Annotated in this window: 46 protein-coding genes (1 of these 46 running past the window's edge); 32 read left to right on the top strand and 14 right to left on the bottom strand. The window is 64.3% G+C overall.

Annotated elements, in window-relative coordinates:
* Positions 1-1451, top strand: the final stretch of a protein-coding gene (locus CK226_RS32130) for an NAD-glutamate dehydrogenase (RefSeq protein ID WP_095793998.1). Its footprint begins 3355 nt before the window's first position; only the last 1451 of its 4806 coding nucleotides appear in the window; its start codon lies off the left edge, out of view; it ends in the stop codon at positions 1449-1451.
* A 203-nt stretch (positions 1452-1654) separates the two neighbouring features.
* On the top strand, positions 1655-3031 hold the full coding sequence (locus tag CK226_RS32125; protein WP_095790293.1) for an MFS transporter: 1377 nt from the start codon (positions 1655-1657) through the stop codon (positions 3029-3031).
* Between the two features lie 134 nt (positions 3032-3165).
* On the opposite strand, the gene purH is transcribed toward CK226_RS32125, so the two are convergent.
* Positions 3166-4782, bottom strand: coding sequence for a bifunctional phosphoribosylaminoimidazolecarboxamide formyltransferase/IMP cyclohydrolase (gene purH, locus CK226_RS32120; RefSeq protein WP_095793997.1), 1617 nt, complete (start codon positions 4780-4782; stop codon positions 3166-3168).
* 147 nt (positions 4783-4929) lie between these two features.
* Between purH and CK226_RS32115 the strand changes: the two genes are divergently transcribed.
* Positions 4930-5238 (top strand): antibiotic biosynthesis monooxygenase, encoded by a 309-nt coding sequence (locus tag CK226_RS32115; RefSeq protein ID WP_095793996.1) that lies wholly within the window; start codon positions 4930-4932, stop codon positions 5236-5238.
* A gap of 27 nt (positions 5239-5265) precedes the next feature.
* Here the strand turns inward: CK226_RS32115 and CK226_RS32110 are convergent, their stop codons facing one another.
* The 3 genes from CK226_RS32110 to htpX form a co-directional block, all read right to left on the bottom strand.
* The gene (locus CK226_RS32110) at positions 5266-6990 is read right to left on the bottom strand and encodes a heparinase II/III family protein (protein WP_095775850.1); all 1725 of its coding nucleotides are present in this window, start codon (positions 6988-6990) and stop codon (positions 5266-5268) included.
* Positions 6991-7226: 236 nt separating this feature from the next.
* Positions 7227-8615 (bottom strand): RsmB/NOP family class I SAM-dependent RNA methyltransferase, encoded by a 1389-nt coding sequence (locus CK226_RS32105; protein ID WP_179301174.1) that lies wholly within the window; start codon positions 8613-8615, stop codon positions 7227-7229.
* Positions 8606-9625, bottom strand: coding sequence for a zinc metalloprotease HtpX (gene htpX / locus CK226_RS32100; RefSeq protein WP_095793994.1), 1020 nt, complete (start codon positions 9623-9625; stop codon positions 8606-8608). The genes CK226_RS32105 and htpX overlap by 10 nt, the downstream gene beginning before the upstream one ends.
* Positions 9626-9730: 105 nt before the next feature.
* On the opposite strand from htpX, the gene CK226_RS32095 reads away from it, so the two are divergent.
* On the top strand, positions 9731-9952 hold the full coding sequence (locus tag CK226_RS32095) for a DUF1674 domain-containing protein (RefSeq protein ID WP_095775847.1): 222 nt from the start codon (positions 9731-9733) through the stop codon (positions 9950-9952).
* 9 nt (positions 9953-9961) lie between these two features.
* On the opposite strand, the gene CK226_RS32090 is transcribed toward CK226_RS32095, so the two are convergent.
* On the bottom strand, positions 9962-10627 hold the full coding sequence (locus CK226_RS32090; RefSeq protein WP_095790278.1) for an HAD-IA family hydrolase: 666 nt from the start codon (positions 10625-10627) through the stop codon (positions 9962-9964).
* A 170-nt stretch (positions 10628-10797) separates the two neighbouring features.
* Between CK226_RS32090 and CK226_RS32085 the strand changes: the two genes are divergently transcribed.
* From CK226_RS32085 to CK226_RS32075, 3 genes are all read left to right on the top strand, one after another.
* Positions 10798-11667 (top strand): transglutaminase family protein, encoded by an 870-nt coding sequence (locus CK226_RS32085; protein WP_095790277.1) that lies wholly within the window; start codon positions 10798-10800, stop codon positions 11665-11667.
* Positions 11668-12047: 380 nt separating this feature from the next.
* Positions 12048-13481, top strand: a complete 1434-nt coding sequence (locus CK226_RS32080) for a pilus assembly protein (RefSeq protein WP_095790276.1) — start codon at positions 12048-12050, stop codon at positions 13479-13481.
* Positions 13482-13874: 393 nt separating this feature from the next.
* Positions 13875-15143: a cyclopropane-fatty-acyl-phospholipid synthase family protein gene (locus CK226_RS32075; RefSeq protein ID WP_095775843.1), complete on the top strand. Its 1269-nt coding sequence runs from the start codon at positions 13875-13877 to the stop codon at positions 15141-15143.
* On the opposite strand, the gene CK226_RS32070 is transcribed toward CK226_RS32075, so the two are convergent.
* The gene (locus CK226_RS32070) at positions 15144-15884 is read right to left on the bottom strand and encodes an MOSC domain-containing protein (protein WP_095790275.1); all 741 of its coding nucleotides are present in this window, start codon (positions 15882-15884) and stop codon (positions 15144-15146) included.
* A gap of 51 nt (positions 15885-15935) precedes the next feature.
* Positions 15936-17891, bottom strand: coding sequence for an acetate--CoA ligase (gene acs / locus CK226_RS32065; RefSeq protein WP_095793993.1), 1956 nt, complete (start codon positions 17889-17891; stop codon positions 15936-15938).
* A 315-nt stretch (positions 17892-18206) separates the two neighbouring features.
* Here acs and CK226_RS32060 point away from each other — a divergent pair, with 315 nt between their 5' ends.
* Entirely contained in the window at positions 18207-18479 is a 273-nt protein-coding gene (locus tag CK226_RS32060) for an usg protein (protein WP_095793992.1), read from the top strand.
* Between the two features lie 214 nt (positions 18480-18693).
* Here CK226_RS32060 and CK226_RS32055 read toward each other — a convergent pair whose 3' ends face one another.
* Both CK226_RS32055 and CK226_RS32050 read right to left on the bottom strand, forming a co-directional pair.
* Entirely contained in the window at positions 18694-19728 is a 1035-nt protein-coding gene (locus CK226_RS32055) for an aldo/keto reductase (RefSeq protein WP_095793991.1), read from the bottom strand.
* A gap of 59 nt (positions 19729-19787) precedes the next feature.
* Positions 19788-20969 (bottom strand): MFS transporter, encoded by a 1182-nt coding sequence (locus CK226_RS32050; RefSeq protein WP_095794005.1) that lies wholly within the window; start codon positions 20967-20969, stop codon positions 19788-19790.
* A 122-nt stretch (positions 20970-21091) separates the two neighbouring features.
* Here CK226_RS32050 and CK226_RS32045 point away from each other — a divergent pair, with 122 nt between their 5' ends.
* Positions 21092-22000, top strand: coding sequence for a LysR substrate-binding domain-containing protein (locus CK226_RS32045; protein ID WP_095793990.1), 909 nt, complete (start codon positions 21092-21094; stop codon positions 21998-22000).
* Between the two features lie 50 nt (positions 22001-22050).
* Here CK226_RS32045 and CK226_RS32040 read toward each other — a convergent pair whose 3' ends face one another.
* Together CK226_RS32040 and CK226_RS32035 are read right to left on the bottom strand one after the other, a co-directional pair.
* A complete protein-coding gene (locus CK226_RS32040; RefSeq protein ID WP_095790271.1) occupies positions 22051-23100 on the bottom strand; it encodes an aldo/keto reductase in 1050 nt (349 codons plus the stop codon).
* Between the two features lie 109 nt (positions 23101-23209).
* Positions 23210-23872: a YggS family pyridoxal phosphate-dependent enzyme gene (locus CK226_RS32035; protein ID WP_095790270.1), complete on the bottom strand. Its 663-nt coding sequence runs from the start codon at positions 23870-23872 to the stop codon at positions 23210-23212.
* A 156-nt stretch (positions 23873-24028) separates the two neighbouring features.
* Between CK226_RS32035 and leuS the strand changes: the two genes are divergently transcribed.
* The 3 genes from leuS (at position 24029) to CK226_RS32020 (ending at position 30066) form a co-directional block, all read left to right on the top strand.
* Entirely contained in the window at positions 24029-26653 is a 2625-nt protein-coding gene (gene leuS, locus CK226_RS32030) for a leucine--tRNA ligase (protein WP_095775834.1), read from the top strand.
* Positions 26640-27218, top strand: a complete 579-nt coding sequence (gene lptE, locus CK226_RS32025) for an LPS assembly lipoprotein LptE (RefSeq protein ID WP_095793989.1) — start codon at positions 26640-26642, stop codon at positions 27216-27218. The genes leuS and lptE overlap by 14 nt, the downstream gene beginning before the upstream one ends.
* A 265-nt stretch (positions 27219-27483) precedes the next feature.
* Positions 27484-30066 carry a DNA translocase FtsK gene (locus CK226_RS32020; RefSeq protein ID WP_095793988.1) on the top strand — a complete coding sequence of 861 codons (2583 nt, stop codon included), beginning with the start codon at positions 27484-27486 and terminating at the stop codon, positions 30064-30066.
* A gap of 88 nt (positions 30067-30154) precedes the next feature.
* Here the strand turns inward: CK226_RS32020 and fsa are convergent, their stop codons facing one another.
* Complete coding sequence (gene fsa, locus CK226_RS32015) at positions 30155-30811, bottom strand: fructose-6-phosphate aldolase (RefSeq protein WP_095775831.1); 657 nt, start codon at positions 30809-30811, stop codon at positions 30155-30157.
* 90 nt (positions 30812-30901) lie between these two features.
* On the opposite strand from fsa, the gene CK226_RS32010 reads away from it, so the two are divergent.
* From CK226_RS32010 to lepB, 9 genes are all read left to right on the top strand, one after another.
* On the top strand, positions 30902-33085 hold the full coding sequence (locus CK226_RS32010; protein WP_095793987.1) for a primosomal protein N': 2184 nt from the start codon (positions 30902-30904) through the stop codon (positions 33083-33085).
* A gap of 50 nt (positions 33086-33135) precedes the next feature.
* Positions 33136-33831 carry an aspartate/glutamate racemase family protein gene (locus CK226_RS32005; protein WP_095794004.1) on the top strand — a complete coding sequence of 232 codons (696 nt, stop codon included), beginning with the start codon at positions 33136-33138 and terminating at the stop codon, positions 33829-33831.
* 176 nt (positions 33832-34007) lie between these two features.
* Entirely contained in the window at positions 34008-34403 is a 396-nt protein-coding gene (locus tag CK226_RS32000; protein ID WP_095793986.1) for a DUF4345 family protein, read from the top strand.
* Positions 34404-34649: 246 nt separating this feature from the next.
* Positions 34650-35210, top strand: coding sequence for a F0F1 ATP synthase subunit delta (locus tag CK226_RS31995; protein ID WP_095793985.1), 561 nt, complete (start codon positions 34650-34652; stop codon positions 35208-35210).
* Positions 35210-36739 (top strand): F0F1 ATP synthase subunit alpha, encoded by a 1530-nt coding sequence (gene atpA, locus CK226_RS31990; protein ID WP_095793984.1) that lies wholly within the window; start codon positions 35210-35212, stop codon positions 36737-36739. The genes CK226_RS31995 and atpA overlap by 1 nt, the downstream gene beginning before the upstream one ends.
* A gap of 32 nt (positions 36740-36771) precedes the next feature.
* The gene (locus tag CK226_RS31985) at positions 36772-37656 is read left to right on the top strand and encodes a F0F1 ATP synthase subunit gamma (RefSeq protein WP_095793983.1); all 885 of its coding nucleotides are present in this window, start codon (positions 36772-36774) and stop codon (positions 37654-37656) included.
* A gap of 70 nt (positions 37657-37726) precedes the next feature.
* On the top strand, positions 37727-39337 hold the full coding sequence (atpD, locus tag CK226_RS31980; RefSeq protein WP_179301173.1) for a F0F1 ATP synthase subunit beta: 1611 nt from the start codon (positions 37727-37729) through the stop codon (positions 39335-39337).
* A 110-nt stretch (positions 39338-39447) separates the two neighbouring features.
* Positions 39448-39855, top strand: coding sequence for a F0F1 ATP synthase subunit epsilon (locus tag CK226_RS31975; RefSeq protein ID WP_095793982.1), 408 nt, complete (start codon positions 39448-39450; stop codon positions 39853-39855).
* An 88-nt stretch (positions 39856-39943) separates the two neighbouring features.
* Positions 39944-40921, top strand: coding sequence for a signal peptidase I (gene lepB / locus CK226_RS31970; RefSeq protein ID WP_245318371.1), 978 nt, complete (start codon positions 39944-39946; stop codon positions 40919-40921).
* A gap of 22 nt (positions 40922-40943) precedes the next feature.
* Here lepB and CK226_RS31965 read toward each other — a convergent pair whose 3' ends face one another.
* Entirely contained in the window at positions 40944-42446 is a 1503-nt protein-coding gene (locus CK226_RS31965; protein ID WP_095793981.1) for a mannitol dehydrogenase family protein, read from the bottom strand.
* A 179-nt stretch (positions 42447-42625) separates the two neighbouring features.
* Between CK226_RS31965 and uxaC the strand changes: the two genes are divergently transcribed.
* From uxaC to CK226_RS31925, 8 genes are read left to right on the top strand one after another with little or no spacing between them, the layout of a single operon-like run.
* On the top strand, positions 42626-44032 hold the full coding sequence (uxaC, locus tag CK226_RS31960; RefSeq protein WP_095793980.1) for a glucuronate isomerase: 1407 nt from the start codon (positions 42626-42628) through the stop codon (positions 44030-44032).
* A 34-nt stretch (positions 44033-44066) separates the two neighbouring features.
* The gene (locus CK226_RS31955; RefSeq protein ID WP_095790261.1) at positions 44067-45044 is read left to right on the top strand and encodes a TRAP transporter substrate-binding protein; all 978 of its coding nucleotides are present in this window, start codon (positions 44067-44069) and stop codon (positions 45042-45044) included.
* Positions 45041-45628 carry a TRAP transporter small permease gene (locus CK226_RS31950; protein ID WP_179296570.1) on the top strand — a complete coding sequence of 196 codons (588 nt, stop codon included), beginning with the start codon at positions 45041-45043 and terminating at the stop codon, positions 45626-45628. Before CK226_RS31955 ends, CK226_RS31950 begins: the two co-directional genes overlap by 4 nt.
* 3 nt (positions 45629-45631) lie before the next feature.
* Entirely contained in the window at positions 45632-46912 is a 1281-nt protein-coding gene (locus CK226_RS31945) for a TRAP transporter large permease (RefSeq protein ID WP_095790260.1), read from the top strand.
* Between the two features lie 11 nt (positions 46913-46923).
* Positions 46924-47697 carry a FadR/GntR family transcriptional regulator gene (locus CK226_RS31940; protein WP_095793979.1) on the top strand — a complete coding sequence of 258 codons (774 nt, stop codon included), beginning with the start codon at positions 46924-46926 and terminating at the stop codon, positions 47695-47697.
* A 22-nt stretch (positions 47698-47719) separates the two neighbouring features.
* Positions 47720-48571 carry a 5-dehydro-4-deoxy-D-glucuronate isomerase gene (gene kduI / locus CK226_RS31935; protein ID WP_095790258.1) on the top strand — a complete coding sequence of 284 codons (852 nt, stop codon included), beginning with the start codon at positions 47720-47722 and terminating at the stop codon, positions 48569-48571.
* Positions 48568-49332 (top strand): 2-dehydro-3-deoxy-D-gluconate 5-dehydrogenase KduD, encoded by a 765-nt coding sequence (gene kduD, locus CK226_RS31930; RefSeq protein WP_095790257.1) that lies wholly within the window; start codon positions 48568-48570, stop codon positions 49330-49332. The genes kduI and kduD overlap by 4 nt, the downstream gene beginning before the upstream one ends.
* Before the next feature lie 9 nt (positions 49333-49341).
* A complete protein-coding gene (locus CK226_RS31925) occupies positions 49342-49701 on the top strand; it encodes a cupin domain-containing protein (protein WP_095775816.1) in 360 nt (119 codons plus the stop codon).
* 233 nt (positions 49702-49934) lie between these two features.
* Here CK226_RS31925 and CK226_RS31920 read toward each other — a convergent pair whose 3' ends face one another.
* Positions 49935-51356 carry a coniferyl aldehyde dehydrogenase gene (locus tag CK226_RS31920; RefSeq protein WP_095793978.1) on the bottom strand — a complete coding sequence of 474 codons (1422 nt, stop codon included), beginning with the start codon at positions 51354-51356 and terminating at the stop codon, positions 49935-49937.
* Between the two features lie 253 nt (positions 51357-51609).
* Between CK226_RS31920 and recQ the strand changes: the two genes are divergently transcribed.
* The 3 genes from recQ (at position 51610) to CK226_RS31900 (ending at position 56637) form a co-directional block, all read left to right on the top strand.
* Complete coding sequence (gene recQ, locus CK226_RS31915; RefSeq protein ID WP_095793977.1) at positions 51610-53448, top strand: DNA helicase RecQ; 1839 nt, start codon at positions 51610-51612, stop codon at positions 53446-53448.
* 1567 nt (positions 53449-55015) lie between these two features.
* The gene (locus CK226_RS31905; RefSeq protein ID WP_063169437.1) at positions 55016-55972 is read left to right on the top strand and encodes a DUF1403 family protein; all 957 of its coding nucleotides are present in this window, start codon (positions 55016-55018) and stop codon (positions 55970-55972) included.
* 2 nt (positions 55973-55974) lie between these two features.
* Positions 55975-56637: an SMC-Scp complex subunit ScpB gene (locus tag CK226_RS31900; RefSeq protein ID WP_063169436.1), complete on the top strand. Its 663-nt coding sequence runs from the start codon at positions 55975-55977 to the stop codon at positions 56635-56637.
* Positions 56638-57671 lie beyond the last annotated feature (1034 nt).

Here is a 57671-nt window from a genome sequence, read left to right as displayed (position 1 = left end):
CCGCGCTCGACGTGCGCGCCAAGGTGATCGGCGAGGGCGCCAATCTCGGCGTCACGCAGCGCGCCCGCATCGAGTTCGGCATGAATGGCGGCCGCTGCAATTCCGACGCCATCGACAATTCGGGCGGCGTCAACTGCTCCGACGTCGAGGTCAACATCAAGATCGCGCTGGCGTCGGCCATGCGCAAGGGATCGCTGACGCGACCGGCGCGCAACAAGCTGCTGGCCGAGATGACCGGCGAGGTCGGCGGCCTTGTACTCTCCAACAACTACCAGCAGACGCTGGCGCTTTCGATCGCCCGCAAGCGCGGCCTTGCCGACATCGCGCACCAGGCCCGCTTCATGTCGGCGCTCGAAGCGCGCGGGCTGCTAGACCGCGCCGTGGAGACGCTACCGTCGCCGGCTGCCCTTGCCGAGCGCGAGGCGCGCGGCGAGCCGCTGACCAGGGCCGAGCTCGGCGTGCTGCTCGCCTATGCCAAGATCGTGCTGTTTTCCGACATCGTCGCCAGCGACGTGCCTGACGATGCGCATTTCGACCGTGACCTGATGGGCTATTTCCCGGACCGGATGGCGAAGAAATACGCCGCCGAAATCCACGGTCACCGGCTGCGCCGCGAGATCATCGCCCGCGTCGTCGCCAACGATTTGGTCAATCGCGGCGGCCCGTCCTTCGTCAACCGGCTGCAGGAAGCCACCGGGCGCACCGCCGCCGACGTGGTGCGCACCTTTGCCGTGGTGCGAGACGGCTTTGCGCTGCCGGCGCTCTATAGCGAGATCGATGCGCTCGATAACCAGATCGACGGCCAGGTGCAGCTCGATCTCTACCAGATGGTCAGCAGGCTGATCTATGTGACCAGCGGCTGGTATCTGAAGAACGATGCCGGCACGGCGCCGCTCGGCCAACGCATCGCCGAGCTGCAGGACGCGCGCAAGGCGCTGGAGCCGAAGCTCGTTTCGCTGCTGCCGGCGTTTTCGCGCGAGCGGATCGAGGAGAAGCGGCACGGGCTGTTCAAGGCCGGCGCGCCGGAAAGGCTGGCCGAGCAGCTGGCGCTGAGCGAGGTGGCGGAACTCGTCCCCGACATCGCGCTGACGGCGCGCACGGCCGGCGCCGACATTGTCGCCGCCGCCAAGGCTTTCTTTGCGGTCAGCGATGCCTTCCGCATCCCGCGTGTCGAGGACGCGGCGCGCTCGATCACGCCGTCGGACTACTACGACCAGTTGGCGCTGTCGCGCGCCACCGACACGATCGGCGCGGCGCGGCGCGGCATCGCGGTCGCGGCGCTCACCGGCCATGCCAAGGCAGCGGATCCGGTGGCGGCCTGGCTGGAAGCCGGCGGCGAGCGCGTGGCGCGCATCCGCGAGCGGCTGCAGGCGCTGACCGAAGGCGGCGACATCACCGTGTCGCGGCTGTCGGTGGCGTCTGGGCTGATGAGCGATCTGACCGGGATGTGAGGCTTCGGAGGCCTACCCTCCTCCTTGTGGGGAGGGTCGCTGCGAAGCAGCGGGGTGGGGGCGGCGCCGACCCCACGCGGACCTTCGTTCCGACCTCCCCACAAGGGGGAGGTAGGGGTGGGCGCTCGCGAGGCTTGTCATTTGCATGGGCATCAGAAACATGCAGACATGGCGCCGATGCGGGTGGGGCCGAGGGGATCATCATGGCGGTAGAGACAGTGCAGCGGGCGTCCGGGCGCGGCATCTGGGGATGGATGTTCTTCGACTGGGCGGCGCAGCCGTTCTTCACGGTCGTCACCACTTTCATCTTCGGTCCGTATTTCGTCTCGCGCATGGCTGGCGATCCCAACACCGGCCAAGCGGTCTGGGGCTACGGTATCGCCGCGGCAGGACTGGTCATCGCCGTGCTCTCACCGATCCTCGGTTCGATCGCCGACCAGACCGGGCCGCGCAAGCCGTGGATCGCTTTCTTCGCCGCGATCAAGATCACCAGTCTCGCTTTGCTCTGGTTTGCCGCACCCGGCTCGAACCTGTTCCTGGTCGTGGCTTTGTTCTCGCTGGCGTCGGTAGCAGCGGAATTTTCTACCGTGTTCAACGATTCGATGATGCCGCGGCTGGTGCCGAAGAGCGAGATCGGCCGCATCTCCAACACGGCCTGGGGTCTCGGCTATCTCGGCGGCATGATCGCGCTGATCTTTGTCGTCACCTGCCTCGCCGGCTCGCCGGAGACCGGCAAGACGATCATCGGCATCGACCCGCTGTTCGGGCTCGATCCGAAGCTCGGCGAGGATGCGCGCGCCACCGGACCGCTGTCGGCCGGTTGGTATTTCCTGTTCATCCTGCCGATGTTCTTCTTTACGCCCGACGCCATCAAGGGCATCCCGATCGGGCCGGCGGTGCGGGAAGGCCTGTCGGAGCTGAAATCGACGCTGGCCGAGGTGCGCAGGCGCGGCGGCATCTTCCGCTTCCTCGTCGCCCGCATGATCTACCAGGACGGCGTCAACGCGCTGCTGGCGCTTGGCGGCACCTTCGCGGCGGGCATGTTCCAGTGGTCGATCACCGAGATCGGCATGTTCGGCATCATCCTCAATGTCGTCGCCATCTTCGGCTGCTGGATCGCGGCACGCCTCGACACCGCGCTCGGCTCCAAGGCCGTGGTGATGATCGCACTGGTCATGCTGTCGATAGCAACCATAGGCGTCATCTCGACGGGGCCGGGCTTCACGCTGCTGGGCCTGATCCAGCTCCCGACCACCGATTCAGGCGGGCTGTTCGGCACGGCGGCCGAAAAGGCCTATATCCTCTACGGGCTGTTGATCGGCCTGGCTTTCGGCCCCGTGCAGGCGTCGTCGCGCTCCTACATGGCGCGCAGCGTGACAGCGGCGGAATCCGGCCGCTATTTCGGCATCTACGCGCTGGCCGGTCGGGCGACCAGCTTCCTGGCGCCGTTCCTGGTGGCGACCATCACCGCGCTCTCCGACTCGGCGCGGCTCGGCATGGCCGTGATCATCCTGTTCCTCGGCATCGGCATGGCAATACTGGTTCGCACGCCGTATCCGGCGGATCGGCCGTCGGAGTAGCGCCTTACCCTCCCCCTTGTGGGGAGGGTCGATCCGCGAAGCGGAGCGGGGTGGGGGTCAGCGCCATTACCCCACCCCGGCGCGCTCGCAAGCGAGCGCACCGACCCTCCCCATCGAGGGGAGGGTAAAAGTGCTCAGTGCCGGAAATGCCTGACCCCGGTAAACACCATCGCAATGCCATGTTCATCGGCGGCCGCAATGACGTCCTTGTCGTTCATCGAGCCGCCGGGCTGGATGACGGCGGTGGCGCCGGCGGCGACTGCGGCAAGCAGACCGTCGGCGAAGGGGAAGAAGGCATCGGAAGCCACCACCGAGCCCTTGGTCAGCGGTTCGGCCATGCCGGCAGCCTCGGCCGCGTCGAGTGCCTTGCGGGCGGCGATGCGGGAGGAATCGACGCGGCTCATCTGGCCGGCGCCGATGCCGACTGTGGCGCCGTCTTTTGCATAGACGATGGCGTTGGACTTGACGTGCTTGGCGACGCGGAAGGCGAATTTGAGATCGGCCATCTCCGCCGGCGTCGGTGCGCGCCTGGTTACCACTTTCAGCTCGAGATCCTCGACCACGGCATTGTCCCGGCCTTGGACGAGCAGGCCGCCGGCAACGGACTTGACCGTCGTGCCGGGCGAGCGCGGGTCGGCCAGGCCACCGGTGACCAGCAGGCGCAGGTTTTTCTTCGCGGCAACGATCGCCGCGGCCTCGTCCGTGGCATCGGGCGCGATGATCACCTCGGTGAAGGTCTTCACGATGTCCTCCGCCGCTTCGGCGTCGAGCGTGCGATTCAATGCGACGATGCCGCCGAAGGCCGAGACCGGATCGCAGGCGAGCGCCTTGGCATAGGCTTGTTTCAGCGACGCGCCCTCGGCGACGCCGCACGGGTTGGCGTGCTTGATGATGGCGACGGCGGCGGAGCGGCTGGGGTCGAACTCGCCGGCCAGTTCGAAGGCGGCGTCGGTGTCGTTGATGTTGTTGTAGGAGAGCTGCTTGCCCTGCAGCTGCCGCGCCGTGGCGACACCTGGACGCTTGTCGCCATTGACGTAGAAGCCGGCGCTCTGGTGCGGGTTTTCGCCGTAGCGCATCACTTCGGCCAGCCGGCCGCCAAAGGCGCGCCAGGTCGGATGCTCGATCTCCAGCGCCTCGGCGAACCAGCTGGAAATCGCCGCGTCATAGCTGGCGGTGCGGGCAAAGGCCTTGGCCGCCAGCTTCTTGCGGAAATCCAGCGACAGCGAGCCGATGTTCATCTCCAGCGCGTTCAGCACCGAGGCATAGTCGCCCGGATCGGTGACGATGGCGACATAGGCATGATTCTTGGCCGAGGCGCGGATCATCGCCGGGCCGCCAATGTCGATGTTCTCGACGATGGCCGCATAGTCGGCGCCGGAGCGGCGGACTTCCTCGAACGGATAGAGATTGGAGACGAGGAGGTCGATCGGCTCGATGCCGTATTTGCGCATCGCCGCCGCATGCTCGGGGTCGTCGCGCACGCCAAGCAGCGCGCCATGCACGGAAGGATGCAGCGTCTTGACGCGGCCATCCATGATCTCGGGGAAGCCGGTGAGCTCGGAGACGTCGCGCACCGCCAGCCCGGCCTCGGCGAGCGCCTTGGCGGTGCCGCCGGTCGAGACCAGTTCGACACCGGCCGCGGCCAAGGCCGTGGCGAAGTCGATGAGGCCGGTCTTGTCGAACACCGAAAGCAAGGCACGGCGTACGGGAACGAGGTCCGGGGCGGGAATGTTCTTGGCGGCGACGGCCATGGGCTGGCGGCCTTTCACGGCTGGAGGGGCAAGCCCGCGCCGTAGCACATGACATCAGGAAATCAAGCGCCGTGCACCATTCGACGGTTTGATATGCAATTTGCCGGCCCAAGGTATAGGCTGATCCCTCGCGATGGAGGAACATTGATGGCATTTGTCCGCATTGGCCAGTTCACGGCATTACCGGATACGACCGAGCGGTTGCGGGCGATCTACGAAACCGAGGCGATCCCAGCCATCCGCGCCGCAAACGGCAACATCAGCGCCGTGCTGCTGCAGCAGCATCAGGCGCCTGACACTTTCATGGCAATCACCGTATGGAGCGCTGTCGAGGACGCGGAGCGCTATGACCGCAGCGGTCAGGCGGCGGCGATGGTCGACAAGATCCGTTTCGCCTTCGCCGGTCCGCCGACGCTCAGCACCTATGAGGCCTTCGGCATCCCGCAGCAGGCTTGAGCGAGCCGGCCGCCTTCGCGCGGCAAATCAGTTGTTTTCCGGATAGCCGACGATGCTGGTGCGCGTCAGTTGCCAGTGGACTTCGGACATGTCGGACGCCTTGAAGGCAAGCACGATCTGCCGGCTGCGGCGCGGGCCGCCAAGACCGGCGAAATAGATCGATTCCTCGACCTCAGGTACCACTTCGCCCGAGGTGAACACCCAGCTGTCGGCCTGCTCGGCGGTCAGCACCAGGCGGTCATGTTCGTCCTGCAGCAAGTTGATGTCGGGGTGGACATGGAAGCGCACGGTGATGAAGTCACGGCCATTGTTGCGGATCGCGGCATTGCCGGGGCGCTGGAACCGGTCCCTGCCGGCCAGCACATTGCCGTTCGACGACAGTTTCAGCTCGCGCTCGTGCAGGAAGCCGAAACGCGGGACGTAGCCGTCATGGCGGGCGATGAAGCCCTGGACGCCCTTCTGGTCGATGCGCTTGCACTGCACATGCTGCGGGCCGCCGATCAGCGGCGAACCAAGCAGGTCGTTGACGCGCAGCGAATGGCTGAAGCGCGCCGACGAGGTGTCGTTGATGGTGGCGGTCGAGTGCGCGGCGGTGGCGCGGGCCAGCGGCCGGAACTCGGCGGCGCCATAGGTGTCGATGCCGGCATTGACGATGTAATGCTGGCGGCCGGACGACAGTTCGAAGGCAAGGCAGCCGGCGTGCGCTGCGTTGGAAACATCGACCGGCGGCGGTAGGCCGGTGTCAGCGATGACGGTGACGCCGCCCATCGACAGCCGCTCATAGCCCGAATGCGGCGCGTGCAGCAGCGGCGCGCCGGCGGTGTCGTCATGTCGCAATATGGTGGCGATGCGGTCATGGATGGTGGCGCCCATGCCGTTGAAGCGGGCGAGGCTGCCATCCTGGTGGCGGAAGAAGCGCAGCGCCGGCAGCATGCGGTCGATGGCGCCGATCAGTGCCTGCGGCGGGGTCTCCGCCTGGTTGGCGTAGGTCTGGCGCAGCGGCAAAAGGTCGGCGAGGATTTCCAGCACCGACATCGGATTGCGTGAGATATGGCCGCCATCGGCGAGGATCTGGCGGTTGAGTTCCTCGGCGAGGTTGCGGGTGGCGCCGCGCAGCGCAGAAGCCGGCGCCGGCAGGGAAAGCGCGGCGAAGGCAAGTGCTATGCGGGCGCGCAGCCGGTCCTTGCCGTCGGGCATTTCGCGCGCCATCGACCTGAGGTAGCGGATCTGGACGGCCAGCGATTTCAGGAAGGCGCGATAGAAGGGGAACTCTGCGCCCTGCAGCACGACGGAGGAATGCTGCAGCCAGGCGATGACGCGCTTCGCCGTCGTCCCGGGCTCCCAGGCGATACCGGCAATGTTGTTTCCGTGCATGGCGATCCAGTCGGACACCAGGGCACGCGCATTGGCGGCGGCAAGTTCGGTGCCGGCGGCGCGCATGTGGCGCAGCCAGCGAAAGCCATGCAGCGTCTTTTGCCAGCCATGATTGGGCACGTTGATCTGGAAGGGCGACTTGCCGCCGGTTTCGACCAGGTGCCCCGACAAGGGATAGCGGCCGTAATAGATCTCGAGCGCGATCTGCGGGTCGGCCAGCCGCAGGTCCGGCGGTGCGATCAGCACGCGTTCGGGCGTGCGGCCGGAATAGCGCCAGCGATAGACCGGCCCGGCGCGCAAACGCCGGCGCGTCTTGCGCCAGAACTCCTTCGCGACAAGCGTCCACAGACGCGTCGTGTTGCTGGCAGCCAGTGCCAAAAGCCCTCCTGGTCCGTCCTCTACCCCGGCGCAGAGTTTACATGAATGAACGAGTCGTGCGAAGGCGAATTCCTGGGTATAGGTCCGGGGGCCTATACTCTCCCTAAAAAAGTCAGCAAATCCTGTGAGTTAAGTCAAATAGCGCCGCACCCGCCGGCCGGACGCGACGCGACTTGCTTTTTGTTCCATGCATGTCGTTGTCCCAAAACCGCTACGCACTTTTGGGCGACATGCATTTAGCCGGCGCGGCGCATGCGCGCGGCGAAGAAACCGTCCAGCCCCGAGCGCTCCGGGGCGCCGAGGTCGAGATCGGCGGGCGTGGTGCGCAGCGTGCCTTGCGCCGTCAGGAACGAATCGATGCCGGCGATCTCGCCTTGCCGCAGCGGATCATCGACGACCACTGGCGTTTCCTTCAGAAACGCCAGATACAGGTCTTCGCCTTCGAGCGGGTCGAGCGAACAATTGGAAAAGACGATCCGGCCACCGGGCCTGACCAGCGTGACGGCGCGGGCGAGCAACCGCCTTTGCAGGTCGGCGAGCTTTTCGACATCGGCCGCCGTCTTGGTCCATGGCACGTCGGGATGCCGGCGCACCGTGCCGGTCGACGAGCACGGCGCGTCGAGCAGCACGGCGTCGAACAGCTCCGTGGGCTCATATTTGAGCAAGTCGGCCTGGACGATTTCGGCCGAGAGGCCGAGGCGGTCGAGATTCTGCGCCAGCCGCCCAAGCCGGTTTTTCGAGGTGTCGACGGCGGTGACCCGGGCGCCGGCCAGGACCAGCTGCGCGGTCTTGCCGCCGGGCGCGGCGCAGAGGTCGGCGACGCGCAATCCGCCGACATCGCCGAAAAGCCGCGCCGGCAGGCTGGCCGCGGCATCCTGGACCCACCAGGCACCTTCGGCGAAGCCGGGCAGGTCGGTGACGGCACCGGCAAGATTTTGCACGCGCACCGTGCCGGTCGGCAGCACGATGCCGCCGAGTTTTTCGGCCCAGAGTTCGGGATCGGCCTTGACCGAGAAGTCGACCGGCGCCTCGTACCGGTGCGCGGCGAGAATGAGCTTCGCTTTATTGGCGCCATAGGCAGCCTTCAGCCGGTCGGAAAACCATTTTGGCGCTTCATCGGTCGCGGCAAGAGCGGCGGGCAGTTCGGTTTCCTTGGCACGCGCGAGCGTGCGCAGCACGCCGTTGACGAGGCCGGAAAAGCGTTGCGTGCGCGGATCGGACTTGGCGTGGGTGACCGCAAGGTCGACAGCGGCGCTGTCGGGAATGTCGAGGAACAGGATCTGCGCGGCCGCCACATGCAGCATATGCGACAAAGCGGTGGCGTTGGGCGGCAGCGGCTTTTCCAGGCGCCGCGCCAGCAGGCCCGTAATGGTCATGCGGAAGCGCAGCGCGGTGACCAGGATTGCCCGCACCAGGCCACGATCGCGCAAATCGAGCGCCTTGTATTGCGGATGGCCGTTTTCGTGGTCGGTCAGTCCGTCGAGCGGAGTCCTGGCATCGATGACAGCGGCAAGCAGCCGCGCCGCCGCCTTGCGGGCGGCGAGACCGGCGACGAATTCGCCGCCGTCTCTATGATCCTGATTGCCTGAGCCTGCGCGTCGAGATCCCGCCACGCTCACGACCATCGGCCTTTGGGTCCGGTCGGATTGCGCCCCCATGGGTTGGCCTTAGGCCTTTCCGGTGCCGCCGGCTGTTCCGCTTGAGGGGCCTGGCCCCACGGGCCGGACGGCTGTTGTTCCCCGGCCTGCCGAGGCGCTGGCGTCGGGCGCGGGGCGGCCTGGTTGCCGCCCGCCATCTGCCGTGCCATCTTCTGCAATGCGGTGATGCGGTTTTCAGTGCTCGGGTGGGTGGAGAACAGATTGTCCATGCGCTCGCCGTGCAGGGGATTGATGATGAAGAGATGCGCCATCGCCGGATTGCGCTCCGCATCGGGGTTGGGAATGCGTTCGGCGCCGCGGGCGATCTTGTCAAGCGCCGATGCCAGCCACAGCGGGTGTCCACAGATTTCGGCACCGCGCCGGTCGGCCTCGTATTCGCGGGTGCGGCTGACCGCCATCTGCACGATCATCGCGGCAAAGGGCGCCACGATCATCGCCGCCAGCACGCCGACAAAACCGAACGGGTTGTTGTTGTCGCGGTTGCCGCCGAGGAAGAAGGCGAAATTGCCGAGCATCGAGATGGCGCCGGCAAAGGTGGCGACGATGGTCATGGTCAGCGTGTCGCGGTGCTGGACGTGGGCGAGTTCGTGCGCCATCACGGCCGCGACCTCTTCATGGGTCAGCCGCTGCAGCAGCCCGGTGGAGGCGGCGACCGCCGCGTTCTGCGGGTTGCGGCCGGTGGCGAAGGCGTTGGGCTGCGGGTTGTCGATCAGATAGGTCCTGGGCATCGGCAGCCCGGCCTGCTTGGCCAGCCCCTGGACGATGGCGTAATATTCCGGCGCGTTCTTCTCATCGACCTCGACGGCGCGGTTCATCGACAGCACCATCTTGTCGGCGTTCCAGTAGCTGAACAGATTGGTGCCGGCGGCGATCAGCAGGGCGATCATCATGCCGCCCGAACCGCCGATCAGGAAGCCGACGCCCATGAACAGCGCCGTCATCGCGGCCAGAAGCATGGCGGTGCGAAGGGTGTTCATCGTCTGCTCCTGTCCAGAAAGCGGTGAAAGGGGGTCGATCGTCGTGGGTTCATGGCTATATGATGGGAAACACCTGCCCCCATTTCAATCTGCCGGGACTATCGCATGACCGACCAGACCAGCAAAACGCCAGCCGGCCCGAACGACGATGCGCCGCCAAGAGACCTGTCGCCCGCCGCACAGCGGGCGCTGGCCGAGGCCGAGGCGCGGCGTACGGATTATCGCAGCAAGGAAGCCGCGCTGCCGAAGGAAGTCGGCGGCCGTGGCGGCAAGGAACCCGGCCGCTATGGTGACTGGGAAGTCAAAGGGCTGACCAGCGATTTTTAGGGATTGGTCTCAAGCGGCGTTGCGCTGCGCCTCAAGCGCCAGCCAACCGCGCTCGTCGATGGTGATGCCGACATTGTCATAGCCCAGGATCGCGGCATGCAGTGTCGGCAGCGGGTGCGAATGCGTGGCGCTGATCACCATGACCGCGGCTTGCGCGGCCTCGGCCGCCGCGATGCCGGCCGGAGCATCCTCGAACACCAGGCAGTCGCGCGCATCGAAGCCGAGCCGTTGCGCGCCAAGCCGGAAACAGTCGGGGGCCGGCTTGCCACGCGAAACGTCTTCAGCCGCAACGATGACCGCGGGGACAGGAATGCCGGCAGCCTCCATGCGCGCAAGCGCCAGGGAGCGTGGCGCCGAGGTGACGATCGCCCAGCTTTCGCCCGGCAGCGCCTTGAGAAACGCCACGGCGCCGGCGATCGGGACAATGCCGTCGAGATCGGCGGCCTCGGCCTTCAGCAGCAGGTCGGCCTCATGCGCCGGGTCGACGCCTGGAAGGGCAAGGTTGGTGATGGTCTCGATCGCCCGCACGCCGTGGATCGTCGGCAGGAAGGCGGCGACGTCGAGGCCATGGCGGCGCGCCCAATCGCTCCACACCCGCTCCGCCGAGGCGATGGAATTGATGAGCGTGCCATCCATGTCGAAAAGGAAGGCCGCGAATTTTCTGCCAGCAAACATGATTTTCCTTGAAGTCGGGGGAGCGTGTCGAGGGAGGGCTGCCCAACCGTAACGTCAAGGCGCGGGCATGGAAAGGCACGAGGGCCTATTTTGCGGCGGTCCAGGGAACCACAGCCATCTCGCGACGTTGGAACGGCATTGCTTTCCATGACGATCGAAGGGGACCTGTGATGCTGATCCGGCTCGGCTACGAAATCGCCATTGAGTGCGCAGAGGCCACGCCGGTGATTTCGCTGCTCGAGATCCACAAGGACAGGCAAGCCGACATCAAGCGGCAGACGCGGGTGCTGACCTCGCCTTCGGTGCCGACCAAGCTCTACCATGACCTGCATGGCAATGGCTGCCGCCGCTTCACCGCACCAGCCGGCGCCTTTCGCATCCTCTATGACGCAGTGATCGAAGACAGTGGCGAGACGGACGAGGTCAACACGCTGGCCCGGGAAGTGCCGGTGGCCGAATTACCCGACGATGTGCTCGTCTATCTCCTGGGCAGCCGCTATTGCGAGACCGATCACCTCAGTAGTCTCGCCTGGCAGCTGTTTGGCCATCTTCCCTCCGGCTGGGCACGGGTGCAGGCGATCGTCGACTATGTCCACAACCGGCTGTCGTTCGGCTATGGCTATGCGCGTTCGACCCGCACGGCGGCGCAGGCGCATGAGGAGCGGGTCGGCGTCTGCCGCGACTTCGCCCATCTGGCGATCACGCTCTGCCGCTGCATGAACATTCCGGCGCGCTATGTGAACGGCTATCTCGGCGATATCGGCGTGCCGATCGATCCGGCGCCGATGGATTTCTCGGCGTGGATGGAAGTGTTCGTCGACGGCAAATGGTACACGTTCGATCCACGCCACAACCGGCCTAGGACCGGTCGTGTCGTCATCGCGCGCGGCCGCGACGCCACCGACGTGCCTTTGCTGCACAGTTTTGGTCCACACCGGCTCAGCCTGTTCAAGGTGTGGACCTATGAGCAGGAAGGCAATCTGTTCAATCCGCCCCATCACGGTATCGACAGGACGGCCAGCGCACAGATGCTGGCCTAAGGTATGTTGATATTCAGGTGATGCCGGCTCGCAAATGGCCTGACCTGAATCTCAACACATTTTGATTCCGTTCGCGCCCCAACTTACTCGGCTATCTCGGTACAGTTGGCCCGTTGCGGCACAGAAGGCATGTGCCGCATCAGGACGGTGCGAAGCAGTCCGCGATAGCCTCGATTCAAGCATGGTAAGCAGTCCGTAAACGCGGCTGATGCCGCGACTTTTTGTTTACCAGTCATTCACCTTCGACACAGCCGAAGTCCAACAAAAACAAAAGGTTGAAGGTTAGGGGCTCGGTTCCGGCGCCTGACGAGCGGCTTCCGGCTGGAATCCTGCATTGCCCTCATTGCGGCGACGAGGCCGAGGCAAGCGGAGGCTGTTGGATGCGAAATTACGGGGGTCTTGTTCACGCGGTCGGCGGGTTCGCCAGACACAGCGGTGGAAATTTCGCGATCCTGTTCAGCTTTGCTGCCTCGGTCCTGGCGCTGGCCGCAGGCTTCTCGGTCGACATCTCGCAGCTCTACAACGCCAAATCGAGCCTGCAAGGGGTGATCGACGCCGCGGTGACATCGACGGCCCGCGACCTGACGACCGGGGTCATCAAGGAGGCCGACGCCAACAAGGCGGTGCAGAACTTTCTCGTGGCCAACAGCACGGCGGGCATTCTGCAGCCCGACCAAATAGTGCTCGACAAGCTTATCGTCGACAGGACCGCCAACACGGTGCAGGCGGACGCCCATGTCGATGTCGCCCTGTTCTTCCCAGTTTTCGGCATGGGCAATACGAAACGCGTCACCGCGTCGACGACATCGCTTTATTCGGACAAGACCATCGAAGTGGCGATGATGCTCGATGTGACAGGATCGATGGCCGCCAACTGGTGGGCAAAGACCGACAAGATCGGCGACCTGCAGGCCGCCGCTTCAACCGCCGTAGAAAATCTGCTGGACAACAACATCGACCCGAACAATCCGCGCGTGCGCGTGGCCATTGTTCCCTATGCCGAAGCGGTGAATACGGGCGGCCTCGCCGACAGCGTTTTCGTCGAGCAGGCAGGGGGCTCGAATCTGCCACCACCAGTGCCATCAGCGGGTGCACCGATCCCGGTTGGCTCATCCGTGACCCTGCGGCCCGACAAATGCGCCACCGAGCGCAAGGACAAGGATGGCTATGCCGATTACTCGTCCGACGGGCCGTCCGAGTTGCGCAGGAACAACCAGAACCAGGAGTATCTCGCCAAGGTCAACCGCGATGATCGCATGGGTACCTGCCCGACGCCGGAGCTCATTCCGCTGACAGCCGACAAACAGAAATTGCTCGACACGATTGCTGATTTCAAGGCGGCGGGCGTGACCGCCGGCGGCATCGCCGTGCAATGGGGCTATTACATGCTCTCGCCGTCCTGGCGCTCGACCATTGTCAACGCCCGGCTGGGCACCGGTCCCGCCAATTTCGACAACAGAAAGGTCGGCAAGGTCGCGATCCTGATGACGGACGGCCAGTTCAACACGGCGTTCGCCGGCGGGCGAAGCGCACCCAGATCGCAGAATGCCGGTCAGATGTCGCGAAGCAATGCCGAAAGCATTTGCGACAACATGAAGCGCGACGGCATCGAGATCTTCACCATAGGTTTCGATCTCGACGATCCGTCGATGACATCGACCGAGCGGGATCAGGCAAAGAGCGTGCTCCAGGGCTGCTCGACAGCGGACACGTCCACCCTGAAACATTATTACGAGGCGGCTACGGGTCCCGAACTGAACGAAGCGTTCAATGCCATCGTGCAGAACATCGAGCGGCTGACGATCGCCAAGTGAACCGCCGTGGCCTCCGGCGACATTGGCCCAACGGAAAAGGCCGCCGCTTCTTTCGAAGCCGGCGGCCTTCCGTGTTTCCGTCCATGGCGCGGCCTGTGGCGGCAACCCCTTCGGGCTACCTGCCGCGCATCTCGCGCCTTAACGGGAAGACTGCTTCCCGAAAGTGCAATCCGCTGAGGCCACGTTCTGGAAAACGAAATCACTCGACATCGGATCACCTCCTTTCGATTTGTTGAACACATCCTCATGATGGGGTGCGTTGCAGCAAATGACAAGATGCCGGGCTGAAAAAGGCGTCCCGCCGGAGAATGCCGCGCAGTCGGGTCCGCGTGCTTCGGCTTGCGATCCCCGGCCAAAACGGACAACATGGCGTTATCGGTCACGGGAGGGACCATGGACGCCACCGAGAGAGCCGCGCGCATCGTACGAACCGTGATCGGGGCGCTGCAGCCGGGCTTTGCCGTCAGGCTATGGACCGGGGAACGGATCGGCCCCGCCGGCGGTCCTGTGCTTGCCATCAACGACCAGGACATCGTCTGGCAACTAGCCCGTCGGCCGACTTTCTCGACGCTGGTCGAGATGTGGATTTCCAAAACCGTCGATATCGAAGAGGGATCGCTGTTCGATTTCTACGCCCTGCCTTCGCAAGGTAAGTTGAAGACAAAGCTCAGATCGCTGCCGAAGCTGGCGATTCTGCGCGACCTCCCGGCCGTGCTGCTTTCGCGAAAGCAGATGACGGCACGCACCGATCTATCGGGACACAATCCTTATGTCAGCGGTTCGAGCAAGGAGGCGATCCAGCATCACTACGACATTTCGAATGCTTTCTACCGGCTCTTCCTCGACGAACGAATGGTCTACAGCTGCGGCTATTTCAGGGATTTCGCCAACGGCATAGACCAGGCGCAGATCGACAAGCTCGACCACATCTGCCGCAAGCTCCGGCTGAAGCCGGGCGAAAGCCTGCTCGACATCGGCTGCGGCTGGGGGGCGATGCTGATCCACGCGGCGAAGCACTACGGCGTCGTCGGCCGTGGCGTGTCGCTGTCGGAAGCGCAGACGAAGCTGGCGCGCGAACGCATCCGCGCCGAGGGGCTCGAGGACCGCATCACCATCGAGATAAAATCCTACGCCGAGCTTTCCGGCACGTTCGACAAGATATCGTCGATCGGCATGTTCGAGCATCTGGGCCTCGCCAACCATGCGGCCTATTTCTCGACCGTCCACCGTCTGCTGAAGCCCGGCGGCATCTACCTGCACCACGCCATCACGCGGCGCAGCAAGGGCGACCCGAAGAAGACCCTGCGCAAAGGACCGGAATACAGGGCGCTGATCAAATACATCTTCCCGGGCGGCGAGCTCGACACCATCGGCATGACGCTCGGGAATCTCGAGGCGCACGGTTTCCTCGTCGCCGACGTCGAGAATTTGCGCGAGCATTATGCCCGCACCTGCAGGCTGTGGGCCGAGCGCCTGCAGGCCCGCTTCGATGAGGCGATCGCTGAGGTTGGCGAGCCCAAGGCACGGCTCTGGCTGCTTTATCTCACCGGCTGTTCGATCACCTTCGATCGCGGCTCGGCGCAGATTTTCCAGACAGTCGTCACCAAGCGCGCGCGGGGGCCAAGCGGCCTGCCGCCGACACGGGCCGACCTTTATCGGTAGCTACAGAAAACGCATCGCGTCGCCGACCTTGATACCGGCCGGCCGATCCACTGTGCAGTAGACGCCGAGATTGTGCGCGTTGTGGCGGACCAGATTGCGCAGGATGCCGGGATCGTGGTCGAAGCCGTCCTGGGCGATGATGGTGAAGCCGCAGCGGCGGCAAGGCTCCGAAATGGTCACCAGCAGATCGCCGATCGCGAGCTTGCGGCCGATCCATTCCGTTTCGGGGAACGAGCCTTCCACCGCCGCCATGTCGACGACGACGTTGGGGCGGAAGCGGCGCGGATCGGCGGCGCCATCCGGATGCAGCGCCTTCAGGCGCGCCAACGACGCCGTGGTCAAAAGGTGGATAGGCGCCTTGCTGTAGCGGGCGGCGGTTACCGGACCGGCATAGGCCGGCGGCGCATTCTCCCGGCCGAAGGGCCGGATCGAGGCGGCGAAGCCGAGATAGGCCGATATGGCACGGTCGCATTCGGCGCCGGGTGCGCTCACCCAGTCGCCGCCAGGGACGGCGATCTCCAGGTCGCGATCATTGGCCAGCCGGGTGCGAATGCGCGGCACCTTGTGCCATTTCGCCTCGCGGTCGGGCCTCGCGATCTCGTTGTCCGAGACATCGACGAGGCCGAACATGCGGTCGCCCGCCATGCCCGCCGGTCCGACCAGGATGGCGTCCTGGCGCTCGCCGGCGAGTGAACTCGCCGGATAGCGCCAGAGCTGCGCGACAGTGCCGATATCATTCATTCCGCTGGTCTCTCGTTGGCCGGGCTTCCCGCGACCTTCGACCAGTCGTTTTCAGCCTTTCTTGTTCTGCCGGTTGGCGATGAGATCGTCAACGACGGCCGGATCGGCGAGTGTCGAGGTGTCGCCCAGGGTGGCGAAATCGTCCTCGGCTATCTTGCGCAGGATGCGGCGCATGATCTTGCCCGAGCGTGTCTTGGGCAGGCCGGGAGCGAACTGGATCTTGTCGGGCGAAGCGATGGCGCCGATCTCCTTGCGGACGTGGGCGATGAGCTCCTTGCGCAGTTCCTCGGTCGGCCCCACCCCCTTCATCAAGGTGACGTAGCTGTAGATGCCCTGGCCCTTGATGTCGTGCGGATAGCCGACGACGGCGGCCTCGGACACCGTGTCATGGCTGACCAGCGCCGATTCGACTTCCGCCGTACCCATGCGGTGGCCGGAGACGTTGATGACGTCGTCGACACGGCCGGTGATCCAGTAGTAGCCGTCGGCGTCGCGCCTGCAGCCGTCACCAGTGAAATACTTGCCCTTGTAGGTGGAAAAATAGGTCTGCACGAAACGGTCGTGATCGCCATAGACGGTGCGCATCTGGCCCGGCCAGGAATCGGTGATGCAGAGATTGCCGTCGGCCGCTCCTTCCAGCACCTTGCCTTCGCCGTCGACCAGTTGCGGCTTGACGCCGAAGAAGGGCCGCGTCGCCGAGCCGGGCTTGAGGTCGGTGGCGCCCGGCAGCGGCGTGATCAGGATGCCGCCGGTCTCGGTCTGCCACCAGGTGTCGACGATCGGCACCTTGCCGTTGCCGACGACGTTGAAATACCACTCCCAGGCTTCCGGGTTGATCGGCTCGCCGACCGAACCGAGCACGCGCAGCGATTTGCGCGAGGTCTTCTTGACCGGGTCGTTGCCGGCGCCCATCAGCGCGCGCAGCGCGGTCGGGGCGGTGTAGAAGATGTTGACCTTGTGCTTGTCGATGACTTCCCAGAAGCGCGCCTGCGAGGGGTAGTTCGGCACGCCCTCGAACATCAGCGTGGTGGCGCCGTTGGCGAGCGGGCCATAGACGATGTAGCTGTGGCCGGTGACCCAGCCGACATCGGCGGTGCACCAGTAGATTTCGCCGTCATGGTAGTCGAAGACATATTGGTGCGTCATCGAGGCATAGACGAGATAGCCGGCGGTGGTGTGCAGCACGCCCTTCGGCTTGCCGGTCGAGCCTGAGGTGTAAAGGATGAACAGCGGGTCTTCCGCTTTCATCTTCTCGGGCTTGCACTCGGCCTTCACCGTCGCGACCTCGTCGTGATACCAGAGGTCGCGGCCCGGCGCCCAGCCGATCTTGCCGCCGGTGCGGCGCACGACAAGGACGTTCTTCACCATGACGAAGTTCTTGGCGGCGATGTCGATCGCCTTGTCGGTGTTTTCCTTCAGCGGAATCGACTTGCCGCCGCGCAGGCCCTCATCCGATGTGATGACGAAGGTCGATTCGCAGTCGACGATGCGGCCGGCCAGCGCATCGGGCGAGAAGCCGCCGAAGACGATCGAATGGATGGCGCCGATACGCGTGCAGGCCAGCATCGCATAGGCGGCTTCCGGGATCATCGGCATGTAGATGGTGACGCGGTCGCCCTTCTTGACGCCGTGCTTCTTCATCACATTGGCGAGCCGGCAAACGTGCTCGTAGAGCTCGTTGTAGGTAATTTTCTTGTCGTCGTAGGGGTTGTCGCCTTCCCAGATGATGGCGGTCTGGTTGCCACGCTTCTTCAGATGGCGGTCGATGCAATTGTATGAGACATTGGTCAGCCCGTCCTCGAACCATTTGATCGCGACCTTGCCGTCGAAGGAGGTGTTCTTGACCTTGCTGAACGGCTTGAACCAGTCGATGCGCTTGCCGTGCTTGCCCCAGAACTTGTCCGGGTTCTTGATGCTGTCGGCATACCATTTCAGGTAGGTGTCGTTGTCGATCAGCGCGTTCTTCTTCCACGCCGGCTGGACGCGATGGACATGAACCTCGGACATTCCTGACTTTCCTCCCAAACCAATCCGCCGGCTTGAACCGCCGGCTGGATCGCGGCGAAGCGGCCGCGAATTCGGCGGCATTATTACCAGTTCCGGCGTTACGGCAATATTAGACGTTGGATTTGCGTGGCGGGATGCCGCAGGCGCATTGGCGGACGTTGTCAGCACTCAGCTTAGCTCGCTGCTAACTGTATGTTTTCGCGTCGAAAAGCCTGTTTCGATCAGGAAAAATCAATAGACAGTTAAGCAACGGCGCGCACAATCTGACGTTGGGAGGAAAGGAGACTCAACCAAGGGACCGCCAAGGGGGCAGCAATGCGCAACCATGCCGAAATGGACCTGATGCTCAAAGGCTATGGCCTGACCACGGCCAAGATTCTCTATCATTTCCCCGACCATCCCCACCTGCTGCAGAGCTTCATCTGGCAGGACTACGACATCGCTCCGACGTTTCCGGTGCTGATCAAGTTCATCGAATTCTGGAAGGCCAAGCTCGACGGGCCGCTGCACTCGGTTGTCTACACGCACCAGAAGCTGATCGCGCCGAACGAATGGCGCAAGGTGGATGGCGAGTTCGTGCTGCATTAGGGGCTGTAGCGCAGGCATGTCGACCGCTAGTGACTGGCGGAAACGCCCTTCACTTCGTCATCCACGGGCGGAGCAAGGAGCGTAGCGACGCGGCGCAGACCCCTGGAACTGCTCCGCAGCCCAAGGGATCCATGCCGCGACTTCCGAGCGCCGCTGCGGTGCAGAATTCTGCTCCGCTGCAATGGCGGTCCCGGAGCGTAGGACCGAGACTTAATTAAACCGCCGGCGGGTTGAGCCGGGCAAAACCTTCCTGGCGGCGATAGGGGAAATACGGATAGGGCGCTGTCACTTCGCTTGCCGCGTCGAGTTTCTTCACCTGTTCGGGCGTCAAGGCCCAGCCGACGGCGCCGAGGTTCTGGCGCAATTGTTCCTCGTTGCGGGCGCCGATGATGACGGAGGAAACGGTCGGGCGCTGCAACAGCCAGTTGATGGCGATCTGCGGCACGGTCCTCCCGGTTTCCCGCGCCACCGCGTCCAGCGCGTCCATCACCCGGTAGAGATGTTCGTCCTCGACCGGCGGGCCGAAGCTTGCGGTGTCATGCAGCCGGCTCTTTTCCGGCAGCGGCTGGCCGCGGCGGATCTTGCCGGTCAGCCGCCCCCATCCGAGCGGGCTCCACACCAGCGCGCCGACGCCCTGGTCGAGGCCGAGCGGCATCAGTTCCCACTCATAGTCGCGGCCGACCAGCGAATAGTAGACCTGGTGCGCGACGTAACGCGGATAACCGTGCTTGTCGGCCTCCGCCAGCGACTTCATCACCTGCCAGCCGGAGAAGTTGGAGACGCCGACATAGCGCAGCTTGCCGGCGCGCACGAGCTTGTCCAGCGTCGACAGCACTTCCTCGATCGGCGTGCCGGCATCGAAGGCGTGCAGTTGCAACAGGTCGATATAGTCGGTGCCGAGGCGCTTCAGCGCGGCGTCCACGGATTTGATCAGTCGTGAACGGGAAGAGCCGTAGTCGGCCGGCCCATCACCCATCGGCAAGGACGTCTTGGTCGAGATCAGCACGGCATCGCGCCGGCCCTTGATGGCTTCGCCGAGCACCTCTTCCGAGGCGCCGTTCGAATAGACGTCGGCGGTGTCGAACAGATTGACGCCGGATTCCAGGCAGATGTCGACCAGCCGCCGCGCTTCCCTGGCGTCGCTGTTGCCCCAGGCGCCGAACAGCGGACCGGAGCCGCCAAAGGTTCCCGCGCCAAATGAGAGTGCGGGCACTTTCAGGCCCGATGCGCCGAGACGTCGATAGTCCATTTTCTTACTCCTGGTGGTTTGGAAAGGGGTGTCGAAAAAATCCCGTCTGTCGACGTGCGTCAGGGTCGGACGGAGACGGGCGCGCCGAGCGCGTTGGCGCGATCGAGGCGCAGGGCCAGCCCGGCCACGCCGAGTGCCGCGACCGGCAGCAAGGCGGCCACCCAGGTGAGCGAACCCAGCCCAAGGCCATCGGCGATGACCGCGCCGCCGAGCCAGGCGCCAGCGGCATTGCCGAGATTGAAGGCGGCGATGTTGAAGGAGGAGGCAAGGCTCTGGCCGGCGCCTTGCGCCTTGTCCAGCACCCACATCTGCAGCGGCGCCACGGTGCCGAAGGCGGCGGCGCCGAGCAGGCCGACATAGATGACGGCCATGACCTGGCTGTGGATGGCGAAGCTCATGGTCGCCAGCACCACGGCGAGCACCACGAGGCTGCCCAGCACCGCCGGCACCAGCCAGCGGTCCGCGACCTTGCCGCCGGCGAGGTTGCCGGCGATGAGGCCGCCGCCGAAGACGAGCAGGATCGGCGACACGGCGGCTTCCTTGAAGCCGCTGATCTCGGTCAACAGCGGAGCGATGTAGGTGAAGACGGCAAAGACGCCGGCATAGCCGAGCACGGTGGTGGCGAGGCCGAGCAGGACCGGCGTGCGGCGCAGCACGGCGAGATCGGCGCGCAGGTCGCTCCTCTCGGGCGCGACCTCGCTGCGCGGCACCAGGGCCAGGATGACGGCGAAGGCCGCCAGGCCGACCAAGGCCACCGCCCAGAAGGTCGCGCGCCATCCGAAGGCCTGGCCGAGCCAGGTGCCGAAGGGCACGCCGAGGATGTTGGCGACCGTGAGCCCGGTGAACATCAGCGCGATCGCCGACGCCTTCTTGTTGGGCGCGACCAGGCCGGTGGCGACGACAGAACCGACGCCGAAGAACGTGCCATGGGCAAAGGCGGTGATGATCCGCGCGCCCATCAGGGTCCAATAATCGGGCGCCAGCGCACAGGCGAGATTGCCCAGCGTGAAGATCGCCATCAGCGCCAGCAGCACGGTCTTGCGCGGCCAGTTGCCGGTGGCGATGGTGAGCAGCGGCGCGCCGATGACGACACCCAGCGCATAGCCCGAAATGAGCTGGCCGGCGGCCGAGATCGAGACGCCGAGGTCCTTGCTGACGTCGATGAGCAGACCCATGATGACGAATTCGGTGACGCCAATGCCAAAGGCACCGGCGGCGAGGGCGTAGAGAGCAAGAGGCATGGCAGTTCCCACTTTGGCGACGAGCGCCTTGTCCAAACCGCGCTCCGAGCCAAAAGATCGTGTCGCCATGCACTGTGAACCAGACTTGCAATGGGCACATTTTCTGTGAAATAGATTCACAAATGGCCAGACCCGACATCAACCGCTCCGGCGAGATCGAAGTGTTTGTGCGCGTGGTCGAGGCGGGTAGCTTCTCGGCGGCTGCGCGCATGTTGCGCATGACGCCATCAGCCGTCAGCAAGCTGATCGCGCGTCTGGAAGCCCGGCTCGGCGCGCGGCTGGTCAGCCGCTCGACACGCAAGCTGCAGCTGACGCCGGAGGGAACGGCGTTCTACGACAGCGGATTGCGTATCCTGGCCGACATGGCCGCGGCCGAGCGCGAGGCGGCGGCGGGTGCCGCACCGCGCGGGCGGCTGCGCGTCAACACCTACGTGCCCTTCGGCGTGCACCGACTGATCCCGCTGTTGCCGCGCTTCCTCGAACGCTATCCCGAAATTTCGGTCGATCTGGTGCTGACCGACAGCGTCATCGACCTGATGGCCGAACGCGCCGATGTCGCCATCCGCGCCGGGCCGCTCGGCGAATCGCGGCTGGTGGCGCGCAAGCTCGGGCAAAGCCCGGTGGTGGTGGTAGCGGCCCCGTCCTATCTCGAAGCGCATGGCAAGCCGCTGACGCCGGCCGATCTCGATGGGCATAATCGCATGGGCTTCGGCTTCGTCAGGCACATTGATGGCTGGCCGTTTGTCGACGCTGCCGGCAACGCGGTCATGGTCCCGATCACCGGCAACACGCTGGTCAGCGACGGCGAGGCGATGCGGCTGATGACGCTGGCCGGAGCGGGCATCTCCCGGCTGGCGCGCTGGCATGTCGCGGCCGATATCGCTGCCGGGCGGCTAGTGGCGCTGCTGGAGGAATTCAATCCGGGCGACGAGGAGGCGACCCACGCCGTCTATGTCGGCCAGGGCCGGCATCTGCCGGCGCGGGTGCGGGCCTTTCTCGATTTTCTGGGAGAGAGTGTGCGGCTGGCCTGACAGGACACTCGGGAGCCGCCGGGCTCCCGAGATAACTGCGCTGGCAGCTACTATGCTTTCGGCACGAACGGCGCCGGGCGACGGCCGGCCGCCTGGCGCTCCAGCATCCAGCCGGGATATTCGGATGGCAGCGCGCTGACCTCGTCGAGCCTGGCGAGATCGTCCGCGTCGAGCTTCACTTCAGCCGCGGCGAGGTTCTGTTCGAGCTGGTCCATGCGGCTGGCGCCGATGATGACGCTCATCACGAAGGGCTTGGCCAGGACATAGCCGAGCGCCACCGTGGCAACGCTGACGTCATGCTTCTTGGCGATCTCGCGCATGACGGCGACGGCCGCCCAGGCGCGGTCCTCGTTGACCGGCGGGAAGTTGAAGGACGCACGGCGGCCCTCGCCATTGCCGGGCGCGCCAGGACCGTACTTGCCGGAAAGCAGGCCGCCCGCCATCGGCGACCACACCATCAGGCCGAGTTTTTCTTCGCTGATGAGCGGCACGATCTCGCGCTCGAGGTCGCGGCCGGCGATCGAATAGTAGGACTGGATGGTCTCGAAGCGGGCGAAGTCCTTGCGGTCGGCGATGCCGAGCGCCTTGGCGATGCGCCATGCCGCCCAGTTGGAAACGCCGACATAGCGGACCTTGCCGCTGGCAACGAGGTCGTCCAGCGCCCGTAGCGTCTCGTCGATCGGCGTCACCGCGTCGGTGCCGTGCAGCTGATAGAGATCGATATGGTCGAGCTGCAGCCGTTCGAGGCTGGCATCGACCGAATCCATGATGTGGCCGCGCGAGGAGCCGCGCTCGTTCGGACCCTGGCCCATGGCGCCATGCACCTTGGTGGCGATGACGACGTCCGACCGTTTGACGCCGAGGTCCCTGAGCGACTGGCCGAGCAGGCGCTCGGACTCGCCGAAGGAGTAGACGTCGGCCGTGTCGAAGAAATTGACGCCGGCGGCGATCGAGCGGCCGACGATCTCGTTGACGCCCTTCTGGTCGAGGCTGGCGATCAGCCCCCATTGGGCATTCTGGCCGGCGGCGCCGAAGGTCATGGTGCCGAGGCACAGTTCGGAGACGAACATCCCCGTATTTCCAAGCTGGTTGTAACGCATGGCGAAGCTCCAGGAGAAATGTGTGATGACACAAAACAAATAGGAACGGTACGTTTCGTTTCAAGTGGTGGCGCAGCCGGCTTGCCGAACTGGCCCAAAGGCGTGCGTATCAGCGGCTGCCGAAGATCGCCGAGCCGACCCTGACGCTGGTGGCGCCGAAGGCGATGGCCGTCTCGTAGTCACCGGACATGCCCATCGACAGTTTGGCGACGCCGGCCTCGCGGGCAAGCTTTTCCAGCAGGGCGAAATGCGGACCGGGATTTTCGTCGGCCGGGGGGATGCACATAAGCCCTTCTATGGCGAGGCCGTGGACATCGCGGCAGCGGGCGACGAAGGCGATCGCCGCGCGCGGCTCGATGCCGGCCTTCTGCGGCTCGGAGCCGGTGTTGACCTGGACATAGAGCTTCGGTGCGCGGCCTTGCCTGGCGATTTCCTTGGCGAGTTCGGCGGCGATTTTCTCGCGGTCGATCGTTTCGATGACGTCGAACAGCGCCACCGCTTCCTTGGCCTTGTTCGATTGCAGCGGACCGATGAGATGCAACTCGATGTCAGGAAAAGCCTGCTTCAGATCGGGCCATTTGGCTTGCGCTTCCTGCACGCGGTTCTCGCCGAAGACCCGTTGGCCGGCCTCGATCACCGGCCGGATGTCGGCGGCGTCAAAGGTCTTGGAGACGGCCACCAGCGTCACCGCGCCGGCCTCGCGGCGGGCCTCCTGCTCGGCGGCGGCGATCTTCGCCTTGACCGCGAAAAACTGCTGAACGGTGTCACCCATATGCAAATCCCGCTGTTTTGACCCGCGTTTTTAGCCGCCGCGATGCCCATATGGTTGACGGGTTTGCCAAACCATGGTGAACACCCGGACCACATTCCCTGAACCGCGGAGCCAGTCGCCCGCGGTTCGCGCCTGCTTTTAAGTGAAAAACGTCCCATGGCAACCGAACGATACAATCCGCGCGCGTCAGAACCCAAATGGCAGAAGGCCTGGGCCGAAAAGAAGCTGTTCGAAGCGCGCAATGACGACCCGAAGCCGAAATACTATGTGCTGGAGATGTTCCCCTATCCGTCGGGGCGCATCCATATCGGTCACACCCGCAATTACACGATGGGCGACGTGGTGGCGCGCTACAAGCGGGCCAAGGGGTTCAACGTGCTGCATCCGATGGGCTGGGACGCCTTCGGCATGCCGGCCGAAAACGCAGCGATGCAGAACAAGGTCCACCCCAAGGAATGGACCTACCAGAACATCGCCACCATGCGCGAGCAGCTCAAGGTCATGGGCCTGTCGCTGGACTGGGCGCGCGAATTCGCGACCTGCGACGTCGACTACTACCACCGCCAGCAGATGCTGTTCCTCGATTTCGTCGAGAAGGGGCTGGTGACGCGCAAATCCTCCAAGGTCAACTGGGACCCGGAGGATATGACGGTGCTCGCCAACGAGCAGGTCATCGACGGGCGCGGCTGGCGCTCCGGAGCGCTGGTCGAACAGCGCGAACTGACGCAGTGGTTCTTCAAGATCACCGACTTTGCGCAGGACCTGCTGGATTCGCTCGACGGCCTCGACGAATGGCCGGAAAAAGTGAAGCTGATGCAGCAGAACTGGATCGGCCGTTCGGAAGGCCTGCTGATCCGCTGGCCTTTGGCCTCTGACGTTGCCGGCGAGCATGAGCTGGAAGTCTACACGACGCGGCCCGACACCATCTTCGGTGCCTCCTTCATGGCCGTCGCCGCCGATCACCCGCTGGCCAAAAAGGCCGCCGAGACCAATCCGGCGCTGGCGAAGTTCATCGACGAGGTCCGCCATATGGGCACGTCGGTGGCCGCACTTGAGACGGCCGAGAAGAAGGGTTTCGACACCGGCATCCGCGTCGTCCATCCCTTCGACGACAGCTGGACGCTGCCCGTCTACGTCGCCAATTTCGTGCTGATGGAATACGGCACCGGCGCCATATTCGGCTGTCCGTCCGGCGACCAGCGCGACCTCGACTTCGCCAACAAATACGGCCTGCCGGTGATCCCGGTGGTGATGCCGGAAGGCGGCGATGCGAAGTCGTTCCAGATCACGGAAGAAGCGTATGTCGACGACGGGGTGATGATCAATTCACGCTTCCTCGACGGCATGAAGCCGGACCGCGCCTTCGACGAGGTGGCGAAGCTGCTGGAGCAGAAGACGATCGGCAACAGGCCGATGGCCGAGCGCAAGGTGAATTTCCGCCTGCGCGACTGGGGCATTTCGCGCCAGCGCTACTGGGGCTGCCCGATCCCGATGATCCATTGCGAGGATTGCGGCGTGGTGCCCGTGCCGAAGGCCGACCTGCCGGTCAAGCTGCCCGACGATGTCGATTTCGACCGGCCGGGCAACCCGCTCGACCGGCATCCGACCTGGCGGCATGTGAAGTGCCCGCAATGCGGCAAGGACGCGCGGCGCGAGACCGATACGATGGACACGTTCGTCGATTCGTCCTGGTATTTCGCCCGCTTCACCGCGCCCTGGGCGCATGAGCCGACCGATCCCAGGGCGGCGAACGAATGGCTGCCGGTGGACCAGTATATCGGCGGCATCGAGCATGCGATCCTGCATCTGCTCTATTCGCGCTTCTTCACCCGCGCCATGCGCGAGACCGGCCATGTCGATCTGGCCGAGCCGTTCAAGGGCCTGTTCACGCAAGGCATGGTGGTGCACGAGACCTACCGCGTCGGATCGGCTTCGAACGGCCGCTGGCTGGCGCCGACCGAAGTGCGGCTGGAGGGCGTCGACGGCGAACGCCGCGCCTTCGACATCGCCACCGGCGAGGCTGTCACCATCGGCCCGCTGGAGAAGATGTCGAAGTCGAAGAAGAACACGGTGAGCCCGGAAGACATTACCGACGGCTACGGCGCCGACACGGCGCGCTGGTTCATGCTGTCGGATTCGCCGCCCGAGCGCGATGTCGAGTGGACCGACGATGGCGCCGCCGGCGCGCACCGCTTCATGCAGCGCATCTGGCGACTGGTGTCGACGGCGGCCGAGACGCTGGCGGGCGTCAAGCCCGCGGCGGCCGACGCCGGCGAGGCGGGAGCGGTGTCGAAGGCCACGCACAAGATCCTGAAGGCGGTCGGCGAGGACATCGAGAAGCTCGGCTTCAACCGCGCCATCGCCCGCATCTATGAACTGGCCAATGTGCTGACCACGCCGCTCAACCAGGTGGCGGAAGGCAAGGCCGATCCGGCACTGCAGAGCGCCTCCCGCCAGGCGGTTGAGATCCTGGTGCATCTGATCGCGCCAGTGATGCCGCATCTGGCAGAAGAGTGCTGGGAGACGCTCGGCGGCACCGATCTGGTCGCCGAACGGCCATGGCCGGTCTTCGATCCGGCGCTGGTCGTCGACAACGAAGTGACCTATCCGGTGCAGGTCAACGGCAAGAAGCGGGGGGATTTGACAATTGCCCGCGACGCGGACCAAGGTGCGGTCGAAAAAGCGGTATTGGCTCTCGACTTCGTGCAGAAAGCACTCGAAGGTAAGGCTCCGCGCAAGGTGATCATCGTACCGCAGAGGATCGTCAATGTCGTTGCCTGATCGGGAAAAGACAGAGCTGAGCCGTCTGCTGCGCCGCGTCGCGCTCGCCGGCCTTGTCGGCTCGCTGGCTCTGGTTTCGGCCTGCACGGTACGGCCGCTCTATTCCAACGCGCCATTGTCGACGGGCTCGACCGCCAATGCCGAGCTGGCGTCGATCGCCATCAAGCCGGTCAGGACGCGTTATGCCCAGCAGGTGCGCAACAATCTGATCTTCGGCTTCGGGCGGGGCGCCGGCGAACCGGCGTCGCCGCTTTATTCGCTTAATCTCAGCGTGGCCGAAGCTGTTGAATCCTCGGCCCTCGTGCAGGTCGGCACCGATGAGGACGAGCCGACCGCCGGCTCGGTGACGCTGACCGCCAACTATACGCTGACCGATGCGAAAACTGGCGCCGTCATCACCGTCGGCAAGCGCTCGATTACCTCGTCCTTCGACAGGCCGCGCCAGGAATTTGCCTCGTACAGGGCGCAGATCGACGCCGAGAACCGCGCCGCGCGCGAACTGGCCGAGGCGCTGCAGCTGTCCATCGCCCAGGATCTGGTCAGGCACGGCAAGGCGGCCAGCTAGCGCCACCTTCTTTTCACGGAAACGCCATCTCGATCCTGGTGTCCGGTCGCCTCGCAGCGGCCGGGCGGCATATTCTCAACTCGCCTTTGGCCCGATGCATTGGGATGCGCGGGCGACCGTTGAACGAGGATCAGCCGCTCGAATTCCGATCACCTCACATCGCCGCGAAAGATACGTTTCGACCGCTCCAAAAGCGCTGGCGGGAAGCAACTGTTAACCACTCGCTCCCTATTGCTCAGCAGACATTTCAGAGTGAGTCTTGAGAATGGAATCCAAGCGTTTTCCTCGGGTCAATTCATTGAAGCCAGCTTCGCCCGATGACCCCGAGGGAAAGCGTTTCAACGGCGTGAGCGGCAAGGTGGACGGCCAGCCGCCCGGCGCGACCGCGGGCGGCAATTTCCCGCCACCTGTCGATCTCGGCGGCAATGAAAGTCCCGCCTGGCAGGAGTATTTCTTCCTGGCGCCCAATGTGCGGTTTACCCGCACGCCGGACTACGAAGCCAGCGCACGCCATCCGCGCCAGATCACCTCCGAGCAAGGCGAATCGCCGGCGCCGCCGGCGCGGCAAGCCGTCGCACAGCCTGCCGCGGCTGCGCCGTCGTCCATGGTCCCGTCCCCGTCACTGTCGGCGGCGATGAAAAGCCGGAACGCCGCTTTGGAAGCCGCCCGGCCGCCCGCCGGCAACAAAGCCGTGATGCATGAAAGATCACCGGCCTCGGCATCCATTCCGCCAAGGCATGCCAGCGAAAAGGCGCGGACCGTTGTGACGGCCGGTCCGAGGACCACCGCAACAGCACGTGCATCGGCGCCGGCGGCGTCTGCCCAGGAAATGGCGGCGCCGGTCAAGACAACAGGCCGTGAAACCGTCCGCTGGCCCTACCTGTCGGATCACGTCTTCTTCGAGCTCATGGCGCCTTACATGATCGAAGGTTCGTCGCCCGCGTCGCGAGCCGTCCCGGTTCAGCGCGCCGCCGCGCCGGTCGCCGCCGGACGGGTCGATGTTCGCGCCGCGCCGACGGCCGACCCGACCGCGTTGTTCCGTGTCATCGACTGCCTTCCAGGCCAGCAGGCCTCGTCCGCCTCGTCGGATGTCCGTCCGGCCAACTCCAACGAAGCGGTGGTTCAGCCGGCGGCGGGTGGTGTGCCGAAGCGAACCCAGGCGCGGGTCGCAGTACCCGCCGTCGCGGGCAATGCCGCTCCGGCGCAAGGCGCCGAGGACACCGTGCAGGTTCCGGCCGGGCGCGCCTCTTCGCCGCTGCCTTTGGCCGGCAAGATCGTGCCAGCCACGACGGGCGAGGCGTACGAACTTCCCTCGGAAGAGCTGCTGCAGCAGCCGCCGGAAGGGCAGGGCTTCTATATGTCGCAGGAGCGGCTCGAGCAGAATGCCGATCTCCTGGAGAGCGTGCTCGAGGATTTCGGCGTGCGCGGCGAGATCATCCACGTTCGCCCGGGTCCGGTCGTCACCCTCTATGAGTTCGAGCCGGCGCCGGGCGTCAAATCGTCCCGCGTCATCGGTCTTGCCGATGATATCGCCCGCTCCATGTCGGCGATTTCGGCGCGCGTCGCCGTCGTGCCCGGCCGCAACGTCATCGGCATCGAGCTGCCGAACGAGACGCGCGAGACCGTCTATTTCCGCGAACTGATCGAATCGCAGGGCTTCCGCAAGACCAGCTGCAAGCTGGCGCTTTGCCTCGGCAAGACGATCGGCGGCGAGCCCGTCATCGCCGAACTGGCGAAGATGCCGCATCTGCTGGTCGCCGGGACCACCGGCTCCGGCAAGTCGGTCGCCATCAACACGATGATCCTGTCGCTGCTCTACCGGCTGAAGCCGGAAGAATGCCGGCTGATCATGGTCGATCCGAAGATGCTGGAACTCTCGGTCTATGACGGCATCCCGCATCTTCTGACGCCCGTCGTCACCGATCCCAAGAAGGCCGTCACCGCGCTCAAATGGGCGGTGCGCGAGATGGAGGACCGCTATCGCAAGATGGCGCGGCTCGGCGTGCGCAACATCGACGGCTACAATGAGCGCGCCGCCCAGGCCCGCGATAAAGGCGAAGCGGTCGTCATGACCGTGCAGACCGGCTTCGAAAAAGGCACCGGCGAGCCGCTGTTCGAGCAGCAGGAAATCGATCTTGCGCCGATGCCCTACATCGTCGTCATCGTTGACGAGATGGCCGATCTGATGATGGTCGCCGGCAAGGAGATCGAAGGCGCCATCCAGCGCCTGGCGCAGATGGCGCGCGCGGCCGGCATCCATCTGATCATGGCAACGCAACGCCCCTCGGTCGACGTCATCACCGGCACGATCAAGGCCAACTTCCCGACCCGCATCTCCTTCCAGGTCACCTCCAAGATCGACAGCCGCACCATCCTGGGCGAGCAGGGCGCCGAACAGCTGCTCGGCCAGGGCGACATGCTGCACATGATGGGTGGCGGGCGCATTTCGCGCGTGCATGGCCCCTTCGTCTCCGACGCCGAGGTCGAACATGTCGTGGCGCATCTGAAGGCGCAGGGCCGCCCGGAATATCTGGAGACGGTGACCGCCGACGAGGACGAGGAAGAAGTCGAGGACGATCAGGGCGCGGTCTTCGACAAGGGATCGGTCGCCGCCGAGGACGGCGATTCCAGCTATGACGAAGCGGTCAAGGTGGTGGTGCGCGACAAGAAGTGTTCGACGTCCTACATCCAGCGCCGTCTCGGCATAGGCTACAACCGGGCCGCATCCCTGGTCGAGCGCATGGAGAAGGAAGGCCTGGTCGGCGCGCCCAACCATGTCGGCAAGCGCGAAATCATCATGGGCCGGCGCCCGCCGGCAGCCGCGCCCGACGACGACGGCACGGAATGATCGGCGGCCCTTGCGGCGGTCGGGCTTCTCCCGACACATAATAAAAAAGGCCGGTCGCCCGGCCTTTTCTCATTGAAGCAGTGCGATCTCAGCCGATCTTCTGGCCGGTCTTGGCCCAGTCTGCGAGGAAGGCGGCGAGACCCTTGTCGGTCAGCGGATGGTTGACCAGCGCCTTCAGCGTCGCCGGCGGCGCGGTGATGACGTCGGCACCGATGAGCGCCGCTTGCTTGACGTGGTTCACCGTGCGCACCGAAGCGGTCAGGATCTCGGTCTGGAAATCGTAATTGTCGTAGATCTGCCGGATCTCCTGGATCAGCTCCATGCCGTCCGAGCCGGTGTCGTCGATGCGGCCGACGAAGGGCGAGATGAACGAGGCGCCGGCCTTGGCGGCGAGCAGCGCCTGGTTGGCCGAGAAGCACAGCGTGACGTTGACCATGCGGTTCATCTGGGTGCGGATCGTCTTGCAGGCCTTCAGGCCGTCCAGCGTCAGCGGCACCTTGATGCAGACATTTGGCGCGATCTTGGCCAGCACCTCGGCCTCGGCCATCATGTCCTTGTATTCGGTCGCCACGACTTCGGCCGAGACCGGGCCGGCGACGATATCGCAGATCTGCTTGGTGACGTCGGCGATCTTGCCGCCGGATTTGAGAATCAGCGACGGATTGGTGGTGACGCCGTCGAGCAGCCCCAGATCATTCAGCTCACGGATTTCCTTGATGTCGGCGGTGTCGACAAAAAATTTCATGGCGGTCTCCTGACGATTTCGTCGTGCTTGGGAAGGCACGTTCAGCGTTGCTCTTTGATCTAGACCAAAGTCGGGGCAAGGTCACGCCTCATGATCGAAGATTCGCCCTTTGTCGCAGCCGCGCCGGTGCTGGTGCCGATGCCTGCCGAACGCCCCTACACCTATGCCGTGCCGGCCGGCATGCGCGTGGTGCCGGGGTCGATCGTGCGCGTGCCGCTCGGGCCGCGCCAGGTTGCCGGCATCGTCTGGGATGGCGCGGTCGAGACTGTCGACGCGAAAAAACTGCGCCCGATCGAACAGGTCTTCGACTGCCCGCCGATCGACCGTTCGATGCGCCGTTTCGTCGACTGGGTGGCGCAATACACGCTGTCGGCGCCGGGCATGGTGGCGCGGATGCTGCTCAGAGCGCCGGAGGCCTTCGACCCGGAGCCCTGGATCGAGGGGTTGCAGCGCACCCTTATCGTTCCCGACCGGATGACGGATGCGCGGGCGCGCGTGCTGGAAACGGCCGAAGGCGGGTTGGCCTGGACACGATCCGGCCTCGCGCATGCGGCCGGCGTGTCGTCGACGGTGATCGAGGGGCTGAAGGCGCAAGGCGTGTTCGAGGCGGTGATGATCCCGCCGCGCCCGGTCGTGGCAGCACCTGACCCGAGCTATGCCGTGCCGGAATTGATGCCAGACCAGAGCGACGCCGCATCGATGCTGCGCGCCAATGTCGCGGCCGGCGCCTTCAACGTCGCGCTGCTCGACGGCGTCACCGGGTCTGGCAAGACGGAGGTCTATTTCGAGGCGGTGGCGGCCGCGCTCGACCAGGGCAAGCAGGTGCTGATCCTTTTGCCGGAAATCGCGCTGACCCATGCCTTCCTCGAACGCTTCCAGCAGCGCTTCGGCGCCAAGCCGGGCGAATGGCATTCCGACCTGCCGCCCAGGATGCGCGAAAAAGTCTGGCGGCAGGTGGCGGAAGGCACGGTGCGCGTCGTTGCCGGCGCGCGCTCGGCGCTGTTCCTGCCGTTCAAGGAGCTCGGCCTGATCGTCGTCGACGAGGAGCACGACCCTGCCTACAAGCAGGAGGACCGTGTCTTCTACAATGCGCGCGACATGGCGGTGGTGCGCGGCCATATTGGCGGCTTCCCGGTGGTGCTGGCATCGGCGACGCCATCGGTCGAGAGCCGCGTCAATGCGAGCCAGGGCAAGTACAACAGGGCCATTCTCTCCGCCCGCTTCGCCGAGGCGGCGCTGCCCCAACTGAAGTCGATCGACATGCGGCGCGCGCCACCGGCGCGTGGCGGCTTCCTGTCGCCGGTGCTGATCGACCATATGCGCAAGACGCTGGAGAAGAAGGAACAGTCGCTGCTGTTCCTCAACCGGCGCGGCTATGCGCCGCTAACGCTGTGCCGCGTCTGCGGCCACCGTTTCGGCTGCCCGGTCTGTTCGGCCTGGCTGGTCGAGCATCGCTTTCGCGGCCAGCTGGTCTGCCATCATTGCGGGCACAATGAGCGCCGCCCCGAAGCCTGCCCGGAATGCGGCACGCTCGATCATCTGGTCGCCTGCGGCCCGGGCGTCGAGCGCATCGCCGAGGAGGTCGTCACGCATTTCCCCGATGCGCGCACCATTGTCTTGTCGTCCGACCTGATGGGCGGCGTGCGGCGGCTGCGGCTGGAACTGGAGGCGATCGCCGATGGCGAGGCCGACATCGTCATCGGCACACAGCTCGTCGCCAAGGGCCACAATTTTCCCAACATGACGCTGGTCGGCGTCGTCGATGCCGATCTTGGCCTTGCCAATGGCGATCCGCGCGCCGCCGAGCGCACCTTCCAGCTGCTCAGCCAGGTGACCGGCCGCGCCGGCCGCACCGGCAAGAAGAGCCTCGGCCTGCTGCAGACTTTCCAGCCCGACCATCCGGTGATGCGGGCGATAGTCTCGGGCGATGCCGAGGCTTTTTACGAACGCGAGATCGCCGAGCGCGAGCGGGCGGCGCTGCCACCGTTCGGCCGGCTGGCCGGCGTCATCGTCAGCGCGGTGACGCGGGCGGAAGCGGAAGGGCATGCACGCGGCCTGCGCCGCGCCGCGCCCGAGGCGGCAGACCTGTTCGTGCTGGGGCCGGCGGAAGCGCCGCTGTCCCTGCTCGGCGGCCGCCACCGCTTCCGCCTGCTGATCCAGGGCGAACGGCGCGCCGACATGCAGGGCTTTATCCGCGCCATGCTGGCCAACGGGCCGAAGCAGCGAGGTTCGGTCCGGGTGCAGGTCGACATCGATCCGCAGAGCTTTTTGTAAGGTCGCCATATCGGCGATAGGCTGCTGGCCAGCGAGAAATGGAAGATCACATGAAAACCCTTGGCTTGCTCGGCGGCATGAGCTGGGAATCGACCGCCATCTACTATCGCCTGCTCAACGAGATCGTGCGCGAGCGCCTCGGCGGGTTGCATTCGGCCAAGCTGCTTTTGTGGTCGTTCGATTTCGCCGAGATCGCCGAGCGGCAGCATCATGGCGATTGGGACGGCGCCGGCGTGCTTCTGAATGATGCCGCGCGCAAGCTGGAGGCGGGCGGTGCGGAAGGCCTGGTTCTGTGCACCAACACCATGCACAGACTGGCTGACCAGGTGCAGGCGTCGGTGTCGATCCCCTTGATCCATATCGCCGATGCCACTGCGGCCGCGGTCAAGCGCACAGGCATGCAGCGCCCGGCGCTGCTGGCGACGCGCTTCACCATGGAGCAGGATTTCTACAAGGGCCGGCTCGCCGACAAATACGGCCTGTCGCCTGTCGTGCCCGATGCGGCCGGGCGCGACATGGTGCATCGCGTCATCTATGACGAGCTCTGTCAGGGCATCGTCAGCGAAGCTTCGAAGGCGGCCTACATGGAAGAGGCCGAACGCCTTCGGCGTGACGAGGCCGCCGACAGCATCATCATGGGCTGCACCGAGATCACCATGCTCATCGGACAGGATGATTTCGACATTCCGGTTTTCGACACGACACGCATCCATGCCGAGGCGGCGGTGGAATTCGCGCTCGGTTGATGCGCCCGCTTTTTATTCTGACGCAATTGCCTAGGGAAAACGCTATGCGTTTTTCCCGGGAAAACGTTTCACACTTTTCCTGGCATGGCCTTGAAAGTGCCTGATGCCATCTGGCGCGGCGCTTTTCCTCGGTTAGAATGCCCGGAATTTCAAAACAGGCATTTCGAGGGGACAGCATGGATTTTGCGCTTCCATGGCCGACGAGCCAGGGCGAATGGCTGGCCTGGTCGAGCGCCGTCTTCACCGTGCTGCTCGGGTTTCTGTTTTTCCTGGCGCCTGGGCTGGCCTTCCGCATCCTGCGCCTGCAGGCGAAACCGGAGAAGGCGGCGGCGATCGCAGAGGGGCGTGGCAGGATGTCGGGCTTTTATCTCGGCGTCGGCCTGTGCTGCATTCTCTTGGCGCAGCCATTGGTTTACATGGCGCTCGGCTTCTCCTGGCTGTTCACGGCCTTCGGCCGGCTGCTGTCGATGATGTCGGATGGCGCCAACACACCTTTCAATTGGGTTTCCATTGTGGTGGAGTTGGTCCTGGCGGCGTTGCCGCTCGCCTTTGCCTTCGGCTTTGTGCCCTGAATCCAAGGCTATTCCGGCGCATCAGGCGCGAGTCTTTCGCCGGATGCGACAATAGTGCCTGAAAAGCATGCGGAACGACGCATTGCGGTCTTAAAATGCCTGTGCTAGACGGCAATCGACTTTCGGCCGGGGATAGCGGAAGCCGCGCCTCCGTGCTTGAAAAAATGCAGTAAGGTCAAAGATTTAGCCAGAGTTTTTGCTCGCGCCAACAATCTGCGGCCTGTCAGACAAGAGAAAAGACGGTCCGTGGCTCAATCGTCATCGCCAATCTCAGGTGTCGCAGAACGCTATGCGGGTTCGCTGTTCGAACTCGCCCTGCAGGCAAATTCCGTGGCCAAGGTCGAGTCCGACCTCAACAGTTTCGAGGCGATGCTCGCGGGCAGTTCCGACCTGACCCGGCTGATCAACAGCCCGGTATTCTCCAGCGAGGAGCAGGCCAAGGCCATCGCGGCGATCGCCGACAAGGCCAAGATCACCGGCCTCACCGGTAATTTCCTGCGCGTCGTCGCCCGCAATCGCCGGCTGTTCGCCGTGCCCAGCATGATCAAGGCGTTCCGCCAGATCGCCGCCGAGCATCGTGGCGAGACCGCTGCTGAAGTGACGTCGGCTCACGAGCTGACGGCTGCCCAGCAGGCCGAACTCAAGGCGGCGCTTAAAGGCGTTGCCGGCAAGGACGTGGCCATCTCCGTCACCGTCGATCCGTCGCTGCTCGGCGGGCTGGTGGTCAAGATGGGCTCGCGCCAGATCGATACGTCGCTCAAAACCAAACTCAATTCGCTCAAGCTTGCACTGAAAGAGGTCGGCTGATGGACATCCGCGCCGCGGAAATTTCCGCAATTCTGAAAGACCAGATCAAGAATTTCGGCAAGGAGGCCAAGGTCTCCGAAGTTGGACAGGTGCTGTCCGTCGGTGACGGTATCGCCCGCGTCTACGGCCTCGACAATGTCCAGGCCGGCGAGATGGTCGAATTCCCCGGCGGCATCCGCGGCATGGCGCTCAACCTCGAAGCCGACAATGTCGGCGTCGTCATCTTCGGCGCCGACCGCGACATCAAGGAAGGCGACACCGTCAAGCGCACTGGCGCCATCGTTGACGTTCCGGTCGGTCCGGGCCTGCTCGGCCGCGTCGTCGACGCGCTCGGCAACCCGATCGACGGCAAGGGCCCGATCAAGGCGACCGAACGCAAGCGCGTCGACGTCAAGGCGCCCGGCATCATCCCGCGCAAGTCGGTGCATGAGCCGATGTCGACCGGCCTCAAGGCCATCGACGCGCTGATCCCGGTCGGCCGCGGCCAGCGCGAGCTGGTGATCGGCGACCGCCAGACCGGCAAGACCGCCATCATCCTCGACACGATGCTCAACCAGAAGTCGGTGCACGACAACGGCCCCGAGAAGGAAAAGCTCTACTGCGTCTACGTCGCCGTCGGCCAGAAGCGCTCGACCGTCGCGCAGTTCGTCAAGGTGCTGGAAGAGCGCGGCGCGCTCGAATATTCGATCATCGTCGCCGCCACCGCTTCCGATCCGGCGCCGATGCAGTTCCTGGCGCCGTTCGCCGGCTGCACCATGGGCGAATATTTCCGCGATAACGGCATGCACGCGCTGATCAGCTACGACGATCTGTCGAAGCAGGCCGTCGCCTATCGCCAGATGTCGCTGCTCCTGCGCCGCCCGCCGGGCCGCGAAGCCTATCCGGGCGACGTCTTCTACCTGCACTCGCGCCTGCTCGAGCGCGCCGCCAAGCTCAATGACGATCTGGGCAATGGCTCGCTGACGGCTCTGCCGGTCATCGAAACCCAGGCCAACGACGTGTCGGCCTACATCCCGACCAACGTGATCTCGATCACCGACGGCCAGATCTTCCTCGAAACCAACCTGTTCTTCCAGGGCATCCGTCCGGCCGTCAACGTCGGCCTGTCGGTGTCGCGCGTCGGTTCCTCGGCGCAGATCAAGGCGATGAAGCAGGTTGCCGGCTCGATCAAGGGCGAGCTCGCGCAGTACCGCGAAATGGCGGCCTTCGCGCAGTTCGGCTCGGATCTCGACGCCGCCACGCAGCGCCTGCTCAACCGCGGATCGCGCCTGACCGAACTCCTGAAGCAGCCGCAGTTCTCGCCGCTGAAGACGGAAGAGCAGGTCGCGGTGATCTTCGCCGGCGTCAACGGCTATCTCGACAAGCTGCCGGTCAACCAGGTCGGCAAGTTCGAGCATGGCCTGCTCAGCCACATGCGTGCGGCGGGCAAGGACGTTCTCGACGCCATCCGCAAGGAAAAGGCGCTGTCGGACGATCTGCGCGCCAAGCTGAAGGCAGAGATCGACGCTTTCGCCAAGACCTTCGCCTGAGCAAAGCGACAAGACGGGATCAGGTTTGAAGCATGCCTTCATTAAAAGACCTTCGTAACCGTATCGCCTCGGTCAAGGCGACGCAGAAGATCACCAAGGCGATGCAGATGGTCGCCGCGGCGAAGCTGCGCCGTGCGCAAGAGGCAGCGGAAGCGGCGCGCCCCTATTCGGAGCGCATGGGTTCCGTGCTGGCCAACATCACCCAGGCAATCGGCAGCGGCGGCGACGCCCCGGCGCTGATGACCGGCACCGGCAAGGACAACGTGCATCTGCTCGTCGTCTGCACCGCCGAGCGCGGCCTGTGCGGCGGCTTCAATTCGCAGATCGCCCGTCTTGCCCGCGATCATATCCGGCGGCTTCTGGCCGACGGCAAGCAGGTCAAGATCATCTGCGTCGGCAAAAAGGGTTTCGACATCCTGCGCCGCGACTATGCCTCGATGATCCTCGATCGTGTCGACCTGCGCGAGGTCAAGACGCTCGGCTTCGTCAATGCCGACGCGATCGCCAAGAAAGTCATCCACCTTTTCAACGAGGGCGCCTTCGACATCTGCACGCTGTTCTATTCGCAGTTCAAGTCGGTGATCAGCCAGGTCCCGACCGCGCAGCAGATCATCCCGGCCGGCGTCGCTTCGGCTCCCGCCGAGGCGGTGGATGGCGGCAATGCCGTCTACGAGTACGAACCGGAGCCGGGCGAAATCCTCTCCGACCTCATCCCGCGCAACATTTCCGTGCAGGTTTTTCGGGCGCTGCTCGAAAACGCGGCCGGCGAAATGGGCGCCAAGATGAGCGCCATGGACAATGCGACGCGCAATGCCGGCGAGATGATCAACAAGCTGTCGATCACCTACAATCGCCAGCGGCAGGCGCAGATCACCAAGGAACTGATCGAAATCATTTCGGGCGCCGAAGCGCTCTAGGCGTGGTTCGCGGGCCATCGGCCCGCTCCAGGACCGCGTGAGAAACAAAGGACGAAAAAGGGTAAAGACGATGGCGAAAGCAGCGACCCCCAAGACGGCGACACCCAAGACGGCGGCCCCCAAGGCGGCAGCCGCGAAGATCGCAGCCCCCGCAAAGGCGGCCAAGGCTCCGGCAGCCGCCGCGAAGGCAGCTCCGGCAAAGACGGCCGCGGCGCCGGCCAAGGCCGCGGCGGCCAGGACTCCCGCAGTGGCCGCCAAGGCGACGGGCGTCGTCGGCAAGGTCCGCCAGGTCATCGGCGCCGTCGTCGACGTGCAATTCGGCGATCACCTTCCGGCGATCCTGAACGCGCTCGAGACGACCAATGTCGGCAATCGCCTGGTGCTCGAAGTTGCCCAGCACCTGGGTGAAAACACCGTGCGCTGCATCGCCATGGACTCCACCGAAGGTCTGGTGCGCGGCCAGGAAGTGCGCGACACCGGTGCTCCGATCACCGTGCCGGTCGGCCCGGGCATGCTCGGCCGCATCATCAACGTCATCGGTGAGCCGGTCGACGAAGAAGGCCCGGTCGACGCGATCGAAATGCGCTCCATCCACCAGCCGGCTCCGACCTATGTCGAGCAGTCGACGGAAGCGCAGATCCTGATCACCGGCATCAAGGTGCTCGACCTGCTGGCACCTTACGCCAAGGGCGGCAAGATCGGCCTGTTCGGCGGCGCCGGCGTCGGCAAGACCGTGCTGATCCAGGAACTGATCAACAACATCGCCAAGGCGCATGGCGGCTATTCGGTGTTCGCCGGCGTCGGCGAGCGCACCCGCGAGGGTAACGATCTCTATCACGAGTTCATCGAATCCGGCGTCAACAAGAAGGGCGGCGGCGAAGGCTCCAAGGCGGCCCTCGTGTACGGCCAGATGAACGAGCCGCCGGGCGCGCGCGCCCGCGTCGGCCTGACCGGCCTGACGGTCGCTGAATATTTCCGCGACCAGGGCCAGGACGTGCTGTTCTTCGTCGACAACATCTTCCGCTTCACGCAGGCGGGTTCGGAAGTGTCGGCTCTTCTGGGCCGTATCCCGTCGGCCGTGGGCTATCAGCCGACGCTCGCCACCGACATGGGCGCGCTGCAGGAACGTATCACCACCACCACCAAGGGCTCGATCACCTCGGTGCAGGCCATCTACGTGCCCGCCGACGACTTGACCGACCCGGCGCCGGCGACCTCGTTCGCCCACCTTGACGCGACGACGACGCTGAACCGCGCCATCGCCGAAAAGGGCATCTATCCGGCGGTCGATCCGCTGGATTCGACCTCGCGCATGCTCGACCCGATGGTTGTCGGCGAAGAGCACTATGCCGTTGCCCGCCAGGTGCAGTCGATCCTCCAGCGCTACAAGTCGCTGCAGGACATCATCGCCATCCTGGGCATGGACGAGCTGTCGGAAGAGGACAAGCAGACAGTGGCCCGCGCCCGCAAGATCGAGCGCTTCCTGTCGCAGCCCTTCTTCGTCGCCGAAGTGTTTACCGGCGCGCCGGGCAAGCTCGTCGACCTCGCCGACACCATCAAGGGCTTCAAGGGCCTTTGCAACGGCGACTACGATCACCTGCCGGAAGCCGCCTTCTACATGGTCGGCGGCATCGAGGAAGCAGTCGAGAAGGCACAGCGCCTGGCGGCCGAAGCGGCTTAATCAAGGGAATAGGGAGTAGTCAGTAGTCAGTAGTGAATAGCAGCTGGGTGATCGGGACGGTTCCCTCTCTCCCTACTTCCTACTCACTATTCCCTACTCACTAAATTGACATGGCTGAAGCTTTCAAATTCGAACTGGTCTCGCCGGAGCGCCTGCTGGTTTCCACCGAGGTCGAATCCGTCGTCATTCCGGGTGCCGAAGGCGAGATGACGGTGATGGCGCATCACGCGCCGGTCATGACCACGATCAAGCCGGGTGTCGTCACGGTGAAGACCGCTTCGGGCGGCGAAGAACGCTATGTCGTGTTCGGCGGTTTCGCCGACATCGTTCCGGCCGGCTGCACGCTGCTGGCGGAATCGGCTGTCGCCGTGAAGGATGTCGACCGCGCCGATCTCGCCCGCCGCATCCAGGAAGCCAAGGAAGATGCCGCCGACGCCAAGGACGACCAGGCGCGCAGCAAGGCCGAGCAGTTCCTTAGCCAGCTCACGACGCTGGAAGGCGCGATTCTTCCGGCCTGAAACTTGCTTCCAATGACTGATTGAAAAGCGGGGCCTTGCCTCGCTTTTTTGTTTGTTGGACAGTCGGACTTGGCGAGGGGGACGGCCGATGACCAACGAAACAGCTGCGCGAGAACCAGCTTCGCGATCCCGGTGGTCGACCGCTCTGGTATCGGCGTTTGGCGGTCCCTTCGGTGGGTTCCTCTGGATCGGCAGCGGCAGACTGGCGGTCGCCAGCCTGATGGTGTTCAGCGCCATCTTTTTCGCGTGTGTCTATACAGGATTTCCGGTGTTGCCGGGCGTCGATCTTGGCCCGGTAGCCAACCTTTCCAGTATTGGTTTGATGCTCCTGTCGGTCGGGCTCGTTGTGCCCTTCACGCGTCGCTTCAAGCCCGACAAGTGGTTTGCGCACGGGCTTTGGGTGCTGGTGCTTGTCTTTTTGACCACTTACCCGTTTGCATTTTCAATACGCGCGTTCCTGTTCCAGCCGTTTTCCACGCCGTCCGGCAGCATGGAGCCGACGCTGGTGGAGGGAGACTATTTCTTTGTCTCCAAATTCGCCTACGGCTACGGTCGCTACAGTGTGCCCTTTGGGCTGTTGCCGGTCGATGGCCGCATATTCGGCGCCGAGCCAAGGCGAGGCGATATCATGGTTTTCAGGGTGCCGACTAACCCAGACATAGACTACGTCAAGAGACTCATCGGTTTGCCCGGTGACAGGATTCAGATGATCGATGGCGTGCTCCACATTAACGGTGTGGCGGTGAAGCTTGAGGCTGTCGGCGATTATTCGTCGGAAGAGGTAAAATCGGCGAAGCTACAGCGGGAAATACTGCCGGAGGGAGTTTCCTATCTGGTGATCGACCTGGCCGACAATTCGGTCGGCGACAACACACGCGAGTTTGTGGTGCCCGTGGGAGAGTATTTCACGTTGGGCGACAATCGCGACAACTCCAACGACAGCCGCTTCCAAATGGGCCTCGTTCCCTACGAAAATCTCGTCGGCAAGGCGGTGCGCCTGTTCTGGAATTCGCGAGGCGTGGAATATTCTTCCCGGCAGACGTTGGACGGTTCGGCTGCCAAATAGCCCGTATCGGGTCCCGCCTTGACTATTCAGTTCCTATTCCCAACGCGGCGAAGGCCAGTGTCGGACCGTCCCGTCGCAGGTGAACGAGATGGACGGCCACGAGTTCAATCAGCGTCTGGCGCTCGGCGTGATCCCCGGCGAAGCCGGCCAAGTCGAACACCACCGTCACGGTTTCGTTCGCCGGCAATTGCTGGTCCAAAAGCGCCGTCAACGCCGCATCGAGCGGGTCGGTGAAATGGTTTTCGGGCAAGGTTTTTCCGCGTGCGGCGCAGGCGGCGATCCAGGCCGCCACCACCAGCGTGAGATGCACGAACTCAGTACCGGCTTCGAGGCACTCGATGGCGGAGGCGATGATGCGCTGCGGCAGCTTCTGGCTGCCATCATTGGCGATCTGCGCCGTGCGGTGGGCGAGCGCGGTGTTAGAAAAACGCTCGGCAAGCTCGGCCGTGTAGGTCGCCGTGTCGAGCCCGGCATCTTCCGGCAATGTCGGGATGGCCTCGGCCCATAGCCCGTCGACGAACTTCCGGATCGCCGGATCGGCGAAAGCGCGGTCGACAGTGGCGTGGCCGCTGAGCAGGCCGAGATAGGCGATGCCCGAATGCGCGCCGTTGAGCAGCCTGAGCTTCATGTCCTCGAAGGGGCCGACATCGCCGACCATGGTGACGCCGAACTTTTCCCAGTCCGGCCTGCCGGCCGGAAAATTGTCCTCGACCACCCATTGGCGGAAGGGCTCGGTCATCACGGGCCAGGCATCGTCGACACCGAGTTCGCCAGCTATGCGTGCCCGGTCGGCGTCGGTGGTTGCCGGCACGATGCGATCGACCATGCTCGACGGAAAGGCGACTTCATTCGCGATATGGTCGGCGATCCTGGTGTCGCCTGCCGTGCCAAACCTGGCATCGCGCAGCTCGGCGAATTCGGTCAGCAGCCGATGCAGCGTGGCGCCGTTGGCCGGCAGGTTGTCGCAGCACAGCACGGTGAAGGGCGCGGTGCCGGCGGCCAGTCTCCGGGCAACCGCCTCGGCGAGGAAACCATGTGCCGTCTTCGGCACCCGCGGATTGGCTACATCGTGGATGATGTCGGGATGGGCGACGTCCAATCCGCCGCCCGCGGCCCTGAGATAGGCCTTTTCGGTGATGGTCAGCGTGACGATGCGGGTGCGCGGATCGGTCAGCGCGGCCAGCACCGCGCCCGGGTCTTCCGGCGCCACCAGCATCGACTGGATAGAGCCGATGACGCGCAGCTCCTCCTCGCCACTGCTGCGGATCGCCAGCGTGTAGAGCCCGTCCTGCGGCGACAGCGCATCGCGCGTGTCGGGGCTGCGCAAGGAGACGCCGACGATGCCCCAGTCCGTTTCGCCCGCCGCCAGGCACTCGTCGACATAGGCGGCCTGATGGGCGCGATGGAAGGCACCGACGCCGAGATGCACGATGCCCGGCGCAACCGTGCCGCGGTCATATCGAGGTGCGACGACCCCCACCGGCAACGCATGCGCCGTGCGGTTGGAAAGGCGGCGGTCTGTCATCGGTTCGCGGCGCTCGTCTGACTGGTGATCTTGCTGGGCGGATCGGCAACCGACGTAACATCGCCGGCCTTTGCCCACAATGCTCAGCTTTGCTCAAAAGTCATCATACAACAGTCTAATTTTTGTATGTTGACATAATTTGTAGCCGACCCTACCGATAGCGCCCTGGGAGGATCGCCGTGGCGCTGACCGATGCGGATTTGCTGTTTCCCGCCGAGGGGCATCCGCGCTCGATCGCCCGCGATCTCTATGCCGGGATCAAAGACCTGCCGCTCGTCAGCCCGCACGGCCACACCGATCCGCGCTGGTACGCGCTCAACGAGCCATTCCCGGACCCTGCGCAATTGCTTATCGTCCCGGACCACTACATCTTCCGTATGCTGTTCAGTCAGGGCGTTCGGCTCGAGGATCTCGGCGTGCCGACCCTCGAAGGCGCGCCGGTGGAGACCGACGGCAGGACGATCTGGCGACGCTTCGCCGAACACTATTATCTCTTCCGTGGCACGCCGACCCGGCTGTGGTTCGACCATGTGCTCGCCGATCTGTTCAGTATCGAAGAGCCGCTGGATGCAACGACGGCCGACCGCCATTACGACACGATCGCGACGGTGCTGCAGTGGGAGAATTTCCGCCCGCGTGCGCTGTTCGAGCGCTTCAACATCGAGGTCATCTCGACCACCGAAGGCGCGCTCGACGATCTCAGATGGCACCAGATGATCCGCGACAGCGGCTGGGAAGGCCGCGTTATCACCGCCTATCGGCCGGATGCCGTCGTCGATCCCGACTTCGAAGGGTTTTCGGCCAATCTCGACCGGCTCGGCGAAATCACAGGCTGCGATACGGGGAGCTGGGCCGGCTATCTTGAGGCGCATCGCCAGCGGCGCGCCTTCTTCAAGAGCTTCGGTGCGACCTCGTCGGATCATGGCCACCCGACGGCCGAGACCGCCAATCTTTCCGATGCGGCGGCGCAGGAGCTGTTCGACCGCATCCGCCGCAGCTCGCAGGATGAGCGCGAGCGCAAACTGTTCCGCGCCCAGATGCTGACCGAGATGGCCAAGATGAGCCGGGATGACGGGCTGGTGCTGCAGATCCATCCCGGCTCCTGGCGCAATCATTCGCCTTCCATTTTCCAGAGATTCGGCCGCGACAAGGGCTTCGATATCCCGACCCGGACCGATTATGTGACGGCGCTGAAGCCGTTGCTCGATTGCGTCGGGCTGGAGCGCGACCTGACCGTCATCCTCTTCACGCTCGACGAGACCAGCTATGCGCGCGAACTGGCGCCGCTGGCCGGCGTCTACCCGGCGCTGAAGCTCGGGCCGGCGTGGTGGTTCCACGACAGCCCGGAAGGCATGCGCCGCTTCCGCGAGATGACGACCGAGACGGCAGGCTTCTACAACACCGTCGGCTTCAACGACGACACCCGCGCCTTTCCCTCGATACCGGCGCGCCACGACGTGGCGCGGCGTGTCGATTGCGCATTCCTGGCGCGGCTCGTCGCCGAACATCGATTGCGCGAGGGCGAGGCGCATGAATTGGCCCGCGACCTTGCCTACACGCTCGCGAAGAAAGCGTACCGGCTGTGAGCCGGGCGTTTCGGTTTTCAAAGGGAGGAAAGTCATGGCGCATTTTTCGAAACTGATGGCAGCCACATTCGCCTTCGGCTCGCTGCTGGTCGGCATTGCCAACGCCGGGACCGTATTGCGATCGTCGGATACGCATCCGGACGGCTATCCGACGGTCGAGGCGGTCAAATACATGGGCGACCTGATCAAGCAGCGCACCAATGGCCGCTATTCGGTCGAGGTCTATCATTCGGCGCAACTTGGCGAGGAGAAGGACACGATCGAGCAGACGCAGGCCGGGGTCATCGACCTCGACCGCGTCTCGATGGGGCCTTTCAACGGCATCGTGCCGGAGACCGCAGTGCCGTCACTGCCCTACATGTTCCGTTCGGTCGAGCACATGCGCCACGTCATGGACGGGCCCATCGGCGACCAGATCCTGAAGGCGTTCGAAACGCATGATCTCGTCGGTCTGGCCTTCTATGATTCCGGGGCGCGTTCCTTCTACAACACCAAGAAGGACATCACCTCGATCGCCGACCTGAAAGGCATGAAGTTCCGCGTCATCCAGTCGGACGTGTTTGTCGACATGGTCAATGCGCTGGGCGCCAATGCCACGCCGATGGCCTATGGCGAGGTCTATTCGGCGTTGCAGACCGGCGTCATCGACGGTGCCGAGAACAATTGGCCGAGCTTCGAATCCGCCAAACATTACGAAGTCGCGAAGCACTATACGATGGACCAGCACCAGATCGTGCCGGAAGTGCTCGTCATGTCGAAGGCAAGCTGGGAGAAGCTCTCGCCGGAAGACCAGGGGATCGTGCGGCAAGCGGCCAAGGACAGCGTCGTCAAGATGCGCGAACTGTGGGACGCGCAGGAGAAGAAGTCGCGCGGCATCGTCGAGAAGGCCGGCGTCAAGGTCAGCGAAATCGACAAGCAGCCGCTGATCGATGCGATGAAACCGGTCTACGACAAGTATCTGTCGACGCCCGAGCTGAAGGACCTGGCCGCGCGCATACAGGCCGAGAAATGAGCGGGACGGGCAATGGGCCGAGCAGCGCGGAAACCACCGCGCTGCCTTCGATCAACGCGGCCAAGGGGTTCTGGCGCGGTGTGGAGCGCGTGCTCTCCGGGCTCGCCCGGCTGGCCCTGTGGGTCAGCGGCGCCGGATTGACGCTGATGACGATCATCATCTTCTGGCAGGTTTTCTCGCGCTATATGCTGAACCGCTCGCCGAGCTGGACGGAATCCTTTTCCGTGCTCCTGATGGGCTGGTTCATCTTCCTGGGTGCGGCCGTCGGCGTGCGTGAACGCACGCATCTCGGCTTCGATGTGCTGCTTTATGTCCTGCCCACCTCGGCCAAGGCGGTGCTGCGCAGCATTTCGGACATCGTCGTGTTCGCTTTCGGTGCCGGCATGATCGTCTACGGGGTCCAACTGGCCAAACTGACATGGAACACGGTGATGCCTTCGCTTGCGCTGCCCGGCGGCGTCAGCTTCCTGCCGGTCATTTTGGGTGGTGCGTTGGTCTGCCTGTTTTCACTGGAGCGGCTGGCCGGGCGTTTTGCCGGCCTGCCCGTCGACGCGGATATCTATGCAACCGGCGAGGAGCTTTGAACAATGGCGCTGGCCGTCCTCTTCGGTACATTCGTGTTCCTGCTGGTCATCGGCACGCCGATCGCGTTCTGTCTCGGCGTCGCCAGCTTCGCGACGATCCTGACGCTCGGCCTGCCGCCCGTCGTGGTGTTCCAGCGGCTCAATTCCGGCGTCAGCGTCTTTTCGCTCATGGCCATCCCGTTCTTCATCTTCGCGGGCGACCTGATGGTGCGCGGTGGCATCGCCGCAAGGCTGGTGGCGCTGGCGGGATCGCTGGTCGGCCATCTGCGCGGCGGCCTCGGGCAGGTCAACATAGCGGCCTCGACGATGTTTGGCGGCATTTCCGGCTCGGCGGTCGCGGATGCTTCGGCGGTCGGCGGGCTGATGATCCCGCAGATGAAGGCGCGCGGCTACGGCATCGACTACGCCGTCAACATCACCTCGGTCGGCGCAATCATCGCCCTTTTGATTCCGCCCTCGCACAATATGATCATCTATTCCATCTCTGCTGGCGGCCGCATCTCGATCGCGGACCTTTTCACGGCTGGCGTCCTGCCGGGTCTGCTGCTGGCGCTGTCGCTGATGGTAACGGCGTATTGGGTCGCAAGCCGCCGAGGGTATCCGACGGAACCCTTCGCCGGCTTCGGCCGGGCGTTGCAGTTGCTTGTCGCCGCCATTCCCGGCCTCATCCTGATAGGCATAATCTTCGGCGGCGTCAGGTCCGGCGTCTTCACCGCGACCGAAAGCTCGTGCATCGCCATCGTCTATGCTTTCCTGGTGACGTTGATCGTCTACCGCTCGATGAGTTGGGGCGATTTCGTCGCGGCCACGACGGCGGCGGTGCGTACCACCGCCATGGTGCTGATGATCATCGGCTGTGCGGCTGCCTTCGGCTGGTTGCTCGCCTATCTTCGCGTGCCGGCCGCGCTCGTCGCCTTCCTGCAATCGGTGTCCAGCGACAAGCTGGTCATTCTCCTGCTGATCAATGTCGTGCTTTTGATCCTCGGCACTTTCATGGACATGTCGCCGCTCATCATCATCACGACCCCGATCTTCCTGCCGGTCGTCATGGCCTATGGCGTCGATCCCGTCCATTTCGGCGTGATCCTCATCCTCAATCTCGGCATCGGCCTTTGCACGCCGCCGGTCGGCGCGGTTCTGTTCGTCAGCTGCGCCATCGGCCGTATCCCGATCTGGACAGCGATGCGCTCGATCTGGCCATTCTATGGTGCCGCCTTCGTCGTGCTGATGCTTGTCACCTACGTGCCGGAAATTTCATTGTGGCTGCCGAGCCTGTTCCACTAGGAGATCGCCACGTGTCCGATACCGCGCCCGACCTCCGGGTCGAGAGAAAACCCAAGCTGTCGGAGGCCGTCGTGGCGGCGATCCGCAGGCAGCTTCAGGCGGGCGAGATCCTCGCCGGCCACAAACTGCCCACCGAAGGCCAACTGACCGGAACCTTCGGCGTCAGCCGCACCGTCATCCGCGAGGCCTTGGCCAAGCTTGCCGCCGACGGCCTGGTCGAGCCGCGCCAGGGCGCCGGCGTCTTCGTCACCGAGCACATCTCGACGATGTTCGGTGCGCTTGCCGCCGACATGGGCAGCAAGGATTCGATCGCCCTCAACGTGCTCGAAGTGCGCCTGGCGATCGAGATCGAATCGGCCGGGCTCGCCGCCATCCGCCGCAACGCCGCTCAGGAGGCGGCGATCCAGGAAGCCTTCTTTGAATTCGAGCGGCTGCTGCTCGCCAGCGAGCCGACCGGTCCGGCCGATCTTGCCTTCCACCGCGCCATCGCCAGCGCCACCAACAATCCGTTCTACGTCGAGATGCTCGACGTGCTCGGCCGCCGCGCCATTCCGTGCGACGTGACCTCACCCTGGTCCACCGAACTGGTGCAGTCCGACAGCTATCAGCACGGGCTGCAGCGCGAGCATCTGGTGATTCTCGATGCGATTACATCGGGCGATGCCGAAGCCGCGCGCGAGGCGATGCGCGCCCATCTGGGCGCCAGCCAGCAACGCTACCGAGAGCGTCTGCACGCGCGACAGGCTTATTACGCCAGTTCGGTCAAGGCGGCCGCCGGCGAATGATCCATCGGAAGTCAGGACGGAAATGAGCCAGAACCATACCGACTATACATCGCGCTTCGCCATTGATCCGGTTGCCGCCGCGGCCATGGGAACGGACGAACTGCGGCACAATTTCCACATCGGGGACCTGTTCCAGCCAGGCCGCATCAACCTGACCTACACTCATTATGACCGCATGGTCGTCGGTGGCGCCATGCCGGTGGCGACAGCGTTGCGGCTGGAAGCGATCAAACCGACCGGGACCAAAGGTTTTCTCGATCGCCGCGAACTGATCGCCGTCAACATCGGCGGCGCCGGCACGATCGAAGCAGGCGGCCAGTCCTTCGAATTGCAGGCGCGCGACATGCTCTATCTCAGCATGGGCACCAATGATGTGGCGTTCGCCTCGGATGACAAGGCCGCGCCGGCCAAGTTCTACCTGCTCAGCGCGCCAGCGCACCAGGCACATCCCAATCGGCTGATCCGCGTCAGTGACGCCAGGCGCCTCGACCTCGGCAGCAAGGATGCCTGCAACGAGCGCTCGATCTTCCAGTTCATCCATGCCGAAGGGGCACAGACCTGCCAGCTTGTCGTCGGCATGACGCAGCTGGCGCCCGGCTCCATCTGGAACACCATGCCGTGCCATGTGCACGACCGCCGCATGGAGGCCTATCTTTACTTCGACCTGGCCGAGGCGGCACGCGTCTTCCATTTCATGGGCGAGCCGGACGAAACGCGCCATATCGTCATGCGCAACGAGGAAGCGGTGCTGTCGCCGGGCTGGTCGATCCATTCGGGCGCGGGCACCTCCAACTATGCCTTCATCTGGGCCATGGCCGGTGACAATGTCGACTATACCGACATCGAGCCCGTGACGATGGAAGAGCTGCGGTGAGCGATCTCTCCGCCTTCAGCCTGGCCGGCAAGCGCATTCTCGTCACCGGCGCCAACACCGGCATCGGCCAAGGCATTGTCCTCTCGATCGCGCGCGCGGGCGGCACGGTGGTCGGCGTCGGCCGCTCGTCGATGGACGATACGGCGAGCAAGGTCGCGGCCATCGGCGCCAGGTTCGAAGCGGTGAGCGCCGACCTTGCCGACACGGCGGCCGCCGGACCGATGCTGGATCGGGTGTGGGACGAAAGCGGGCCGCTCGACGGGCTGGTCAACAATGCCGGCATCATCCGGCGCGCCGATGCCGTCGATCTGGCCGAGACCGACTGGGACGACGTCATGGACGTCAATTTGAAGACGGTGTTTCTGCTTTGCCAGTCCTTCGCCAGGCGCGCGCTTGCCGATGGTCGCCGGGGCAAGATCGTCAACATTGCCTCGGTGCTGAGTTTCCAGGGTGGCATCCGCGTCGCCTCCTACACCGCCTCGAAACACGGCGTGCTCGGCATCACCCGCCTGCTCGCCTGCGAATGGGCGGCCAAGGGCATCAATGTCAATGCCATCGCCCCGGGCTATGTCGAGACCAACAACACGCACGCGCTGCGGGCCGACCCCGATCGCAGCGCCGCCATTCTCGGGCGCATTCCAGCGGGGCGGTGGGGCGAGCCGTCGGACATTGGCGATGCCGCCGTCTTCCTGCTGGCACGGGCTTCCGACTATATGCATGGCGCCGCGGTTCCGGTGGATGGCGGCTGGCTGGCGCGCTGAGGAGAGGACATGACCAAGACCAAGATCTTCGCGCATGCCGGCGAGGGCGCCTGGACGCCGACGGCAGACGGCAACAGGCGGCGCGTTCTCCTCTCCACCGATGAGCTGATGCTGGTTGAATTCGGCTTCGACAAGGGTGGCGTCGGCGCCTTGCATTCGCACCCGCATGTCCAGTCAAGCTATGTCGCCGAGGGCCGTTTCGAGGTGACCATCGACGGGCGGACGGAAATTCTCGAGGCCGGCGGCAGCTTCATCGTGCCGTCCGGTCTGGTGCATGGCGTCAAGGCGCTGGAAGCGGGACGGCTGGTCGACAGCTTTACGCCGCACCGTGCCGATTTTCTTGCTCTAAATCAAAGCGATAGAGCATGATGTCGTCCGAAAACCGCTTCACAGTTTTCGGCATCATGCTTTAGCCGAGGACTTGGCCAGCCAAATCTGGGAGATCGAGTGCGGGCGCATGACCCGCGCCCCAAAAGAGGCGCGGGTTGTTGCCTGGGCGCTTGTGGCGCCGCGGTACTCAAGACATGACCGCAGGATGTGAAGACTGCCGCATCGTGGTGAAGATACGCTTAATGCGCCGTACAACCGACGGCTGCCTTCGGTCAGGTGATGTGCCGGAGCAGGCTGAAAATCCGCTCGAACGTCTTGCCGTAGGGCGGGCGCAGCAGGGCGCCGGCGCTCAGGCGCGACTGCAGGAAAACCGGCTTCTCCTTGCTGAAGGTGCGGAACCCCCATTCGCCGTGATAGGCGCCCATGCCGCTGGCGCCGACGCCGCCGAAAGGCTGGTTCTCCTGCACCAGATGCAGCATGCAGTCGTTGACGGTGACGCCGCCGGCGACGGTCTCGCGCAAGATACGCCGGCGGTTGGTGCTGTCGTTGCCGAACCAGTAGAGCGCCAGCGGCCGGTCGGCCTGGTTCACATGGCTGATCGCCTCGTCGACGGTGGCATATTCGACGATCGGCAGCACCGGGCCGAAAATCTCCTCGCGCATCAGCCGCAAATCCGGGCCGGCATTGCTGACCAGGGTCGGCAAAAGTTTGCGGCTCGCGGCGCCGAAGTCCTCGCCGGCCGGATTGATTTCGACGACATCGGCACCGGCATCGCGGGCTTCCGCGATCATGGCGCGCAGGCGCTGAAAATGCCGGTCGCTGATGATGGCGGTGTAGTCGGGGTTGTCGCGCAGCGTCGGGTAGAGCCGCGCCACCGCGGCAGCGAGTTTGGCGGCGACCGTGCCGGCCTGCCCCTTGGGCACCAGCAGATAGTCCGGTGCGATGCAGGTCTGCCCGGCATTGAGCAGCTTGCCATAGGCGATGCTGGCCGTTGCCGCATCGAGATCGCAGGAGGGATCGAAGATCGCCGGCGACTTGCCGCCGAGTTCGAGCGTGACCGGAGTGAGGTTGGCGGCCGCGGCGATCGCGACCTGGCGGCCGACCGCGGTCGAGCCGGTGAACAGCAGATGATCGAACGGCATCGACACGAAGGCCTTGCCCATCTCGGCATCGCCGGGGATGACGCTCAACTCGTCCCAGGCGAAGTGCTCGCCGGCCAGCCTGGCGAGCAGCGCGGAGAAGGCCGGCGTCAGTTCGGACGGCTTTACCAGCACGCGGTTGCCGGCGGCGAGCGCTGCCGTGACCGGCGCGACGGCAAGCTGGAACGGGTAGTTCCAGGGCGACACGATGCCGACGACGCCGAGCGGCTGTGGCACGAGGCGATTGCGGCCCGGCAGGAACGGCAAGGTGGTGGCGACACGACGTTCCCGCATCCAGCCGCTCAGATGAGACAGCGTGTGGCGGATGCCGGCGCGCACGACAAACAGTTCGGCAAGGCGCGTCTCATGCGCCGAGCGGCCGCCAAAGTCGGCACCGATCGCGGCGCAGATCTCCGCCTCATGCTGCTCGGTCAAAGCCAGCAGGCGCTTCAGCCGGTCTTTGCGAACACTCAGGTCCGGAAAGGGCTGCTTCTCGAAGGCCGTACGCTGCAGCTGGAACCGTTCACCCAGGACATCCTGTCTCACCTGCAGCATCGCGCCCTCCCTGGCTTTTGCCGGCCAAGCTTACATCCGAGCGCGAAGGAATCCAGCGGGGGTGCGGGTGTCGCTGGGGAAGCTGTGCCTTCGCGGGCCACGGTCAGTCAGTCCGCCGTCGACATGGATGACCGTTCCGGTTGTGTTCCAAGGATAGCTGCGCTACTCCAAAGGTTCACGCGGAGAGCATCTTGATCGATTCCCACATCCTCTCCCATCCCCGAAAAATCGCTTCCCGTCCGGTGTCCGACTGATGTCGGCACAGGCGGCGAGTGTCCGGGCGGAGGATCCCAAGCGGCGCGTCCTGAAAGACGTGTTCGGCTTCGACGATTTCCGCCCCGGCCAGGCCGATGTCATGGACGCGCTGCTCGGCGGGCGCCATGTGCTGGCCGTCATGCCGACGGGTGCGGGCAAATCGCTTTGCTACCAGGTGCCGGCGCTGGTCATGGGCGGGCTCGCCCTGGTCGTGTCGCCGCTGGTGGCGCTGATGCAGGATCAGGTCGCGGCCTTGCGGCTGGCGGGCGTCGGCGCCGATACGATCAATTCCTCGCTCGACCGGGAAGCCAATGTCGCGGCCTGGCGCCGCGTGGCATCAGGCCAGACGCGGCTGCTCTATCTGGCGCCGGAACGGCTGATGACCGAGCGGATGCTCGAGGCGCTTTCCAGGCTCGAAATCAGCCTGATCGCCATCGACGAGGCACATTGCATCTCGCAATGGGGGCCGGCGTTCCGGCCTGAGTATGAGGATCTGTCGCGCCTGCGCCACATCTTCCCCAACGTGCCGATCATCGCGGTGACGGCGACGGCGGATGAAAGCACGCGCAGCGATATCGAGGCGCGGCTGTTCGCCGAGCGGGTCGAAACGCTGGTGCTGGGGTTCGACCGGCCCAACATCAAGCTCGCCATCGAATCCAAGCAGGACGGCAAGCGGCAATTGCTGCGTTTCATCGAGCGTCACCCGGGCAAGAGCGGCATCGTCTACTGCCTGTCGCGCAAGAAGACGGAGGAGATGGCGGCCTTCCTGGAAAAGAACGGCGTCACCGCGCTCGCCTATCACGCCGGCATGAGCAAGGAGGCGCGCGAGGCCAATCAAAACGCCTTCATGACGCTGTCGGGCGTCGTCATGGTGGCGACCATCGCCTTCGGCATGGGCATCGACAAGCCCGATGTCGCCTATGTCTTCCATACCGACATGCCGGGCAGCCTGGAGGCCTATTATCAGGAGATCGGCCGTGCCGGCCGTGACGGGCGCAAGGCCGAGGCGCATATGCTGTACGGCCTTGGCGACATCCGCATGCGCCGGCTGTTCATCGACGACGAGGATGCCGCGGTCGAGCACAAGAAGCGCGCACATCGCCGGCTCGACACGCTGATCGGCTATTGCGAGACGGCGCAGTGCCGCCGCCAGGTGCTGCTCGGCTATTTCGGAGAAGAAGCCGAGCCTTGCGGCAATTGCGACAACTGCCTGGATCAGGTGCCGCGCGCCGATGGCGGCGCGGAAGCGCGCATCATCCTGGCCGCGGTCGCGCAGAGCGGCGAGCGCTTCGGCGCCGCCCATGTCATCGACATCCTGCTCGGCCACGAGACCGAGAAGATCCTGGCCCGCGGTCACCAGAAGCTCGCCAGCTTCGGCAGCGGCGCGGCGCATAAGAGGGATCTTTGGCTATCGCTGATCCGGCAGCTCGTCGCCGGCGGTTTCCTCGAGCCGGATCCGAGCGGCCATGGCGGCCTCGCCATCGCCGAGAAAGGCCATGCGCTCGGCCGCGGCGAGATGCCGTTCCATTACCGTGTCGAGATGCGCAGCCGCGCCTTGCGCAAGATGCGGGCGGAGGGTTCGGGCGCCAACGCCGATGGCGTCGATGCCTCGCTGCTGGCCACGCTCAAATCCCTGCGGCTGCGCCTGGCCAAGGAGCGCCAGGTGCCGGCCTATGTGGTGTTTTCCGACCGCACGCTGATCGACATGGCCGAACGCCGCCCGCGCGACCTCGACGCCTTCGCCGAGGTCCATGGCGTGGGAGGGGCGAAGCTCAAGGAGTTCGGGGAGATTTTTGTCAAGGCGATTGCCGGACACCGGTCCGACGGGTCGGTCTGAAGCCCGCACCACATCCTGCAAGCTGTGAGGGTCACCAGCGGGAGCGCAACCGCTACTGGAATAAGCGGCCGCCGTACCCGTCGCGGAGCCCATCTTCATCTGTCACTCAAGAATGAAATAGAGCGGGGCAAGCATTGCGAATGCCGAGACAACGGTGAGCAATAGGTCTGTGACCATAAGCCCCCGCTCGGAATTCATGACCACTTTTACAGCGTGAGCAAAGCAACCAACCCCTCCGCCGCTCGTTGACCTAAGCTGGGATGATCCCTAGCCACCTCTTGGCCCGCCCTTGATCCCCATTCAGGGTGGGCTCTTTTTGCCTATTAGGCGGCAGCATTTCGATGCTGAGCAAGACCGCATCCTCAGACCGCCTTGCTTTTTTCGAAGAAGGTCGCCGCCGTGCAGTTGCCGGGGCTGGACCTAATACCTTCGTCGCAACCGCTCGACCTTGCGTCGCAATAAAAGTTTCGGAACTATTTTAGCGTATGCTAATTTAATCGCCATTGTCGCGGTCAGTTTATGCGTTTCGCCACAAGATTTCGGAGGAATGATAAGATGAGCGGCAACCGCGATGATCCACCAATTGAACGACGCTCACTTCCCCGGGCGGCCGTTCTAAAGGAGGGAACCATTGTCACAGAGGGTATGACAATCGCTTGCTCCGTCAGAAATCAACACGCTCATGGTGCGGAGCTACGGGTGGAGCCCGGCGTGGTTGTTCCCGAGCGGTTCGTCCTGCACGTCCCTGCGGATGGTGTCGAATATCGTGCCGTGGTGCGATGGAGGAAGAATGAGCGGCTTGGCGTACAGATCCATTGAAACAGCCATCAAGCAACTGGCCGAATCTATCGCGTCATGAGCACTCGCGGAATGCGCGATCCTGGATGCGATTGGTGATCAATGGCGGAGAGGGAGGGATTCCCTTTCACCTCTATGATACTGAAAATACTAGTCTTTTCGCGCTTTTTGTTACACAGTTTGTTACACAGCTACAACTACGATTTATAACCGCTCTAAGCTCGCAGCTTTTGGGCTCGCCTGCCCAATCCATCCGATCTGTCGAAACCGATGGCTTGTAGGACACTCCCGCGTGTGTACGTTGGGGCTTGGGTCAGAAGGTGACCCACAGCAAAGACGGGAGCGCCGCAGCGCAAAAGATCTCATCGGTCAAGGAACAGATAGTGAAGTAGCCTGTGACAATCGGCGCCAGCATCACCTCCAAAGCCGACCAGGAAAAACCCGCAAAAAACGTCGCCCTCAGATACCCCGTCGGCAATGAATATGGGACCGAAGTTGCGCGGCAGATCGGGCGTTAGATGCCTTCATGACATCTGAACCTGAGCAGGCTCCTACGCCGCGAGCCGGCACATTTCCGAACGGAGTTTCGTCCGGCTGCGCAAAAAGGTGCCCTGTCGAGACTTACTTGTTGGCCAAATGGCTTAGCAGGGACGAACTCGTGAAGAGATTGATAATGCAACACTATCAGTCGTTGTGCTGATCCGACAGGCTGTGCGTTTTGGCACGAAAATCATGGCGAAAAGCGCACCGGCACTTTACTCTCCAAATTATGATTCGCCTCGATCCCGCGACCGCCAGCTCCTCTGCGCCGCCCTCCGTTCCCGCGTGGGCGATCACAAGCGCCGGCGCGCCGAGTGACGGCGACGCCGCCTTCCGGGCCGGCGCCGCCCTGGGTGCCCTCGACACGCTCGCCCGCGCGCAGGCAGCCTGGGCCGGCGCTTGGCGGCAGCGGCTGGCGGTTCGCTGCGCCGCCTCCAGCATGCGGCTCGCCGGCCGCGCCGAGGATGCGGCCGCCTTGCGCGATGCCTGGCATTTGCGTCCCCTACGTGCTGACCCCGGTCCCGCAGGCGCCGTCTTTGGCGCCTGGCGGCAGTTGGCCAGGCAGCCGCCCGCCGCTACGCCCGGCCGGCTCGGGAAGATACTCGACCAGCTTGGCCTCCATTGGGACGGCGCCGCGCTCGCCGACCTTTGCACGCAGATCGAAAAACTCGGGGTATCCCAGCGGTCGGCGCCATTCGACGCCGCGGCGATCGCCGCTGAGGTCGTCGCCATGCGTCCCGATGCCGAAGTCTTTGGCTGGTGGCTCGCCGACCTGGTACTGGCGCAACGCCTGGGCTGGCCGCAGCCCCTGCCGCTCCTAATGGCGCAGGGTTTTGGACCATCTTTCCGCACCGAGGCCGGCGGTGGCCGGCGCATCCGGCCCGGGGACAAGAATTTTGAGCGGGCGGTTTGCATCGCGCTCGTCGCGGCCGCCGCGGACGCTTGTCGGTTGGCCGCCGAGCTGTCGCGCCGGGCCGAAAAACTCCTGGCGGTGGCGCCGAAACTGCGCGCCAAAGGCGCCGGCGACGTAATCTTTCTGCTGCTCAGTGAAGACGCCGTGTCCGGATCGCTGACGACGGACAATCTGTCGCGCTTTGCATCGCGACGGCTGTTCGAACGGCTGCAGCAACTGGAGGTCGTGCGCGAGCTCTCCGGCCGCCCCACATTCCGGCTGTTCGGGCTGTAGCGATGAGCGAAGCGTCCGCCCGCCGCAAGCCAAACGATCAGCCGGCGCTGCTCGACACCGAACTGGAACATCTGCCGCCGGAGCTGCGCTGGTGCGAATGGATGGCCCGCGTCGAAGCGGTGATCTTTGCGGCAAATGAACCGGTGACACGTAGTGTCCTCGCGCGGGTGGTGGGAAAAAACTGCAATATCGAGCTGATCATCGACGACATTCGCGCCGAACTCGCCGGCCGCCCTTACGAGCTGGTCGCGGTCGCCGGCGGCTGGCAGCACCGGACCAAAAAGGTTTTTGGCGACGCCATTCACGCAGCCTTCGGCACGGCAGCGGGCGAGGGAGCAAAAGAACTGTCGCAGGCGGAGGCGCTTGTCTTGATGTGCATTGCCTATTTCCAGCCGATCACCCGTGGCGAGCTGTCGAGCTTTTTCGGCAAGGAGGTGTCACGTGACCTGATCGGCGTGCTGCGCGCTGAGCAGCTGGTCGCCTCGGGGCCGCGCAGCCCGCAGCCGGGCGCGCCCTACACCTATGTGACGACCAAAACTTTTCTGTCGCAGTTCGGGCTCGACACGCTGCGCCAGCTGCCGGATTTCGAGGCGCTCGAGGACGCCGGGCTGCTGTCGAAGGAGAAGCTGCTGGATCATCCCAGGGTTTGCAGATATCGACGATGATGGCGCCAGCGCCGCGCTCGACGAATAGATGATCCCATCACGGCGGGACACACGCGATCTCGCCGCTCGTCACATAGAAGATTGCGCCACGCACGCCGTCTGGTCTCGCCGGCTGGGTCCTTCGCGTGACGGAAGGGAGGTGGCGGCACGCGTCCGCTTGTCGATGAAGGATAAGCGAACAGGCAATTGATCGAGCCTGGTCGCACATGTCGATCACCATTGAGAGCTCTCGAAGGGAGAAAGTTCAATTGAACCACGTCTACCTTGAGCTTCTCGCGACGATTGAGGCGTTAAGATCCAGCCCATCGGGGCGACCATTCAGACGCTGATGGACAAGGTTCGCGACCTTTCACAGACGATCAAAGCCCTGAAAGACGATCTCCACCAGACAGCCGGCTATGGCCTGCTAAGAACCTAGCCAGCCGGCGAGTGCCCATCCCGGCCATTGTCAGCGAGGCGGCCATCCCAACAAGATCGCCTTGCCGCCACCGCCAATGGCGGATGCTGACAGCAGCGCCATAAGAACGCCAACGTAGATGGGGAAGATCATCCTCGGGCTATTCGTCCTTCCAAATGACAGTCTTCCCCCGAAAATCCCAATGAAATTTGAGGTTGGCTTTCAGTACCTCGGTGGGGATCCTCGGCTCGATCGCTGTGTGGAGAGCGTTATACGTTTCTCGGCAGAAGCTCGGCGGCGGGACATTCAGCTTGTACCCCGACGGGTACCTAAAATCTTGCTGAGAATTCATCAGGTCAAGGTTGTTGGCAATCATCTTCACGTTCCCAATCGGCGGCATTCCTAGGGCCACTGCGGCTTCGTAAATGTCCTCGATCTTGTGACCGAAGCCGAGCCGGAGACCGCGTTTCGACACGCCCTTTGAAGCTAGATACGCTTTCAAGAGGAGTTCTAGGTGTGAGCTTTCGAGAGGTTGTCCATTCGGACCGGACCGAGGAGACTGGAGTTACCACGCTTCAGCATCCATCGGAGGGTCCGAATGAACATCCACAAGAATGCCCGTCTCACACCGCTGCGT

This window comes from Mesorhizobium sp. WSM4311 (genome assembly GCF_002295115.1).
In the GTDB taxonomy this organism is placed as follows: domain Bacteria; phylum Pseudomonadota; class Alphaproteobacteria; order Rhizobiales; family Rhizobiaceae; genus Mesorhizobium.
This window is presented reverse-complemented; position numbering and strand designations above follow the sequence as displayed.

Excerpts from the sequence above, each read along its gene's own strand:
- lepB (WP_245318371.1), top strand. The coding sequence starts at position 39,944 with ATGACCAACGAAACAGCTGCGCGAGAACCAGCTTCGCGATCCCGGTGG.
- CK226_RS32040 (WP_095790271.1), bottom strand. The coding sequence starts at position 23,100 with ATGCGTTACAACCAGCTTGGAAATACGGGGATGTTCGTCTCCGAACTG.
- CK226_RS32060 (WP_095793992.1), top strand. The coding sequence starts at position 18,207 with ATGCGCAACCATGCCGAAATGGACCTGATGCTCAAAGGCTATGGCCTG.
- recQ (WP_095793977.1), top strand. The coding sequence starts at position 51,610 with ATGTCGGCACAGGCGGCGAGTGTCCGGGCGGAGGATCCCAAGCGGCGC.
- CK226_RS32035 (WP_095790270.1), bottom strand. The coding sequence starts at position 23,872 with ATGGGTGACACCGTTCAGCAGTTTTTCGCGGTCAAGGCGAAGATCGCC.
- CK226_RS31975 (WP_095793982.1), top strand. The coding sequence starts at position 39,448 with ATGGCTGAAGCTTTCAAATTCGAACTGGTCTCGCCGGAGCGCCTGCTG.
- fsa (WP_095775831.1), bottom strand. The coding sequence starts at position 30,811 with ATGAAATTTTTTGTCGACACCGCCGACATCAAGGAAATCCGTGAGCTG.
- CK226_RS31905 (WP_063169437.1), top strand. The coding sequence starts at position 55,016 with ATGATTCGCCTCGATCCCGCGACCGCCAGCTCCTCTGCGCCGCCCTCC.
- atpD (WP_179301173.1), top strand. The coding sequence starts at position 37,727 with ATGGCGAAAGCAGCGACCCCCAAGACGGCGACACCCAAGACGGCGGCC.
- CK226_RS32055 (WP_095793991.1), bottom strand. The coding sequence starts at position 19,728 with ATGGACTATCGACGTCTCGGCGCATCGGGCCTGAAAGTGCCCGCACTC.
- CK226_RS32045 (WP_095793990.1), top strand. The coding sequence starts at position 21,092 with ATGGCCAGACCCGACATCAACCGCTCCGGCGAGATCGAAGTGTTTGTG.
- CK226_RS32105 (WP_179301174.1), bottom strand. The coding sequence starts at position 8,615 with ATGGTCGTGAGCGTGGCGGGATCTCGACGCGCAGGCTCAGGCAATCAG.
- atpA (WP_095793984.1), top strand. The coding sequence starts at position 35,210 with ATGGACATCCGCGCCGCGGAAATTTCCGCAATTCTGAAAGACCAGATC.
- htpX (WP_095793994.1), bottom strand. The coding sequence starts at position 9,625 with ATGAACACCCTTCGCACCGCCATGCTTCTGGCCGCGATGACGGCGCTG.
- acs (WP_095793993.1), bottom strand. The coding sequence starts at position 17,891 with ATGTCCGAGGTTCATGTCCATCGCGTCCAGCCGGCGTGGAAGAAGAAC.
- CK226_RS32070 (WP_095790275.1), bottom strand. The coding sequence starts at position 15,884 with ATGAATGATATCGGCACTGTCGCGCAGCTCTGGCGCTATCCGGCGAGT.
- CK226_RS31945 (WP_095790260.1), top strand. The coding sequence starts at position 45,632 with ATGGCGCTGGCCGTCCTCTTCGGTACATTCGTGTTCCTGCTGGTCATC.
- CK226_RS32085 (WP_095790277.1), top strand. The coding sequence starts at position 10,798 with ATGCTGATCCGGCTCGGCTACGAAATCGCCATTGAGTGCGCAGAGGCC.
- CK226_RS32010 (WP_095793987.1), top strand. The coding sequence starts at position 30,902 with ATGATCGAAGATTCGCCCTTTGTCGCAGCCGCGCCGGTGCTGGTGCCG.
- kduI (WP_095790258.1), top strand. The coding sequence starts at position 47,720 with ATGAGCCAGAACCATACCGACTATACATCGCGCTTCGCCATTGATCCG.
- CK226_RS31955 (WP_095790261.1), top strand. The coding sequence starts at position 44,067 with ATGGCGCATTTTTCGAAACTGATGGCAGCCACATTCGCCTTCGGCTCG.
- CK226_RS31950 (WP_179296570.1), top strand. The coding sequence starts at position 45,041 with ATGAGCGGGACGGGCAATGGGCCGAGCAGCGCGGAAACCACCGCGCTG.
- CK226_RS32000 (WP_095793986.1), top strand. The coding sequence starts at position 34,008 with ATGGATTTTGCGCTTCCATGGCCGACGAGCCAGGGCGAATGGCTGGCC.
- CK226_RS31920 (WP_095793978.1), bottom strand. The coding sequence starts at position 51,356 with ATGCTGCAGGTGAGACAGGATGTCCTGGGTGAACGGTTCCAGCTGCAG.
- CK226_RS32090 (WP_095790278.1), bottom strand. The coding sequence starts at position 10,627 with ATGTTTGCTGGCAGAAAATTCGCGGCCTTCCTTTTCGACATGGATGGC.
- CK226_RS31965 (WP_095793981.1), bottom strand. The coding sequence starts at position 42,446 with ATGACAGACCGCCGCCTTTCCAACCGCACGGCGCATGCGTTGCCGGTG.
- CK226_RS32080 (WP_095790276.1), top strand. The coding sequence starts at position 12,048 with ATGCGAAATTACGGGGGTCTTGTTCACGCGGTCGGCGGGTTCGCCAGA.
- CK226_RS31900 (WP_063169436.1), top strand. The coding sequence starts at position 55,975 with ATGAGCGAAGCGTCCGCCCGCCGCAAGCCAAACGATCAGCCGGCGCTG.
- CK226_RS32115 (WP_095793996.1), top strand. The coding sequence starts at position 4,930 with ATGGCATTTGTCCGCATTGGCCAGTTCACGGCATTACCGGATACGACC.
- CK226_RS32125 (WP_095790293.1), top strand. The coding sequence starts at position 1,655 with ATGGCGGTAGAGACAGTGCAGCGGGCGTCCGGGCGCGGCATCTGGGGA.
- CK226_RS31925 (WP_095775816.1), top strand. The coding sequence starts at position 49,342 with ATGACCAAGACCAAGATCTTCGCGCATGCCGGCGAGGGCGCCTGGACG.
- CK226_RS32020 (WP_095793988.1), top strand. The coding sequence starts at position 27,484 with ATGGAATCCAAGCGTTTTCCTCGGGTCAATTCATTGAAGCCAGCTTCG.
- CK226_RS32095 (WP_095775847.1), top strand. The coding sequence starts at position 9,731 with ATGACCGACCAGACCAGCAAAACGCCAGCCGGCCCGAACGACGATGCG.
- CK226_RS31985 (WP_095793983.1), top strand. The coding sequence starts at position 36,772 with ATGCCTTCATTAAAAGACCTTCGTAACCGTATCGCCTCGGTCAAGGCG.
- lptE (WP_095793989.1), top strand. The coding sequence starts at position 26,640 with ATGTCGTTGCCTGATCGGGAAAAGACAGAGCTGAGCCGTCTGCTGCGC.
- CK226_RS32075 (WP_095775843.1), top strand. The coding sequence starts at position 13,875 with ATGGACGCCACCGAGAGAGCCGCGCGCATCGTACGAACCGTGATCGGG.
- purH (WP_095793997.1), bottom strand. The coding sequence starts at position 4,782 with ATGGCCGTCGCCGCCAAGAACATTCCCGCCCCGGACCTCGTTCCCGTA.
- CK226_RS32005 (WP_095794004.1), top strand. The coding sequence starts at position 33,136 with ATGAAAACCCTTGGCTTGCTCGGCGGCATGAGCTGGGAATCGACCGCC.
- leuS (WP_095775834.1), top strand. The coding sequence starts at position 24,029 with ATGGCAACCGAACGATACAATCCGCGCGCGTCAGAACCCAAATGGCAG.
- CK226_RS32050 (WP_095794005.1), bottom strand. The coding sequence starts at position 20,969 with ATGCCTCTTGCTCTCTACGCCCTCGCCGCCGGTGCCTTTGGCATTGGC.